Genomic DNA, 54,996 nt, shown 5'->3' on the forward strand with positions numbered 1-54,996 from the left:
TCGGTGGTGGTCACCAGGTGCGGCCACAGCCGCCGCGCGAGCCCGAACAGCGGCGTGAGCAGCACGATGCCCGCCTTGTACAGCGGCGTCTTCGTGTTGGCGCCGTGCAGCGGCTGGATCGCGCCGGGCCTGAACATGTAGGCGGCCCTGAACGGCAGCTTCAGCAGCGCGTTCTCGGTCGCGCCCTTCACGCGCGCCCACATGCTGCGGCCGCGCTCGCTGCTGTCGGTGCCCGAGCCGGTCACGTAGGCGAAGGTCATCTGCGGGTTGAGCCGCGCGAGCACGGTGGCGGCGGCCAGCGTGAGGTCGTAGGTCACGCGCCGGTACGCCTCCTCCTTCATGCCGACCGAGGACACGCCGAGGCAGAAGAAGCAGGCGTCGAAGCCCGTGAGTTGCGGCTCGGCCGCCGTGTAGTCGTACATGTCGCTCAGCACGAGATCACGCAGCTTGGGATGCTGCTGGCCGCTGGGCCGGCGGCCGACGGCCACGACCTCCGCCACGTCGGGAGCGAGCAGGCATTCGCGCAGCACGCCGAAACCGACCATGCCGGTGGCGCCGAAGACGAGGACTTTCATGGGAGGGCCGGCCCCGCGGGCCGCGTGTGTGGACAGGCCGAGTAGATCAGGCCGCCCGCGGCACTGTAAAGAGCGCGGGCTTCTTCTCGAGCACCGCCACCATCAGCTCGGCATGCAGGCTCGAGGGCTGGGGCGCCGGCAGCGCGGTCAGCATGCGCGACAGCGTCTCGGCATGCGGCAGCAGCGGACCGAGGAAGCGCGTGCCCGCGGCATCGGCCACCAGGAGGGTCGGGAAGGTCTCGACGTCGAACTCGTCGGCGATGTCGGCATGGTCCTCGATGTCGACCCAGGCGAAGCGCAGCCCGGGATGCGCGCGCGCCACCTGCTCGAACAGCGGCCGGTAGTCGCGGCAGGTGCCGCACCACTCGGCGCACAGGCACACGACCCAGGGCGCGCCGCCGGCCGGCACGGCGGAATCGGGGGTGGAAGGCAGGGCGCTCAAGGCTCGTACGTGGGCAGAAGGGGGAAGAAAGACCCGGGTGGTGCACCCGGAAGGTCGTGGCTATTATGGACAAAGCCCCTCCGGGGCGCAGGAGACGCACGATGAACACCTCCACCGCCACCCCCCCTGGCAGCGCCGCGCCCGCGAGCGTCGATCCGCGCCAGTTCAAGAGCTTCGCGGAGTTCTATCCCTTCTACCTGACCGAACACGCCAACCGCACCTGCCGGCGGCTGCATTTCGCGGGCTCCACGCTGTCGCTGGCCTGCCTCGCGATGCTGGTGCTGACGCTCAATCCGCTGTGGCTGCTGGCCGGACTGCTGGTCGGCTACGGCTTCGCCTGGGTCGGGCATTTCGGCTTCGAGAAGAACAAGCCGGCCTCGTTCAAGCGGCCGCTCTACAGTTTCATGGGCGACTGGGCGATGTACCGCGACATCTGGCTGGGGCGGGTCAAGATCTGAGCCTTGCTCCTAGATCAATAGCACGTCACCCAGCCGCAGCGAGCGCAGCGGCCCCTTCTGCCACAGGTCCTCGAGCGGCTCGGCCTTGGGCATCAGCAACGCCTCGAGCAGCGGCTCGATCGGCGTCGACGGGTCGGCCAGCAGCACGTAGCGCGGATCGCCGCCATCGCCGTCCTCGGCCAGCGGCGCGATCCAGTCGAGCGCCACCAGGGTCTCGAGCACCGGTACCAGCTGCAGCGCGTCGACGCGCATCGAGGCCACCAGCCGCGCCGCGCCCACGCCCTTGTCGGGCGTCGCGCGGGCCCGGGCAAGCTGCTGCAGCACCTCCATCGCGAGCTGCAACGGCCAGCCGGCGCCGCCGCCGCGCCGGGCCACGCCGGTCAGGATGCTCGGCAGGTAGGCCGCGATCACCGCGCCCAGCAGCACGATGACCCAGGCCACGTAGATCCACACCAGCAGGATCGGGAAGGTGGCGAAGGCGCCATAGAGCACCGAGTAGGTCGGCACCAGGCTCAGGTAGTAACCCAGCACCCGCTTGGCGATCTCGATCGCCGCCGCCACGAACACGCCGCCGGCCCAGGCATGCGACCAGCGCACGTTGGTGTTGGGCACGTAGTGGTAGAGCGAGGCCATGCCGGCGGCCAGCAGCACGAACTCGAAGGCGTCGAAGAACAGCTTGACCACGCTCACCCCGACCACGTCGCGCGAGGCCGCGAACACGTAGGAGGTGGTGGACAGGCTCACCGCCAGGATCAGCGGCCCGAGCGTGATCGTGGCCCAGTAGATCAGCACCCGCTGCGCGAAGGGCCGCGGCGAACGCACGCGCCAGACGTTGTTGAGCGTCTTGTCGATGGTGAGGATCAGCGCGATGGCGGTGATCAGCAGCACGATCAGGCCCGCGATCCCCAGGCCGCTGGCCTTGCTCGCGAACTGGTTGAGGTAGCCCAGCACCTGGCGCGCGATGTTCTCGGGGATCAGGCTCTCGATCAGCCAGCGCTGCAGGCGGCCCTGCATCTTGGCGAACATCGGGAACACGGTGAACAGCGCGAGCGCCACCGTGAAGAACGGCACCATCGCGATGGTGGTGGTGAAGGTCAGGCTGCTGGCCGTGAGCCCGAGGCGGTCTTCGCGAAAACGCTCGCTGAGCACCGCGGCGGTGTTTCGCCAGGGAAAACGGGAGAGATCCCTCCAGAGCTGACGACGATTCATGGCCGGTATCATGCCATCCGCCTTTTCCGTTTCGCCACGCGGCGCCCCCGGGATCGCATCCCCTGTCCTTCTTCACCGTCGCCCGCCCGTGCCCATCGCCTCGCCCCCGCCCTCCTCCGTCGCCGCCACCCGCTGGCTCGCGGTCGGCAGCCTCGTCGGCCTGATCGTGCTGGGCCTGGCCTGGGAACTCTGGCTGGCGCCGCTGCGCCCCGGCGGTTCGCTGATGGCGCTCAAGGTGCTGCCGCTCGCGATCCCGCTGGCCGGCCTGCTGAAGAACCGCATGTACACCTACCGCTGGGTCAGCCTGATGGTCTGGCTCTATTTCACCGAGGGCGTGGTGCGCGCCTGGAGCGACACCAACGGCATCAGCCAGCTGCTCGCGCTGGTCGAGGTGCTGCTGTGCCTCGTGCTCTTCGTCGCCTGCGCCTGGCACGTCCGCCTGCGGCTGCGCCACGCCAAGGCCGCCGCCCGTCCCCTGGAGGCTTCCACCCCATGACCCCTTCCGCTTCTTCCGCCGCCCTGCTCGAGCGGCTGCGCGCCATCGTCGGCGCCAACCACCTGCTCAACGAGGGCGACCTCACGGCCTACGAACAGGACTGGCGCAAGCGCTCGCGCGGCAAGGCGCTGGCCGTGGTGCGCCCGGCCGACGCGCAGCAGGTGGCCGAGGTGGTCAAGGCCTGCGCCGAGGCCGGCACCGCCGTGATCCCGCAGGGCGGCAACACCGGCCTGGCGGTCGGCTCCATTCCCGACGACAGCGGCACGCAGGTGGTGCTGAGCCTGCAGCGGCTCAACGCCATCCGCGAGATCGACGCGGCCAACCTCACGATGACGGTGGAATCGGGCTGCATCCTGCAGACCCTGCAGGAGACCGCCGAGAAGGCCGGCTACCTGTTCCCGCTGAGCCTCGCGGCCGAGGGCAGCTGCACCATCGGCGGCAACCTCGCGACCAATGCCGGCGGCACGCAGGTCGTGCGCTACGGCAACACGCGCGAGTTGTGCCTGGGCCTGGAAGTGGTCACGCCGCAGGGCGAGATCTGGCACGGCACCAGCGGCCTGCGCAAGGACAACACCGGCTACGACCTGCGCGACCTGTTCGTCGGCAGCGAGGGCACGCTGGGCATCATCACGGCCGCGACCATGAAGCTCTACCCGCTGCCGGCCGCGCAGCTCACGGCCTGGGCCGCCGTGCCCTCGCTCGACCATGCGGTCACGCTGCTGGGCCTGGCCCACAAGCAGTTGGGCCCGGGCCTCACGGGCTTCGAGGTGATGGGCAAGTTCGCGCTGAGCCTGGTCGACAAGCACATGCCGCAGCTGCGCGTGCCCTTCATCGGCGACGAGAACGTGCCCTACTGCGTGCTGCTCGAGAACTCCGACAGCGAATCGGAGGACCACGCACGCGCGCGCTTCGAGGCCCTGCTCGAAACGGCGTTCGAGGACGGCTGCGTGACCGACGCCGTGGTGGCCGAGAACCTCGCGCAGGCGCACCAGCTCTGGCACATCCGCGAGAGCATCCCGCTCGCGCAGGCCGAAGAAGGCTTGAACATCAAGCACGACATCTCGATCCCCGTCTCGCGCATCCCGGCCTTCGTGGCCGAGACCGACGCGCTGCTGGCGCGCGAGATCGCCGGCGTGCGGCTGGTGAACTTCGGCCACCTCGGCGACGGCAACCTGCACTACAACGTGCAGGCGCCCGAGAACGTCGATACCAAGGCCTTCCTGAAGAACGAGGAAGACCGCATCAACACGCTGGTCTACGAGGCGGTCGAGAAGTTCGGCGGCTCGTTCTCGGCCGAGCACGGCGTGGGTTCGCTCAAGGTCGAGACGCTCGAGAAGCACAAGTCGCCGGTGGCGCTCGAGATGATGCGCGCGATCAAGCGCGGGCTGGATCCGAAGAACATCCTGAATCCGGGGCGGGTGATCCGGGTCTGAACGGGCGCCTCAGCACCCGAAGTCGCCAGGCCGCAGCTCGATCGCCTGCCCGTGCGGCGTGCGGTCGGCCGCGTGGTCCCAGGCCTCGCGGTAGCGCGCCAGCTCGTCGTGCGAACTCGCGCCCTTGCGCGCCACCAGCGTCTCGAGCGCGGCGAGCCAGTGCCGGTAGTAGGTGTCGCCCGCATCGGGGTCGCCCGCGGCCTGCGCGACCTGGATCTGCCCGGCCAGGGTCTCTGCCCACTCGCTCCAGCTGAACAGGCCCTTCTCGTGCAGCGCCAGCGTCATCGCGAAGGCCTGGGCCTGCCACGGCGCGCCGAACACCGGGCCGTCGGCGTCGCGTGGCATGCCGGGGGCCAGCATCCCGTCGGGGCATTGCGTCATTCGGCCGCCTCCAGGTAGCTTTCCCAGGCATCGACCGACACCGAGAGCTGCTGCGCCCGCGAGCCCCAGAGCTCGGCCTCCTCGAACACCACCGTGTAGAGCCACTGCGGCGCCTCGCCCGCGCCCTGCGCGTTGCTGTCGGCGAACACGTGCGCGCCATGCAGCCGCTCGATGGTGCCGCGCCGCCCCTGCACATAGCCCGGCAGCCGCGTGTGATGGTCGACGCGGCCCGCGCGCATGCGCACCGCCTGGCCGATCGCGAAGCGCGCGGGCGCCGCGGCCGGCCGCTCGGTGGGCGAGCCCCTGGCCAGCACCGCGGCCACGTCGGCCGCCTGCAGCACGCGCTTGACGGGCGCGGGCGCATGCAGCATGCGGCCCTGCGCGATCTCGTCCTCGAACAGCTGGCCGCGCTCGATCATCAGCCGCTCGAGCGCCGCGAGCCAAATCTGGTAGTAGCTCAGTTGCAGGTAGTGCGGCAAGGTCTCGCGCACGGCGCGGCTCGCATCGATGTTCCATGAACCGGTGGCGCCCATCGCGAGCACCAGCGCGAGCGCGCGCGGCTCCCAGTCGGCATGGAACAGCTCGCCCTCGGGCTCGGGCTGCACCGCGCCGAAGCCGGTGCGGCCGCCGAGGTCGGCCTGGGTCCTGTAGCTCATGGCTGGCTCCCGTGCCCCGGCGCATCGGCGAGCCGGGTGCCGATCATCGAATCGCGCGACACCAGCGCCGCGAGTTCCTCCTCGCCCAGGTGCTCCGTGCCCGCGGGCCGCTGCGGGATCACGAGGTAGCGCACCTCCGCGGTCGAGTCCCAGATCCGGATGCGCGTGGTTTCGGGCAGCACGGTGCCGAAATCCGCGAGCACGCCGCGCGGGTCGCGCACCGCGCGCGAGCGGTAGGGCGCGCTCTTGTACCAGGTGGGCGGCAGGCCGAGCACCGGCCACGGGTAGCAGCTGCACAGGGTGCAGACCACCATGTGGTGCTGATCGTCGCTGTTGGCCACCGCCACCATGTGCTCGCCCTGGCGACCGGTGTAGCCCAGCGAGGCGATGGCCGCGGTGGCGTCGGCCAGCAGCCAGTCGCGAAAGGCCGGGTCGACCCAGGCTTTGGCCACCACGCGCGCGCCGTTGCGCGGGCCGATGCGGGTCTGGTAGGTGTCGATCAGCGCGTCGAGCGCGGCCGGCTCGATATAGCCCTTCTCGGTGAGCACGCTCTCGAGCGCACGCACGCGCAGGTCCATCTCATCGAGTTCGCTGTGGTCATCGCCGTGGTCGTGGGTGTGTTCGCTCATGCCCCTCATGCTAAGCGCTGCGACCTACCAGCGGTAGGTCGCGGACGCCACCGCCTTGCGCCGCTCGCCGTAGAAGCAGCCGTAGGTGCACGAGGCGATGTAGGCCTTGTCGGCCAGGTTCGTGAGGTTGAACGCGTAGCGCCAGTGGCCGGTGTCGTACGACACCATCGCGTCGAACACGGTGTACGAGGGCACGATGCCGTTCACGTAGAGCCCGGTGGAGGCGCCCACGTAGCGCACGCCCAGCCCCGCGCGCAGGCCCGGCGCGCCGGCCGCGCCGAAGTCGTACTCGCCCCAGGCCGAGAAGGTGTTGTAGGGCACGTTGCCGCGCCGCTTGCCGATGTTGGCGGCGGTGGTGTCGGCGGTGACGCGCGCGTCGGTGTAGGCATAGGCGGCGATCAGGCTGGCCGAGCGGCCGATGCGCGTGCGCAGCTCGATCTCCAGCCCGCGCGAGCGCACTTCGCCGGTCTGCACCGAGAAGCCGGTGTCGACGGGGTCGGTCGACAGCACGTTCTGCTGCCGGAGCTGGTAGACGGCGGCGCTCAGCAGGGTGTCGCTGCCCGGCGGCTGGTAGCGCAGGCCGAGCTCGTACTGCTCGCCGCGCGTGGGCTCGAAGCGCGCGCCCATGCGGTCGACGCCGCTCTGCGGCTGGAACGACTGGCTGAAGCTCGCGAACGGCGCGAGGCCGTTGTCGGCCAGGTAGACCAGGCCGGCGCGGCCGGTGGTGGCCGAGGTCTTCTCCTTCGAGTTCGCGGTCTCGCCGTCGACCGGCACCTGGCGGTCGGTGACGCGGTCGTGCCGCGCGCCGAGCACCACCACCCAGCGCCCGGCGATCTTCATCTGGTCCTGCAGGTACAGCCCGGTGGCATTGCCGGCCATGTCGGGGAAGTAGGTGTTCGGTACCGGCGCACCCGCGACGTAGACGTAGTTCGGCGCGTAGTAGTTGAACTGGGTCGCGATCTCGCGCGACGCGCGCCGCGTGGTGTAGGACTGGTAGGTGGTGTCCGCGCCGGCCAGCAGCGTGTGCGCGACGGGGCCGGTGTCGACGCGGTACTCGAGCGAGGTGTCGGTGGTGCGCGCGCGCGAGCGGTCGCGGCGGTCGTAGTACTCATGGAAGGTGGAGCTGGCGCCGTCGGGGCTCACGCCGGCAGCGGCGGTGCTCGGGAAGTCGACCTCCGAACGGAAGGCATGCGCGCTGTGGCGCAGCTTCAGGCGATCGCTGAAGGCATGCTCGAAACGGTAGCCGACGGCGGTGTTGGTGCCGGCGTAGCGGTCGCGCCCCGGCGTGCCGGTGTAGCGGCTGCTCGGCACCGGTCCGTGGATGTTCGGCAGGATCGTGACGCCGCCGGCCAGCCCGTACACGTAGTCGGTGCGGTTGCGCAGGTACTCGGCCTGCAGCGTGAGCGAGGTCGCCGCGCTCGGCTGCCAGCGGATCGCGCCCGACAGGAAGCGCCGGTCATCGGGCACGTGGTCGATGAAGGTTTTGCTGTCACGCACGAGGCCCGTGAGCCGGTAGCTCAGCGTGCCCTGCTCGTCGAACTTGCCGCCGAAGTCGCCCTTGATCTGGCGGCGGTCGCGGTTGCCGAGCTCCACGCCCAGCTCGCGCAGCGGCTCGGCCGTGGGCTGCTTGGTGACGGTGTTGACCACGCCGCCGGGCGCGGCCGTGCCGTAGAGCAGCGAGGCCGCGCCCTTGAGCACCTCGGCGCGCTCGAGCCCGTAGAGCTCCTGCTGGCCGTCGTAGGCGTTGACCATGAACTTCGAGCCGTCGCGGTAGAGGCTGCCCGTACCGGCGCCGGCCTGGAAGCCGCGGATCACGAACGAGTCGGTGGTGCGGTCGGCGCCTTCCGAGCGCCTCACGCCGGCCGTGTAGTTGAAGGCGTCGACCAGGCTGGTGGGCTGCTGGGCCTCGATCTGCTCGGCCGTGACCACCGAGATCGACTGCGGCGTCTCGAGGATCGGCGTGTCGGTCTTGGTGCCGGCCGAACTCTGGCGCGCGATGTAGCCGTCGGCCGGTCCGCCGGCGGCGCCGCGCTCGGCATTCACGCGCACCTCGGCGAGCATGGCCGACGGCGCGGGCGCCACCACCTGCGGCGCGGTGGGCGCGGCCGGCGCGCCCGCGCGCACGGTGTAGCCGCCCGCGTCGGTCGGCAGCAGCTCGAGGCCGCTGTCGGCCAGCGCGCGACGCAGCGCCTGCGGCGCGTCGTAGCGGCCGCGCACCGGTGCCGAGGCGCGCTGGCCGACCAGCGCGGCATCGACCGTCAGCGCCAGCCCGGCCTCGCGCGCGATGCGGTTGAGCGTGGCGCCCAGCGGGCCGGGCGGCAGGTCGTAGTCGCGCAGCACGGGGGCGGCCTGCGCCTGCGCGCGGACCGCGGTCGGCAACAGGGCCGGCATGGCGGTGGCGAACAGCAGCGCGGCGACGAGCGGGGTCGGACGGAACGGGAAGGACGAGGACAAGACGGGACTCCAGGCAGGGGAAGGACGAGGGTTCTCTTCCTGCTTGCCGGACGAGGTTCGAAAAGTGAGAGGGGGCGGCCGAAAAAAATCCGGCGCCGCTCCGATCCAGGCTTCAGCGCGGCGCCTGCCTCGGCTCGATGCGCAGCCACCAGCGCGTGCTGCCCACCAGCTCGACCGGCAGCGCCGCGGTGAGCGCCAGCAGCGCCTTGTCGGTGTCGTCCAGCGGCAGCGTGCCGGTCACGCGCAGGCCGGCCACGCGCGGATCGACCGCGAGGTGGCCGGGCCGGTAGCGCGCGAGCTCGGCCACCACCTCGGACAACGGCTGGTCGTCGACCACCAGCATGCCGTCCTTCCAGGCATCGGCGTCGGGGCGCGCGGGGCCGGGGGTGCCGGCGCCGTCGGCGTGCAGGTCCAGGCTCTGGCCCTGCTGCACGACGCGTTCGCCTTCGCAGGCCCGTGCCGGATCGGCCGCGCAGGCGGCCGGCCGTGCCGCCACCGCGGACTGCGTGACCGTGAGCCGCGTGCCGGCGCCGTCGTCGAGACGGCGCACGACGAAGCGCGTGCCCAGCGCGCGCAGGCTGCCCTCTGGTGTCAGCACGACGAAGGGACGCTGCTCGGCCGCGTCGCCATGGGCGGTCTCGATGGCGATCTCGCCCGCGCGCAGCACGATCGCGCGCCGGCTGCCATCGAAGGCCAGGTCGACCGCGCTGCGGGTGTCGAGGTGCAGCACGCTGCGGTCGGGCAGCACCACGGTGAGCCGCTCGCCGGTGCCGGTTCGGTAGCCGGCGCTCAGGGTGGCCAGCGGTTCGAAGCGGTCAACGGCCCCGAGCCCCAGCAGCAGCGCGGCCAGCAGCCCCAGCACGCCTGCCGACTGCTTCCAGCGCCGCGCGGCGCCGCGGCGCACCAGCGCCGAACGCACGGCCTCGCTGCGCGCGGGCGCCAGTTGCGCATCGAGCTCGCCGAGCTGGGCCCAGGCGCGCCGGTGGTCGGTGTGGGCGTCGAGCCAGCGGCGCAGGCCTTCGGCATCGCGCGCGTCGGCCTCGCCCGAGCCCATGCGCAACTGCCAGCCGATCGCCGCGTCGAGCACGGCCGCGGACACCGGCAACGACGCCGAGGCCTGCGCGCTCATGCCGCCGACGCCGGCAGCGCGACGCCGAAACGCAGTTCGTAGCCGCGGCGCGCGGCCGTCGCCAGGTACTGCCGCACGCGCGGCACCGACACGCCGAGCTGCCGGGCGATCTCGGCATGGGTCATGCCGTCGAGCCGGCTGTGCAGCCAGGCGGCGCGGGTCTTGGGCGTGAGGCTCGCGAGCAGCGCATCGAGCGCGCGCAGCGCCTGCACCGCCTGCAGCTGCTCCTCGGGCGAAGGATAGAGGGCCGGCGGCAGCGCCGCGAGGTCGGCGAGGTAGGCGCGCTCCAGGTCAACGCGGCGGAAGCGGTCGATCAGCAGGCCGCGCGCCACCGTCGTCAGGTAGGCCCGCGGCTCCTTCATCTCGACCGGCACCGCCTGCTGCGGCCGCGCGGCCAGCAGCCGCACGAAAGCATCGTGCGCGAGGTCGGCCGCATCCTCGGCGCAGCCCAGCCGGCGGCGCAGCCAGGCCTGCAGCCAGCCGTGATGGCTGCGGTAGAGCACCTGGAGGCTGTCGTCGAGGGCCGGGGCGGACACGGGTTGCGCTTGCGGAATGTTGAGAATAGTTCTCATCTTATAGTCTTGGCCTGCCCGGCCAGCCGCCGGCCCCTCATCCGAATAAGATTCGGGGCTCCAGCCCCGCCGTCCCGGGCGCGCCGTTGCCGCCGCCCTCCACCGCCATGACCCAACGCCCCATCCGCTCCCAGTACGAAGACTTCATGCGCCACGTCGACACCCACGGCGTGTACAAGAGCGACCGCACCGGCACCGGCACCAGGAGCGTGTTCGGCCACCAGATGCGCTTCGACCTCAACGAGGGCTTCCCGCTGGTCACCACGAAGAAGGTGCACGTGAAGTCCATCATCCAGGAGCTGCTGTGGTTCCTGACCGGCTCGAGCAACAACAACTGGCTCAAGGAACGCGGCGTCACCATCTGGGACGAGTGGGCGCGCGAGGACGGCGACCTGGGCCCGGTGTACGGCGTGCAGTGGCGCAGCTGGCCCACGCCCGACGGCGGCCACATCGACCAGATCGCCGAGGTCGTGAAGACGCTCAAGTCCAACCCCGATTCGCGCCGCATCATCGTGAGCGCCTGGAACGTGGCCGAGCTCTCGAAGATGGCGCTGATGCCCTGCCACGCCTTCTTCCAGTTCTACGTGGCGCCGCCGCAGAACGACGGCGAGCGCGGCCGGCTCAGCTGCCAGCTCTACCAGCGCAGCGCCGACATCTTCCTCGGCGTGCCCTTCAACATCGCGAGCTATGCGCTGCTCACGCACATGATGGCGCAGCAGTGCGACCTCGACGTCGGCGACTTCATCTGGACCGGCGGCGACTGCCACATCTACAGCAACCACGCCGAGCAGGTCGCGCTGCAACTGAGCCGCGAGCCCTACCCCTATCCCACGCTGCGCATCAAGCGCAAGCCCGACTCGATCTTCGACTACCAGTACGAGGACTTCGCGTTCGAGGACTACCGGCACCACGACCCGATTAAGGCGCCGGTGGCCGTCTGAGGCCCGTGGCCTCCCGCTGAACCGGGCGCTCCCTTGAGCACGGCCGCGCAGGACCATCCGGCCGCCCCTTCCCCCGGCCCGCGCGCCGCGCTGGCCTTCATGGCCGTGCTGGCCGAACTGAGCTTCGTGGGCGCCTCCATGCTCGCGTGGGCGCCGCTCATCCTGCTGCAGGCGATCTTCCTCGGCCCGACGGTGGCCGCGGTGGTGGGCGCCGCCTTCGTCCTCGGCACCTGGTGGGTGGTGCAGCCCCCGGCGCCGCCGGCCCCGGTCCTGCTGCGCCGCGAGCAGGCGCCGGCGCTGTTCGCGTCGCTCGACGCGCTGCGCGAACGCCTGGACGCACCGCCGCTGCATGGCGTGGCGCTGGTCGACGAGCTCAATGCCGCGGCCCGGCTGTCGGGCGGCTTCCTCTCGCTGGTCGGCGGCCGCCGCACCTTGCTGCTCGGCGTGCCGCTGCTGCGGCTGCTCGGCCCGCAGGAGGCCCTGGCGGTGATCGCGCACGAGCTCGGCCATTTCTCGCGCCACCACGGGCGGCTCGGCCACTGGATCTACATCGTGCGGGCCAAGTGGGACGTCTACCTCGACAGCGACCCCGCGCACGATTCGGGCATCGACCGGCTGCGGCGCTGGATCGCCTCGGCCTTCCTGCCGCGCTTCATCCGGCTGTCGATGCAGCGTTCGCGCGCCTGCGAGTTCGAGGCCGACGCGCTGGCCGCGCGCGCCTGCGACGCCACCAGCCTGGTGCAATCGCTGGCCCGGCTCGAGCTGGCCGATGCGTTGATGCGCGACGGCCTGCGCACGCGGCTGCACGAACTGCAGGCGGCCTCGATCCATCCGCCGGCCGCCTTCTGGGACCTGGTCGCCGACAGCCTGCGCGACGAACCCGCGGCGCGCCAGGCCGCGGCTCTCGAGGCCGGCAGCCGGCGCCCGGCACGCCGCAACGACTCGCATCCACCGCTGGCCGAACGGGCCGACGCGCTCGGCGAGCCGGTGGCGCCGCCATCTTGGACCGACGCTCCCTGTGCCGGCGAAAGCCTGCTGGGCCCGCTCTGGCGCGAGACTTTCGATGGCGCCAATGCGCGCTGGTCCGAGCAGATCGCGCCGGCATGGCGGCTGCGCCACCTGCACCTCGCGGCACTGCGTGCCGGCCCCGATCCGGCCAACACCGCCATCGACCCGCGCCAGTACACGCTGCAGCGCTTGCAGGCCGACGACGAGATCGCCGCCTCCGAACAAAGCCTCGCGGCCCTGCGCCAGCATGCGCAGTCGCAGCCCGACGACGCCCCCGCCCAGTACGCGCTGGGCCTCGCGCTGCTGGCGCGCGAACGGCCCGAGGGCATCGAGCAGGTGCGCGTCGCGATCCGGCTCGACCGGCGTTTCGCGGTGGCCGGCTATGGCGCGATCCTGTCGCAGCTCGAGCTGCACGGCAGCGAGGCCGAGCTCAGCGAGTTCACCAGGCGCCGCGCCCTCGCGGCCGAGAAGCTGGAATCGCTCGACACCGGCCTGTGGCAGCACCTGCTGAAGGAGGAGCTCGCGGCACCGCCGCCCTGGGCCCGCGTGCTGCTGCTCGAAGCCATCGCCGAAGACCGTGCGCTCGATGCCTGCTGGGTGCTGCGCACCGAGCGCAGCAACGACGCGGGGCAGCGCTTCACGCTCAACATCTTCGTGGCGCGCGTGTGCCATGACCTGATGGCGGCCGACGAGGTCGACGAGGACCTGCTGGCCGCGCGCTACGGCAGCTACCTGCGCACCCTGTTCCCGCACAACGAACTCGCGCGCGTCATGCTGCGCTTCGACACCGAGGTCTTCCATCCGCCGCTGCTCGAGCGCTTCGCGCGCCTTCCCGGCTGCGAAATCCGCCGGCCCACGCGGCCGATCAACGTGGACGTGGTCAGAATAGACTCGCTCTGAATACGTCCCGCCTGCCATGAACCTCAACCTCATCTTCGCGCGCGCCGCCAACGGCGTCATCGGTGCCGCCAACACCATCCCCTGGCACCTGCCCGAGGACATGGCGCACTTCAAGGCGCGCACGCTGGGCGCGCCGGTCATCATGGGCCGCAAGACCTGGGACTCGCTGCCGCCGCGCTTCCGGCCGCTGCCGGGGCGGCGCAACATCGTGGTCACGCGCCAGGCCGGCTGGCAGGCCGAGGGCGCGCAGCGCGCGGGCAGCCTGCGCGAGGCCATCGAAGTCTGCGAGCGGCTCGAGGCGCCCGATGTCTGGGTCATCGGCGGCGCGCAGATCTATGCCGAGGCCGAGCCCTTCGCGCGCCGCGCGCTGGTCACCGAGATCGCGCGCGACTACGAGGGCGATGCCTTCGCGCCGGTGCTCGACGCCAGCGCCTGGCGCGAGACGCAGCGCGAGTCGCACGTGTCGGCCAAGGACGGCCTGGCCTTCAGCTTCGTGACGTACGAGCGCGTCACGGCCGGCGCATGACACTGGCGTTGCGCCGGCGCACGCTGCTGGCCGGCGCGGCGCTGGCGGCCAGCGGCATCACGCCTGCGCTGGCGGCCGAGCCGATGGAGCCCGACGAGGAGGCGCTGTTCATGAACGGCACCGCGCGGCCCACCGACGACGGCCGGCTCGAGGTCGACATCCATGCCTGGGTCTACGAGCGCGAGCGCCGCTGGGGGCTCAATGCCGCCTTCGCGCGCTACCTCGGCCTCAACCTCAAGAAGCTCTCGCCGGCCGCGCAGCTGCGCTTCAACCAGCGCACCGCGCTGTTCCATGCCGAGTCGGAGGACGGCAAGGTGTTCGACGTGGAATTCGACGGCAGCCCCGGGCGCAAGACCATGCCGCCCTCGGGCGCCGACGGCCGCGTCAACGTGCGGCAGGTGATCGAGGTGCCGCGGCTGTCGCCCACGCAGCAGTGGCTCGAGTTCCACGCGGTCACCGGCCCCGGCGAACTGCTGCACCGTTTCCGCGGCCGCGCGCTGATCGTGCCGGCACAGGGCCTGTCGGTGATCTCGGACATCGACGACACCATCAAGCGCACCCAGGTGCGCGAGCGTCGCGAGATGCTGCTCAACACCTTCGCGCGCCGCTTCGAGCCCGCGCCCCACATGGCCGGCTGGTACCGCGCGCTCGCGCAGGCGCCCGATACGCGCTTCCACTACCTGTCGGCCAGCCCGATCCAGCTCTATCCGCCGCTCGCGGAGTTCGTGCGCGAAGCGGGCTTTCCGCCGGGCAGCATGCACCTGCGCGAGAGCACGACCTGGCGCACGCTGATCCCGGCCGACGAGGATTCGCGCGCCCACAAGCTCGGCGTGATCGCGCGCCTGCTGGCCGACTTCCCGCAGCGCCGCTTCGTGCTGGTCGGCGATTCGGGCGAGGCCGATCCCGAGATCTACGCCAAGGTGTTCCGCGACAACCCCGGGCGCATCGACGGCATCGTGATCCGCGACGTCACCGGCGAAGGCCGGCTGTCGGAGCGCTACCGCGCCACCTTCGAGGGCATCGATCCGGTGATGTGGCACCTCGTCGCGCCCGACACGACGGCGTGGCCGATGCAGGCGCAGACCCAGGCCGCGCGTTAGAGCCTTGCGCGCGGCGTGCTCGCGCTGCGGTGCACAAGAATTCCCATGCCCGATCGTGACGGCCCGCACGATCGATGCGTGCACGAGGCCGATGGCCCCTCTCCTCCTGCCAACCGCGGTGATAGCGTCCTTGGCGGTCTCCAGAAAAACTTTCGAAACGAGTTTTTCTGGATTCCTTCCATGGATCAACGCTTCATATGCAGGGAGAAACAAACATGATCGAACTCGTCGACCCGAGCGACAGCCGCGCCGTGCGCAACAAGAACAACATCCTGGGCTTCTACGAACTGGTGATCAACCAGAAGAAGGCCGAAGAGTCGGTGCACCGCTTCGTCAGCGCCGCCTATGTCCAGCACAACCCCCTGATCGGCGATGGCGCGCAGGCCTTGGGGGAATTCTTCGGCAAGCTCACCAGGGAGCGCGTGCTGGCCCGCGTCGTGGTCCACAAGATCGCCGCCATCGGCGACCACGTGTGGGCCCACGTGGAATTCCTGAACCTGTTCAATGACGATCCGGAAGACACCGGGATTGCCGGCGTCGACATCTACAAGATGGATGCCGACGGAAAGGCGATCGAGCATTGGGACACGCTGCAGCCCGTGGGCCATCCGAAGAATTCGGTCCCCTGGCTCGCACCGAACATCCAGCGCGCCAATTCGAACGGCATGTTCTGACAGGCGCTCGCGACACCGCTGGAAACGAAGCGCCGCGCCACGCGCGACGCTTTACGAAAAAGAGTGCTTCCGTACTGCCGGACTGCCAGCTGACATAGGCACGAGCGGCGCAGGGTTTAGTCTGTCCTAAGAGTTTCTGCGCACAATGTCACGGACCCATTGCCATCAACGTTCAAGGAGAAGGCACATGTCCATGGAGTTTCTTCGGACCATCGCCGAGCAGAAATTGCCATACGTCGTGCACGCGCCCGCCGAGATCGACAAGCTGCGCGTGCTGCGCGCCGCGGACCTCGTGACGGCCTTCATTCCCCCGTCCGAGCGCCATCCCCAAGGCCGCGCGATCCGCCAGCTGGCCCAGGTCGAGAGCATCACGGCCAAGGGCATGCTGGCGCTCAACAAGGCGACCTCGGCATTCATCGAGCTGTAGCACGCCAGGCTTCGGGCGAACAACCGAACTGGGTGCCGAACCAGCGGGTGAAGGCACTGTGCGTGCTGTAGCCCAGCATCGCCGCCACCTCGCCCAGGCTGTGGCGGCCATTGGCCACGTAGCGCCGCGCGAGTTCCTGACGGACGTCATTGACCAGTTGCTTGAAGGTCAGCTCGCGCGCATCGAGCTGGCGCTGCAAGGTACGCATGCTGAGCCCCAGGCCCTGCGCCACCGACTTGCAGGTGGCCCGCCCCGCCGGCAGCATCAGGTAGATGGCCTTGCGCACCTCCTGGTCGATCGAGCGCTCGCGCTCGCCGGGAACGGCATCGATCAGCTTGCGCGCATAGGCCGCCAGCACGGGATCGCCGCCCGAATTGGGCACGTCGAGGTCCGCCGCGCGGCACACCAGTCCGTTGAAGCTGCCGTCGAACTCGACCGGGCACTGGAAGAAGCGGCGATGAAAGGACGCATCGGCCGGCGGCCCATGGCTGAAGCTCACGCTGGCCGGACGCCACCGGTCGCCCAGCAAGGCCGCGCACATCCGGTAGAGCACCCCGATCGCGAGTTCGATCGACTGCCGCGCCGGCACCGACACGGCCAGCTCCTCGCGCAGCAGCACCAGCTTGCCGACGTCCTCGACCTGGATCGCCAGCCTCTCGTTGAGCAGGTGCAGGTGCTCGATCAGCGTGAGCAGCACCTGGCGCAAGGTCGGCTGGTGCATCAGCAGCAGGCTCAGCACACCGAAGTTCGATAGCTGGCGCCGCGCGGCGATGCGCAGTCCGAAGGACTCGCAGCCCGTGTCGCGCGCCGCGTCCTCGAACAGGCGGGCCACGCGGTCGGCCTCGATCAACTGGTCCGGCTCGCGCAGCATCCTGGCGCGCAGCCCGGCCCTGCGCAGCGCCGCGCCGGGGTCGTGGCCAAGCTCCTGCGCGAGCTCCGAGAAGTTCGTCAGCGCCGCCGCGCGCACCAGTGCCGTCATGCCGAGCCTTTCCGGGGTGGCGGGAATTCTGGCACCAAATGCACAGCGATTGGCACCGAATGCAAAGCGCCGCGAGGGGGCGACTCCTACAGTTGCCCCATGCCCGCACCCCGGAGGCCGGGGCGGGCAGACCGCAAAAAAGAACGGAGACAAGACATGCGCATCGAAGCGTTGACCTGCGCCATCGGCGCCCAGCTCAGTGGCGTCAGCCTGGCCGACGCGGCCCGGGACGACGGCCTGTTCGAGGAGATCCGGGCGCTGCTGCTGCGGCACAAGGTGCTGTTCCTGCGCGACCAGAAGATCGGCCGGGCCGAGCACGTGGCCTTCGCGCGGCGCTTCGGCGAACTGGAGGACCACCCGGTCGCCGGCAGCGACCCGGAGCACCCGGGGCTGGTGCGCATCTACAAGACGCCGGAGGCGCCCAACGACCGCTATGAGAACAGCTGGCACTCCGACGCCAGCTGGCGCGAGACGCCGCCGATGGGCTGCGTGCTGCGCTGCGTCGAATGCCCGCCCGTGGGCGGCGACACGATGTGGGCCAACATGGCGCTGGCCTACGAGCGCCTGCCCGAGCACGTGAAGGAGCTGATCGCGCCGCTGCGCGCCCGCCACAGCATCGAGTGCACCTTCGGCGCGGCGATGCCGATCGCCCAGCGCCTCGCGCTCAAGGCCCGCTATCCCGATGCGGAGCACCCCGTGGTGCGCATCCATCCCGAGACCGGCGAGCGGGTGCTGTACGTCAACGGCTTCACGACGCACTTCACCAACTTCCACACGCCCGCCAACGTGCGCTACGGCCAGGATTTCACGCAGGGCGCATCGGCGCTGCTGCAGTACCTGATCAACCAGGCCGCCATCCCCGAGTACCAGGTGCGCTGGCGCTGGCAGCCCGACAGCGTGGCGATCTGGGACAACCGCGCCACGCAGCACTACGCGGTGATGGACTACCCGCCCTGCCACCGCAAGATGGAACGCGCCGGCATCGTCGGCACGCCGACCGCCTGAGCCTCCCATCCCCTTCGAACCACCCGCATCCCCGGAGCCCCCGATGAACTTCCTCGACGGTCACCTGTTCCCCGAAAACCAGCAGCCGCTGATCATCACCGCCGCCCCCTACGCGCCGTCCTGGCTGCCTTCGGACTTCCCCGGCGAGATCGCCGTGACGATGGACGAGCAGATCCAGAAGGCGGTGGACTGCTACGAAGCCGGCGCCACCGTGCTGCACCTGCATGTGCGCGAACTCGACGGCAAGGGCTCCAAGCGCCTGTCCAAGTTCAACGAGCTGATCGCCGGCGTGCGGGCGCGCGTGCCCGAGATGATCATCCAGGTCGGCGGCTCGATCTCGTTCGCGCCCGAGAGCGAGGGCGCGGCCGCCAAGTGGCTGTCGGACGACACGCGCCACATGCTGGCCGAGCTCGACCCCAAGCCGGACCAGGTCACGGTGACGATCAACACCTCGCAGATGAACATCCTCGAGCAGTTCGACCTGCGCGACATCCGCGGCACCTCGATGGAGGACCCGGTCGTCTTCAACGCCTACAAGGAGATGACGGTGCCGGCGCAACCGGGCTGGGCCGAGGAGCACATCCGTCGCCTCAGCGCCGCGGGCATCCAGAGCGCCTTCCAGTGCTACAACATCAACAGCTTCGAGTCGGTCGAGCGGCTGATGCGCCGCGGCATCTACAAGGGCCCGCTGGTGCTCAACTGGGTCGCGATCGGCGGCGGCATGGACGCGCCGAACATCTACAACCTCGCGAACTTCGTGCGCGCGGTGCCCGACGGCGCGGTGCTCACGGTGGAGAGCTCGGTGCTCAACGTGCTGCCGGTCAACATGATGGGCATCGCCATGGGCCTGCACGTGCGCTGCGGCACCGAGGACAACCTCTGGAACCAGTCGCGCACCGCCAAGATCGGCACCGCCGCGCAGGTCGAGCAACTGGTGCGCATCGCGCGCGAATTCGGCCGCCCGATCGCCACCGCGCAACAGGCGCGCGAGATCTCGCAGATCGGCGTGTTCCACGACACGGTGGAAGAGACGCTGCGGGCCAACGGCTTCGCGCCCAACCGCAACGGCGGCCAGCAGGGCTTCCTGCGCAAGGCCGCCTGAACCTCCACGCACCGGAGCAGCCATGCCGCGCCTCACGCACCTCGCCGCCCTGCTCGTCGCCGCCGCGTCGGCGCTGGGCTCGCCCTGGACCCACGCCTACACCGACAAGCCGGTCAAGATGATCGTTCCCGCGCCGCCGGGCGGCACCATCGACGTGCTCGCGCGCATCGTGGGCGACCAGCTCTCGCGCGACATCGGCCAGCCGGTGGTGGTCGAGAACAGGCCGGGCGCCGGCGGGGCGATCGCCGTCAAGTACCTGCTGTCCCAGCCGGCCGACGGCCAAACGCTGATGATGACCGCCAGCAACGTGCTCACCGAGGTGCCGCACGTGCTCAAGGGCGGCTTCGATCCGCTCAAGGACGTGCAGCCGGTCGCGCTGATGGCGCGCTCCTCGCTGCTGCTGATCGCCTCGCCGCAGTTCCCGGCCAGGGATGCGAAGGAGGCCATCGCCTATGTGAAGGCCCATCCGGGCCAGGTCTCATACGCCTCCTACAGCGCCGGCACGGCCTCGCAGTACGCGGGCGCCATCCTCAACCAGGCGGCCGGGCTCGACATGCAGCACGTGCCCTACCCCGGTTCCGCGCCCGCGCTGGCGCAGGTCATGGGCGGCCAGGTGCCGCTGATGTTCGACGGCTCGGTCACGGCCCGGCCGCTGATCGCCGCCAACAGGGTGCGGCTGCTGGCGGTCGCGACCCAGGCCCGGCTGCCCGAATTTCCCGCCGTGCCCACCTTCGCCGAACTCGGCTACCCGGCGCTCGACTTCGCCAACTGGACCGGCGTGATCGCGTCCTCGCAGATGCCGGCGCCGCTGGTCGAGAAGATCCACGCGGTGCTGCGCAAGGTCGCGGCCAACCCGGCGGTGCGCGCGAGCGTGGCCAACGCCGGCTTCGAACCGATGGCCGACCGCACCCCCGCGCAGGCCCGCGACGAACTGCGCGAGGAGTTCACCCGCAACGCCGGCATCGTCAAGCGCTACGACATCCGCCTGAACTGAAGACCCTCCAGAACAACGAGGAGACATCGCCATGCCCCAAGCCATCCGCTTCCACGAGACCGGCGGTCCCGAGGTCCTGCGGCTCGAGAACGTCGAGGTCGCGGACCCCGGTCCCGGCCAGGCGCGCGTGCGCCACAGCTTCATCGCGGTCAACTTCATCGACATCTACTTCCGCACCGGCCGCTATCCGCTGGCGCTGCCCGACGGGCTGGGCTCGGACGCGGTCGGCGTGGTGGAGGCCGTCGGCCCCGGCGTGACGGAGGTCAAGGCCGGGGATCGCGTGGGCTACCTCACGGGCCCGCAGGGCGCCTACTCGCAGGTCCGCGTGATGCCCGCCGCGGTGCTGATCCCGCTGCCCGAGGGCCTCTCCGATCGCAGCGCCGCCACGCTGATGATGAAGGGCATGACGGCGCAGTACCTGTTCCGCCAGGTCCGTCCGCTGCAGGCCGGCGAGACCATCCTCTACCACGCGGCCGCCGGCGGCGTCGGCCTGATCGCCTGCCAGTGGGCGCGCGCCCTGGGCGTCACGATGATCGGCACCGTCAGCACCGACGAGAAGGCGGCGCTCGCCCGGGCCGCCGGCTGCGCCCACGTCATCGTGACCGCGCGCGAGAACACCGTCGAGCGCGTGCGCGAGATCACCGGCGGCCGCGGCGTGCCGGTGGTCTACGACTCGGTGGGCAAGGACACGCTGATGGATTCGCTGGACTGCCTGCAGCCGCGCGGCACGCTGGTCAGCAACGGCACCTCCTCGGGCTCGGTGGTGATCGATTCGCAGCTGCTCGCGGCCAAGGGCTCGCTGTGGATGACGCGGCCCGCGATGGCGCACTACATCCAGCCGCGCGCCCACATGCTCGAGATGGCGCGCGAGCTGTTCGACCACGTGCTGGCCGGGCGCATCGTCAGCGAGCCGCAACGCAGCTTCGCGCTCGCCGATGCGGCGCAGGCCCATCGCGCGCTCGAGTCGCGCCAGACCGCCGGATCGACCGTGCTGGTCCCCTGAGGAAGCCCGCCATGAAGACCACCACGCTGGCCCTGTCGCTGCTGGCCGCGACGGGCGGTGCCGCCGCGCAATCCTCCCTCACCGTGTTCGGCGTCGTCGATGCCGGCATCAGCCACTACAACACCCGCAGCCGATCCTGGGGCCTCGCGGCGCCGCGCCAGGCCAGGCAGAGCCAGACCGCGCTCTCGCCCTCGGGCTACGCGTCCAGCCGGCTGGGCTTTCGCGGCACCGAGGACCTGGGCGACGGCCTCGCGGCCGGCTTCTGGCTCGAGGCGCCGCTGGCCAACGACAACGGCGGCGGCATCGGCAACTTCGGCCGCCGTTCCACCCTGAGCCTCTCGGGACCGTTCGGCGAGTTGCGCCTGGGCCGCGACTACACCGCCTCGTTCTGGAACGACGGCGTGTTCGATCCCTTCGGCGTCAACGGCGTCGGCACCAACCTGGTCGCCGTGGTCAACAGCAACCTCGCCGCCTCGCGGGCGCTCGCCACCGGCGGCCTGCTCAACGGCGCGCTCTCCGCCGGCACCGACAGCTACCTGCGCACCAGCAACGCCCTCAGCTACTTCCTGCCGCCGGGGCTCGGCGGCTTCTACGGCCAGGTGCAGTACGCCTTCCACGAGAACGTGAAGGCGAGCGATGCGAGCGACAGCCCGTCCGGGCGCGGCCGCTATGCCGGCGCGCGCGTGGGATGGACCGGCGGTCCGGCCGACGTGGCGCTGGGCTACGGCGAGAGCACGCTCGTGAGCGCCGCGCCCGGCGGCGAGAAGATCAGGAGCCTGAACCTCGGCGGCTCCTACGACTTCGGCGCGGTGAAGCTGTTCGGCGAATGGTCCCGCGTGCGGAACGCGCGCGACGACGCCGGCCCGTTCGGCAGCCGGGCCACCGACCGCTACGACGGCTTCGTCGCCGGCCTGAACATGCCGGTGGGGCCGGGCCTCGTGCGCGCCTCGTTCGCGCGCGTGAATTTCAGCAACGGCAACGGCGTGCCCGGCGGCAGCGCCTCGGTCGACAAGCTGGCGCTGGGCTACGTGCACAACCTGTCGAGGCGCACCGCGCTCTATGCGACGGTGGCGCGCATCGGCATCCGCGACGGCCACAACAACCCGGGCGTGATGGGTGTCACCCCGCTGGTGCTGAGCTTGCCGGCGATCTTTCCGCAGGCGGCCTACGTCACCAAGGGCGGCATGGAACCGCGCGGCGCGACCGGCTACGACGTCGGCATCCGGCACGCCTTCTGATCGCGCGGGACCCGCGGGTCAGCGCCCGCGGCCACCGGCCTTCCTCGCGTCGAAGCCGAGCATCTTCATCGCCGCATTCGGGCTGCGCGCCCCCTTCGCATAGCCCTGCCACGGCGCATTGCCGCGATCGAGCCGCGTGTGGATGTCGCGCAAGGTCCAGTGCGCGCCGCCGCGCAGCTCGGGCACCTCGTCCCACGCCACCGGCACCGACACGCCCATGCCCGGCCGCGCGCGCAGCGACCAGGCGCTGACCGTGGTCGCGCCGAAGCCGTTGCGCAGGTAGTCGATGAAGATGCGGCCCACGCGGTTCGAGGGCCCGCTCTTCGCCACGAACAGTTGCGGCAAGGTGCGCGCCATGTGGCGCACGATGGCCTGCGAGAAATCCTTCACCGCGTCCCAGCCATGCACGCGGCGCAGCGGCACCACCACGTGCAGGCCCTTGCCGCCGCTGGTCTTGCAGAAGGGCACGAGTCCGAGCTCGACCAGGATCACGCGCATCAGCTCCACGGCCTGCAGCATCGCGGGCCAGTCGACGCCCTCGCCGGGGTCGAGGTCGAAGGTCATGCGGTCGGGCTTGTCGATCGCGGACTTGACGGCGTTCCAGGTGTGCAGCTCGATCACGTTCATCTGTGCCGCGCCCGGCAGCCCGAGCGCCGCCGCCACCTCGATCAGCGCGGGATGTTCGGGCCACAGCGCGGCATCGAGCTGGCGAATGCCATCGATGCTGCCGTCCTCGAGATGCTTCTGGAAGAACAGCTGCCCGCCGATGCCGCGCGGCGCGCGCACCAGCGACACCGGCCGGCCGCGCAAATGCTCCATCATCAGCGGCGCGACCAGGCCGTAGAAGCGCACCACCTCGACCTTGGTGATGCCGCTCGAGGCATCGACCACGCGCTCGGCATGCGAGACCTTGAAGTTCGCGGGCAAGGTGGCGGCCGGGCCTTTCGTCTGGGTCTTCGCCTGGGTCTTCGCCTGCTCCCGGTCCGCCGCGCGCGCGGGCACCGGCGCCTCGCGCACGATCTGCTTCGCGGGCTTGTCGCCGCGCAATGCATGGAACACCGGGTGGCGCACATGGCCGTCCTGCGTCCATTCCGAGAACGTGACCTCGGCCACCAGCACCGGCTTCACCCAGTGCGCGCGGCGCTCGTTCTCGATGCGCTGCTTGAACGGACGTCGGTCGATGGCCAGGGGCTTCAGTCGCGCGAAGATCTCGGCCAGCGAGCGCTCGTTGAAGCCCGTGCCCACGCCGCCCGCGAACACCAGCTCGCCGTGTTCGTCATGCACGCCGAGCAGCAGCGAGCCGAAGCCCGTGCGCGAGCCCTGCGGGTCGGTGTAGCCGGCGATCACGAACTCCTGCCTGCGCGCGCACTTGAGCTTGATCCAGTCGGGCGAACGGCGCGAGCGGTAGGCGCTGCCGCGCCGCTTGCCGATCACGCCCTCGAGCCCGATGCGGCAGGCCGAGGCCACGATGTCCTCGGGCGGCGCGTCGAAGACCGCGCTGAAGCGGATCTCGGGCGGCGGATCGGCGAGCAGCCGCTCAAGCAGCGCGCGCCGCTCGACCAGCGGCACGGCCCGCAGGTCGTGGCCGTCGTAGTACGGCAGGTCGAACAGGAAATAGACGATGTCCTGGGTGCGCGTGCTGTCGAAGGCGCTCTGCAGTGCCTGGAAGTCGGTGCGGCCGGCCTCGTCGAGCACCACGATCTCGCCGTCGAGCCAGCCCGGCTTGAGCTTCATGCGCTGCAGCGCGCGCACCAGGTGCGGCATGCGATCGCTCCAGTCATGACCGTTGCGCGTGAACAGGCGCACCGTCTTGCCCTCGATGCGCGCGAGCAGCCGGTAGCCGTCGAACTTGATCTCGTAGACCCAGTCGCCGGGATCGGGCGGCGGCCCGTCGACCAGCGTGGCGAGCACCGGCGCGAGCTTGGACGGAGGCTCGGCCTCGACGGCTTCTTCGGGCCACTCGGAACGCTTTCGCGCCGCCTTCTTCGCGGCGGGCTTCGACACTGTGCCCGCCCGCGGCATCGCGAGCGCGGCCACGCTGTCGGGGAACTGGTCGACCACGCTGAATTCCGCGGCCTCGCGCGCGAACTCGTCGCGTTCCTTGATCAAGAGCCACGGATCGCCACTGCCCTCCTTGCGCGCCTTCATGCGCACCAGCGCCCAGCGGCCGCGCAGCTTGTGGCCATGCAGCTCGAACTTGATGTGGCCCGCGCGATAGTCCTTGCGCACATTGCCCAGCGGCACCCAGAAACCCTTGTCCCAGACGATCACCTTGCCCGCGCCGTACTGCTTCGCGGGAATCTCGCCCTCGAAGGCGTTGTACGACACCGGGTGGTCCTCCACATGCATCGCCATGCGCTTGTCGTGCGGGTCGTAGCTCGGCCCCTTGGGCACGGCCCAGCTCTTCATGGTGCCGTCGATCTCGATGCGGAAGTCGTAGTGGAGGCTGCGCGCCCAGTGCTTCTGCACCACGAACTGCAGCGCGCCGGACAGCGACTCGCCGCCCTCGGCGGGCTCGGGCGTGATGTCGAAGTTGCGCTTGGCCTGGTAGCGCTTCAGTGCGGCGGTGCGCGCCATGCGGGGGCGGGTGTCACTGCGGCGCCGGCGTCTGCGCCTGCCGCCGGTTGCTCGCCATCGTCTTCGCGGCGTCCAGGTGCGTCCTGAGCACCGGCAGCGTCTTCTCGGCGAAGGCGCGCAGGTCGGCATCGTTGGCGTCGCGCGCCATGTTCTCGAACAGGCGGATGTCGGCCTCGTGGTCCTGGATGCCCACGCGGTCCACATAGGCCCGGTCGAAGCCCTCGCCCGACAGGCCCTGCAGCGCCTCGATGCGCGCCTTCTTGTCGGCCGGAATCTCGGCCACCAGTTGCACCGACTTGCGCGCGGCCAGCTGGCGCAGTGCCTCGTTCGATTCGCCGTGGTGCTTCGCGAGCATCAACGCGTAGTCCTTCACCTCGGCGCTCACGGCCTTGGAGGCGGCGAGCTTCGAGACCTCGAGCTCGTAGAGGCCGGCGCCCGCGGCCAGGGTCATCAGGCTGCGGTCGGGGGCGCTCACTGCGCCGAGCGGCGCGGGCTGCGCGGCCGCCTGGGCGAGCTGCACAGCGGGTTCGGCCGCGAAGGCCGTGGCGGCGGCGGCCGTGCAACCGAGAACGACGCCGAACGCGATCGCACGGATGCGTGCTCGGGGGGAGTGGCTGAGAGTCGAAACGCAATGCATGCCAGACCTCGCAATCTGCAACGGGAGGACAAGGCCATCGCCAAGGCACCACGGGCCAGCGACGGCCGCCTGCGACAACGCTGCACTCATCATGCGGCCCATGGCGTAGGAAGCGGCCCCTTGCGCGGACAAGCCGAGGCGCCTTCGCCGTCGCCTGCAAGCGATCGCGCGTCCGGCCGACGCTTCGCGCGCGCGCACCTTGCCCACAGTGCCCGCATGTCCGAACTCGCCGCCCTCCTCACCCCCGAACTGCCCCTCTGGGAGATGGTGCTGCGCGGCAGCGCCGTCTACTGGTTCCTGCTCGTCGTGTTCCGCTTCGTGCTGCGGCGCGATGTCGGCTCGCTCGGCGTGGCCGACCTGCTGTTCGTGGTGCTGGTGGCCGACGCCGCGAGCAATGGCATGCAGGGCGACTACAAGACCCTGGGCGACGGCTTCGTGCTGCTGAGCACGCTGATCGCCTGGAACTTCGGGCTCGACTGGCTCGGCTACCACGTGAAGGCGGTGTCGCGCTTTCTCGATCCGCCGGCCGAGGTGATCGTGAAGCATGGCCGGCCGGTGCACCGCGCGCTGCGCCGGCAGATGATCACGCGCGAGGAGCTCGAGGCCAAGCTGCGCGAACAGGGCGTGGAGAGCATCGCGAAGGTGCGGGTCGCGCGCATCGAGAGCGATGGCCAGCTCAGTGTCTCGACCTACGCCGACGACAAGAAGGACAAGCCGCGGCAACCGCCGCCCCGTACCGGCAGCGAGGCCGTCAAGTAGCGGCGGCATCGACCGCGGTATCGGGATGGTTCGATGCATGGCGCTCGAGCATCAGGTACAGCAGCACCCCGCCGCCCAGCGGCAGCAGGTAGTAGAGCGCGCGGTAGGCCAGCACCGCGCCCATCAGCGTGCCCTGCCGCACGCTGCCCGACAGCAGCGCGAGGTACACCGCCTCGAGCACACCGAGCCCCGCTGGAATGGGCGTGAACACGCCCACGATCGAGGCCGCCATCAGCACCGACAGCGTGGTCGCGTACGGCACCTTCTGCCCCAGCAGTAGGTACATCGCCGCGCCCATCAGCGCCCAGTTGCAGGCCGACAGCGAGATCTGCAGCAGCGCGAGCCGCGCCGAGGGCAGCTGCACGCTGCGCCCGCGCAGGGTCCAGCGCTTGCCGCGCGCGACGCCGCAGGCGATCACGTAGCCGATCGCGAGCGCGATCATCAGCACGCCGATGGCACGGAAGGCCACCACGCCCAGGTGCGCCTGGCGCGGCGGGTCGATCGCGCCCGCGGCAAACAGGCCGCCGGCCAGCAGGCCGTAGCCCAGCCAGTTGGTCGCAAGGCTGAGGCCGACGATCTGCGCCACCGTGGCCTCGTCGAGCCCGGCGCGCGCATAGAGCCGCGCGCGCATCGCGACGCCGCCCACCAGCGAGCCGAGGTTCAGGTTGAAGGCATAGCTCGTGACCGCGATGGCCCAGGTGCGCCAGGCGGCGAGCTTGTGCCGCGTGTGCAGCCGGCCGAGAAGGTCAAAGCAGCCGTAGAGCGCATGGCTGGCGGTCGAGAGGGCGAGCACGCCGAGCAGCAGCCACAACGGATAGCGCTGCAGCGCATGCCAGGCACCGGCCCAGTCGACCTTGTGCGCGTGCGAGAGCAAGAGCCCCAGCACCACGATGCCGAGCACGGGCAACGCCCAACGCTTGCAGCGGCGCCAGAGGCCTTGGGGAACGGAGGCGGCGTCGGTATGGTCCGCCTCGCGGGAGAGTGTGGCTGTGGCGGCGGTCTGTGGCATCGTGGGCCGATCATCGGGACCGGTCCGGATGCCCGACAGTCGCCGCGAGCGCTTGTGTGCGTAGTCCGGGAACGATGTCCCGGATCACGCACCGGCCTTACCCGGCGGCAGCTTGACCTTGGTGACCGTCACCGAGACGGGGTCGCTGGCGGGAAAGGATTCCTCCACGCCGCTGTCGAGCGCATCCTCGCTCGGTGCCTCGTGGGTGGGCTTGTCGTGTTCGGGGGCGGGCTTGCCGTGCGACTCGGCGGTGGGAAACGGAAAGGGCTTGCTGGTGTCCTTGGGGTCGCGGGTATCGGTCTTCGAAGCCATGAGGGTTCTCCTTCCAGAAAGAGAGAGGGAAAGCACGCGGTGCGTCCACCCACTCTGGAAAGCGGCCCGTCCCGGCGCGTAGGACAACACGCGCCGTGGGCCGTCGCCGCGAGAGCGAACGCCTCAGCGGGGAATGCGGATGAAGTCTTCCGAGGTCAGCGAGATCAGGCAGCGCGGCTCGTCGCGATAACGCTCCCGGGCCTTGGCCTCGATCGCGTCGAAGTAGGCGCGGCAGGCCTCGAGCAACTGGGGGCCGCCCTCGCGCACGCCGAATTCATCGTGCAGCGCGTCTTCCGTGATCTCCGCCAGCACGCGCTGGCCCTGCGGACCGTTCGGGTAGAACGCGAAACGCACCGTGGCGGTGTCGAAGCAATAGATTCCTTCGAAGTTCATCTCTCTTGTCTCCAGCGGGTTGCATCTTGTTTCGTCGCGCCGACTAGAGCGCTTCGCGCGGGCGCGCTCGCGAGGACGAAATCCAGTCCCGATGCAGGACTCCTCCTACAACACCAAAGGCCTCGCGACGCTGCGCCTGCGCGCATCGGCGATGTCGTCCCACGCGGGCCTCCCCGGCTTTCGGCGAGGCTTTGGACTTCCAATCCGAGGACCTCCACGACCATGAATACCACCGCCACTTCACGCCTCGACGCCCGCATCGCCGGCGTGGTCGAGTTCCGCGCGGGCGATGGCCCGCAGATCCGCATTCCCGAAGGCGTCTGCCAGGCGCTGGTCGCGGACGACAGCGTGGTGCTGACCTGGACCGAGGACGGCAATCCGCTGACCGCCGCGATCCCGCGCATCGAGTTCGATCGCTTCGTCACCGAGGGCCAGATCGTGCTGGGCCACGCGGAAGAGGACGCCGCCGACGCGCCGAAGAAGGACTAGCGCGCAACGGCCCGCGGGCCGGTGGTGGCTTGCTTGAAAAGGCGAGCGCGAGCGACGACGATGCGTGCCGCGCCATCCGCGCCACGCCCTGGAGTCCTTCGCGCTTGAATCCCCTGCCCCCTTTTCCTCACACCTGGCGTGCCCGCCTGGCCGATGCCCACTGGCAGCGCCAGACGATCGGCGAATCGGGCGCCGATGTGTTTCGCATCGAGGCCGCCGATGGTGCCTTGCTGTTCCTCAAGTCCGAGCCCGTGGCGCCCCTCGCAGAACTGCCGGGCGAAATCGCGCGGCTCGAATGGCTCGCGCGCCAGGACCTGCCCGCGCCCGCAGTGCTCGACCAGGCGCTCGAACACGATCGCCATTGGCTGCTGATGAGCGCCGTGCCGGGCCGCGATCTCGCATCGGGCCCGTTCGGCCCGGCCGAGATCGTCGTGCACATGGCCGATGCGCTGCGCCTGCTGCACCGGGTGCCGGTCGCCACCTGCCCCTTCGACCATCGCCTGGCACACCGGATCGAGGACGCACATGCGCGCGCCGTGGCCGGCCTGGTCGACGAGAGCGATTTCGACGACGAGCGCGCGGGCTGGACCGCCCTCGATCTGTTCGAGCGACTGCACGCGACGCGGCCCGCGCACGAAGACCTCGTCGTGACCCACGGCGATGCCTGCCTGCCGAACCTGATGGCAACGGCCGACGGCTTCACGGGCTTCATCGATTGCGGCCGCGTCGGCGTGGCCGACCGCTGGCAGGACCTCGCGCTGGCCGCGCGCAGCATCGGCTTCAACCTCGGCGAGGGCTGGACCGCGCCCTTCTTCGAACGCTACGGCATCGCGCCCGATGCCGAGCGCATCGCGTTCTACTGCCTGCTCGACGAGTTCTTCTGAAGGTGCGCCGAAGGTGGCGCGGGGAGAATGCGGGCATGAAATTCGATCCCCTGCCATCGCAGTGTCTCGTCGACCAATCGCTGGAGATCCGCCTGCGCGGTCTCGCACCCGGCGAGCGCGTCGTGCTGCAACTGTGCAACCGCTTCGGCCACCAGGTGACGCAATCGGAGGCCCACTTCGTGGCCGACGCCAGCGGCACGGTCGATCCCGCGCGGCAGTCGCCGGTCGCGGGCAGCTACGAGCGCGCCGACGCGATGGGCCTGTTCTGGTCGCGCGCGCTGGTGCCGCCCGAGCGCGTGGGCGGCATCGCGGGCCTGCACGACGATCCGCTGACCGCCACGCTCAGCGCGGTGCGCGAGAGCGACGGCAGCGCGGTCTCGGTCTCGATCCGCCGTGTGTATGTCGGCGACGGCGTGCGGCAACGGGATGTCAGGGAACGCGGCCTGGTCGGCCAGTTGTTCGAACCCGCGGGCGCGGGCCCGCATCCGGCCGTGCTCGTGCTCGGCGGATCGAACGGCGGCCTGGCGTGGTCGCAGGAGATGGCCGCGCTGCTCGCCTCGCATGGCTTCGCCGCGCTGGCGCTGGCCTACTTCGCGGCCGAGGGCTTGCCGCCCACGCTGGACCGCATTCCGCTCGAGTACTTCGGCACCGCGCTGGAATGGCTGGCCGAACAGCCCGGCGTGCGGGCCGACCGCATCGGCACCGTGGGCGTGTCGCGCGGCGGCGAACTCGCGCTGCTGCTCGGCGCGCACTTTCCCGCCATCGGCTGCGTGATCGGCTATGTGCCCAGCGGCATCGTGTGGCCCGCCTATCCGGCGAGCGGCCATGGCGCATGGACGCTGGACGGCGAGGAGATCGATTTCGCATCGACGCTCACGCACGCGCAATGGGACGAAGCCGTCGCCCAGGGCCTCGCGCGCGCGGACAGCTTCGACTGGTACCTGATCCCGCTGCGCGATCCCGCGCTGCTGGAGCGAAGCTCGATCAAGGTCGAGAAGATCAACGGACCGGTGCTGCTGATCTCGGGCGAGGCCGATGGCCTGTGGCCTTCGACCGATCTCGCCGACTTCGCGCTGCAGCGCCTGCTCGAAAAGAAATTCGCGCACCGCGCCGAGCACCTGAGCTACCCGCGCGCCGGCCATTCGATCGCCTGGCCGAACGCGCCGACCACCATGACGCGCTCGGTTCATGCGATATCCGGCGAAACGATGGACCTGGGCGGCACGCCCGAGGGCAATGCGCGGGCGCGCAGCGATTCGTGGCCGCGCATGCTCGCCTTCTTGCGTGATGCGCTGCAGCGCTGAAAGCGCCCCCGGATTTCCGTCGCTCTACCACGATTTTTTGGATGGAACCGCGGGGTGGCGCAGTCTTTTTTGCACGGTCGGGAGCCCCTGCCTATTCAACAGGCAATGTGGTGGGAAGCCCCGTCAATCCTCGCTTCGCCCATCCGCTCCCCGCACAACCCACAGAGTTGTCCACAGAAAAATCGAACAAGTCATCAAACCGACTTGGTCGCGACATATCCCTTGAACATTTCCCGCAGGCGGGTCTTGAGCAACTTTCCGGTGGCCGTATGCGGCAGGCTGTCGACGAAGACCACGTCCTCGGGCAGCCACCACTTGACAACGCGCTGCGCGAGGAAATCGCGCAACTGCGAAGCGGTCACTTCGCTGCCGGGCCGCTTCACCACGACGAGCAGCGGCCGCTCGGTCCACTTCGGATGCGGGATGCCGATGACCGCGGCCTCGGCCACCGCCGGATGGGCGCTGGCCGCGTTCTCGAGGTCGATCGACGAGATCCATTCGCCGCCCGACTTGATCACGTCCTTCGCGCGGTCGACCAGCTGCACATAGCCGTCGGCATCGATGGTGGCCACGTCGCCGGTCGGGAAGAAGCCCTCGGCATCGAGCACGCTGCCGCCCTCGCCGCGGAAGTAGCCGCTCGCGATCCAGGGCCCGCGCACATGCAGGTGGCCGAAGGCCTTGCCGTCGTGCGGCAGGCGCCGGCCGTCCTCGCCGACGATCTTGAGCGCCACGCCCCAGACACCGCGGCCCTGCTTCATCTTGATGCCGATCTTCTCGTCCTCGCTCAAGGCCGCATGCTTGGGCAGCAGGTTGCCGATCACGCCGATCGGGCTGGTCTCCGTCATGCCCCAGCCCTGCACGAAGTCGGCGCCGAAGTCGCGTTCGAAACGCTCGATCATGCTGCGCGGCGTGGCGGCGCCGCCGAGGCCGATGCGCTTGAGGCCCAGCGCGCGCGGATCGAGTTCGGGATGGGCATCGAAGTACTGGAACAGCATCAGCCACACCGTGGGCACGGCCTGCGAGATGCTGACCTTCTCGTCGCGCATCAGCTCGTAGAGGTTCTGCGCGTCGAGGTGCGGGCCGGGCATCACCAGCTTGACGCCGGCCATCGCCGCCGCGTACGGCATGCCCCAGGCATTGGCATGGAACATCGGCACCGCGAGCAGCAAGGTCATGCCCGAGTTCACGCCGAAGGTGTCGGGCGTGCACTCCATCAGCGAGTGCAGCACGGTCGAGCGGTGCGAATAGAGCACGCCCTTGGGATTGCCCGTGGTGCCCGAGGTGTAGCACAGCGACGAGGCCGTGCGCTCGTCGAACACGGGCCAGTCGTAGTCGTCGCTCTGCGCATCGATCAGCTCGTCGAAGCACAGCAGGTTCGGCACGTCGATGGCCGGCATGTGGGCGCGGTCGGTCATCGCGATGAAGGCGCGCACCGAGCGCAGGCCCGGCGCGAGCTTCTCGACCAGCGGCGCGAAGCTGGTGTCGAAGAACAGCACCTTGTCTTCGGCGTGGTTCACGATGTAGTCGATCTGCTCGGGAAAGAGCCGTGGGTTGACGGTGTGCAGCACCGCGCCCGCGCCCGACACGCCGAAGTACAGCGCCAGGTGCCGGTGCGTGTTCCAGGCCAGCGTGCCCACGCGGTCGCCGCTCGCGATGCCGAGCTGCGCCATCGCGTGGGCCACCTGCTTCGCGCGCCGGTGCACCGCGTCGTAGTCGGTGCGCACGATCGGTCCCTCGACGCTGCGCACCACGATCTCGGTGTGCGGGTGGAAGGTGGCGGCATGCTCGATAAGCGACGAGATCAAGAGCGGGCGGTCCTGCATCAATCCGAACATGGGGGCGTCTCCTGTGCTGGGGGCCGCCGCATCGTGGCAGCAGCGCGCCGGGGCGGCATCGTCGGAACGGACGATTGAGGGCGCGCGGCGGGAACGGAATCTGCGTGATGATGCGAAACCACCGGATGCCCGCCCCATGTCCATGCTCATCGCCCAGATCTCCGACCCGCACGTGCGCCCCGCCGGCGTGCTCTACCAGGGCGTGGTCGATTCCAACCGCATGCTCGAGGAGGCCATCGCCCACCTGCATGCGCTCGATCGCCGGCCCGACCTGGTGCTGCTGACCGGCGACCTGGTCGACGAGGGCCGGCCCGAGGAATACGCGCAGGCGCGCCGGCTGCTCGCCACGCTCGAAGTGCCGCTGCTCGTGATGCCCGGCAACCACGACCACCGCGAGCACTTCCGCGCGGCCTTCGCCGACCACGGCTACCTGCCGGCCACGGGCGCGCTGCACTACTGCATCGACGACCATCCGGTGCGCATCGTCGCGCTCGACGTCTGCGTGCCCGGCCTGCACCATGGGCTGGCCGATGCGGAGGGCCTCGCCTGGCTGCAGCGCACGCTGGAGGCCGACCGCACCAGGCCCACGCTGCTCATGCTGCACCACCCACCGTTCATGAGCGGCATTCCGTACATGGATGCCTACCGCTGCATCGACACCGAGCCGCTCGAAGCCGTGGTGCGCGCGGCCGGCAACGTGGAGCGCGTGCTGTGCGGCCACGTGCACCGCGGCATGCTGCGGCGCTGGGCCGGCACGGTGGTGTGCAGCGCGCCGAGCACCACCACCGAGATCGCGCTGCGGCTCGCGAGCGACGCGGCACCGGCCTCCTACTTGGGCCGGCCCGGCTGCCTGCTGCACCTGTGGGACGAGACGCACGGCATGGTGAGCCACCTGAGCCACATCGGGCCGATGCAGGGGCCCTACCCCTTTGCCTGACATGCGGATGCCGACCATCGCGGGACTGCGTGCCTCGATCCTCTGCGCGGCCGCCTGGCTGGCCTGCGCCGCGCCGGCCTTCGCCAACGGCAGCCTGTCCTGCGCAGGACGGCCCTATGCGGTGGAGGTGCAGTTCAGCCTGTCGACCGGTGAACTGACGGAACTGATCGTCGCGCGCGAGCAGCACGGCGATCTTTCATCCGAACGATTCACGCCACGGCGCCGGTCCATCGACTACGCGCGCCGCACCGTGCAGGCGAGCGGCACCAGCGTCGAGCGGCCGTCCCGCACCGCAACGCTGCGCATCGCCCAGGCCCGCGGCACGCTGACCCTCGCGGGCCGCCGCTACCGCCTGCGCTGCGACTGGAACGGCCTGGGCTGAAGCGCCCCGCGTTCAGAGCCGCTCGACGATCGTCACGTTCGCCATGCCGCCACCCTCGCACATGGTCTGCAGCCCATAGCGCTTGCCGCGCTGCCCGAGCGCATGCACCAGCGTCGTCATGAGCTTGGTGCCCGAGGCGCCCAGCGGATGGCCGAGCGCGATGGCACCGCCGTGGACGTTGAGCCGTTCGGGATCGGCGCCCGTCACCTGCAGCCAGGCCAGCGGCACCGGCGCGAAGGCCTCGTTGACCTCGAACAGGTCGATGTCGGAGATCTTCATGCCGGCCTTCTGCAGCGCGCGCTGCGTGGCCGGGATCGGTGCCTCGAGCATGATCACCGGGTCGTGGCCCATCACGCTCATGTGGTGGATGCGCGCGAGCGGCTTCAGGCCGAAGGTCTTGAGGCCGCGCTCGTTGACCACCATCACGCCGCTGGCGCCGTCGCAGATCTGGCTCGCGGTCGCGGCGGTCACGCGCCCGCCCTCGGCGATCAGCTTGACCGCGCCGATGCTCTCGAGCGTCGCGTCGCCGCGGATGCCCTCGTCGGCCAGGTGCATCTCGCCGGGCTCGCTGCCATCGGCCAGCCGCACCGCCACCGGCACGATCTCGCGCTCGAAGTGACCGGCGCGCGTGGCCGCGGCCGCGAGCTGGTGGCTGCGCAGCGCATAGGCATCGAGCTCGGCGCGCGCGATGCCGTAGTTGGCGGCGATCATCTCGGCGCCGGTGAACTGGCTGAACTCGACGCCGGGGTAGCGCTTCTGCATGCCGGGGCTGACATAGAAGCCCAGCCCGTTCTTCAGCGGCAAGGTGGTCGGCAGGCCCATGGGCACGCGCGTCATGCTCTCGACCCCGGCCGCGATCACCACGTCCATGCTGCCCGACATCACGGCCTGGGCCGCGAAGTGCAGCGCCTGCTGCGACGAGCCGCACTGGCGGTCGACCGAGGTGGCCGGCACCGACTCGGGCAGGCGCGAGGCCAGCACCGCGTTGCGCGCGATGTTCGAGGACTGCTCGCCGGCCTGGCCGACGCAGCCCATGATGACGTCCTCGATGGCGGCGGGATCGACGTCGGTGCGCGCGACCAGCGCGTCGAGCACCTGCGCGGCGAGGTCGGCGGGATGCCAGCCGGCCAGGCGGCCGTTGCGGCGGCCTCCAGCGGTGCGGGCGGCGGCGACGATATAGGCTTCGGGCATGGGTTCTCCTGGGGCTTGGTGTGACTCGGGGAATTGTTGGCCCCCAGGATATGGCGGGCGTCGTCGGATCGGACGATTTTGGGCGCGGGCCTGGCGGTGTCGAAACACCGGCTCGCACTTGACCAGGAAGGCCCGCATGCACTCGCGCGCATCCTCGGTCGCGAGGTGCGCATGCAGCTGTCGGCACCCGATGCGCACAAGGATCGGCGCTTCTTGCTCCATGGGCATACGGGCTGGCTCCTGCCAGTCGACGACGATCCTCTGCCGGGCGATCAGCGCGGACAGCACCGCGCCCTCCTCGACCAGCAGTTTGCGAAGCTCAGATCGCTACCGGCTCCGCGCCCAGGCCGGCATCGCGCGACTTGAACGCGGGCTGCGCGAGTGCTTTGCCGATCTCGCGGCTCACTGGAGCGAGGGGCCAAACACGCAGCAGGGAGGTGCTCGGCGCGCTGTCGCTCGACGAGGCGAAGGGGGATGAGCGTGGGCGACCTGGCGCGTTACCTGAAGGTGAGCCGGCAGGACCTCTCGGGCCTGCTGAGCCGCATGGAGCGCGACGGCCATGTGAAGGGCGCGACCGGCGCTCACGCCTGGTGACGATGAGCGAGTCGGGACAGCATGTGTGGGTGGTCGAGGCGCAGCCGAAGATCTTTGCCTACCACGAGCAGGTGCTCGAGGGGTTCTCGGTCAACGACGTGACCCACACCCTACACTACCTGCTGAAGATCCTCGACAACATGCAGAAGGTGGACGACCGGCAGGGCGGTGCCGAGGAGCCGGCCGAGGAAGCGTGAAGCCGCGCGGCCTCAGCGCGGCGCCATGCGGATCGCCCCGTCGAGCCGCACGCTCTCGCCGTTGAAGTAGCCGTTGGTGATCATCAGCTCGGCCAGCGCCGCGTACTCGGCTGGGTTGCCCAGCCGCTTCGGAAACGGCACCGAGGCCGCCAGCGCGGCCTTCACGTTGTCGGGCGCGCCCTGCAGGAGCGGCGTGTCGAAGATGCCCGGCAGGATGGTGTTGACGCGGATGCCCTCGCTCATGAGGTCGCGCGCGATCGGCAGGGTCATGCCGACGATGCCGGCCTTCGAGGCGGTGTAGGCGGCCTGTCCCATCTGGCCGTCCTGCGCGGCCACCGAGGCGGTGTTGACGATGGCGCCGCGCTCGCCGTCCTCGAGCATGTCGAGCGTGAGCATGCCGGCGGCCGACTTGGCGATGCAGCGGAAAGTGCCCACCAGGTTGATCTGGATGATGCGGTCGAAGTTGGCGAGCGGAAAGTGCTTGATCTCGCCCGTGGCCTTGTCGCGGCTCGCGGTCTTCACGGCGTTGCCGGTGCCCGCGCAGTTGACCAGCACGCGCTCCTGGCCGTGCGCGGCGCGCGCGCGCTCGAAGGCCGCGTCGACCTGCGTCTCGGAGGTGACATCGACCTGGCAGAACACGCCGCCGATCTCGGCCGCGAGCGCCTCGCCCTGCGCCGCGTTGAGGTCGAACAGCGCGACCTTCACGCCATGGCCGGCCAGGCGCCGCGCGGTGGCCGCGCCGAGGCCGGAGGCGCCGCCGGTGACGACGGCGGCAATGCGGGAATCGAGTTGCATCTTCGGAGGTCCTTGCTGGATGGTTTGGCGCCGGCCAGTTTAGGAAGCAGAATCGACGCGGGCATCGTCGGAACCGACGGTATCCGCTTTCCCCCGCGGCGACCGCACGGCCCGCGCCCCACTCCGCCGTTCGCGATGTCGTCCGCTCCTTCCGCCCGCATCCTCGAGACCAAGCTCAGCCCGCCGGCCTTCGCCGCCACGCAGGTGCTGCGCGACGCGATCTGCGAACGCATCGCGGCCAGCGCGGTCAAGCTGGTGCTGGTGCGCGCGCCCGCGGGCTTCGGCAAGACCACCACCATGGCGCAGAGCCGCGAGCGCATCGAGGCACGCGGCATCGCCACCGCCTGGATCACGCTGGACCGTGCCGACAACGACGTCTCGCGCTTCCTGGCCGGCCTCGGCGAGGCCGTGCTGCGCCTCGGCGTGGAGGAGCCGCGCGCACGCACGCCCTTCGACGCGGTGGCCGCGCTGGCCGCGCACGACGCGCCCTTCGTGCTGTTCCTCGACGACTTCGAGGGGGTTCAGGAACCCGCGGTGATCGGGCTGGTGCGCGAGATCGTCGAGCACCTGCCGCGCGGCGGCAAGCTGGTGATCGGCTCGCGCGGCCTGCCCGACCTCGGCGTGGGCCGGCTGCGCGCGCGCGGCCAACTCGAGGAGATCGATACCGACCGGCTGCGCTTCAGCCTCGAGGAAACCGGCGCCTTCTTCGGCCTGCGGCCGCACGCCGGCGACGCCGCCGCGCAGGCCCTGCCGCACGAACTGCTCGCGCAGCTGCACCGCAAGACCGAGGGCTGGATCGCGGCGATCTGGCTGGCCTCGATGGCGCTCGAGCGCCATGGCAGCGCGACCGGCTTCGTCGAACGCTTCTCGGGCTCCGACCGCGCGGTGGCCGACTACCTGGCCGAGGACGTGCTCGCGCACCAGCCCGCCGAGGTGCGCGAGTTCCTGCTGCGCACCAGCATCCTGCGCCAGCTCGATGCCTCGGTGTGCCAGGCGCTCAACCCGCGCGCCGACAGCGCGGCCATCCTCGAGCGGCTGGCCGCGGCCAACCTGTTCCTGACGCCGGTGAACGGCGGCGCGGACGGCGACGGCGACGGCGCCTGGCGCTACCACAGCCTGTTCGCCGACTTCCTGCGCGCCCAGCTGGCGCGCGAGATGCCCGGCGAGATCGCGCGGCTGCATCTCGCGGCCTCGGGCTGGTACGAATCGCAGCAGCGGCCGGTGCCCGCGATCGACCATGCGATCGAGGGCGGCGACCATCCGCATGCGCTGACGCTGCTCGACAGCTATGCCGGCCGCTTCCTCGAGCAGGGCCGCATGCGCATGCTCGCGCGCTGGTTCTCGGCCATCCCCGAGCACCAGCTGCGCGAGCATCCCGCGCTGCAGCCGATCGCGCTGTGGGCCACCTGCTTCACGCACGGCCCCTGGCAGGCGATGCAGCAGCTCGAGAGCTCGGGCTGCCTCGACAGCCCCACGCCTGCGGTGCGCGCGAGCGCGCAGACGCTGATCCCGCTGCTGCTCGCGATGCAGGACCGGCACGACGAGGCCTACGAGGCCGGCCGCCTGAGCCTGGCGCGGCTGCCCACCGGCCTGCCCTTCGCCGACAGCGTGCTGCTCAACGCGATGGCGCACATCCTCGCGGTGCGCGGCGACCAGCACGAGGCGCAGCGCCTGCTCGACGCCGCGCGGCGCCAGCAGGGCAGCAGCACCTTCAACCGCATGTACACCGAGTCGCTGGCCGGCCTGTTCGACCTGCAGGAAGGCCGGCTGCGCCAGGCCACCGCGCGCTTTCGCATGGCGGTCGATGCGACCCATGCGGTCTCGTACAACCACAGCCACGGCAACGCCTGGGCCGGGGTGCTCTACGCGGGTTCGGTCTACGAGTCGAACCAGCTGCTGCAGGCCGAGCACCTGCTCAATGTCTACCTGCCGCTGGCGCGCGACGTGGGCCTGCCCGACCACATGATCCTGAGCCACGCGATGCGCTCGCGCATCGCCTTCCATGCGGGCGACATCGATGCCGCGTTCCAGGCCCTGACCGAGCTCGAGTACCTGGGCCACCAGCGCCAGCTGCCGCGCGTGGTGGCCGGCGCCAAGCTCGAGCGCTCGCGCATGCTGCTGCTGCAGGGCAACGGCCCCGCCGCGCGCGACGAACTCGCGCGCGCCGACGACCCGGCCCTGTGGGCGCGCGAGAAGCTCCAGCGCCTGCCCGCGCACGAGCTCGACTACCTGACCCTGGCGCGCGCACGCTGGGAGATCGCCTTCGGCGATGCACGCGCGGCCCTCGACAGCATCGACGCCGAGCTGCATGCCGCCCTCGCCGTCGCGCGGCTGCGGCGCGTGCTCAAGCTGCGGCTGCTGCGTGCATTGGCACTGCAGCGCGCGGGCAACCTGGCCGAAGCCATCGCCGAAGCCGCCGAGGTACTCAAGACCGCGAGCCACGAGGGCTACATGCGGCTGATCCTCGACGAGGGCCCGGCCGCCGCGCTGCTGGTGCAGCGCTTCGCGCACGCGCTGCACGACAGCGCCACCGCACGCGGCAGCAGCGACCCGATCCTCGGCGAATACGTGCAGCGGCTGCTGCAGGCGGCCGGGCCGATGGCCCCGCCCGATGGCGGCGAGCCGGAGAACGCCGACGCCGCGGGCACCGACGGCCTCGCGGCCAGCGAGCCGCTGACGCGCAAGGAGATCCGCGTGCTGCAGCTGCTGGCCGAGGGCTATTCGAACGGCGCGATGGCCGAGAAGCTGTTCGTGTCGGACAGCACGGTGCGCACGCACCTGCGCAACATCAACATGAAGCTCGATGCGAAGAGCAGGACGCAGGCGGTGGCGATCGCGCGGCGGCTGGGAGTGATCCGGTAGGGAGCGCCGCGGATAATTCGCGCGCGGGATTTCAGTATTTCAAGGAGGAGTTCATGTTCGCAGCGTATTCGGCCGGCATGCTGCTGGCCGCGGCCATGGCCGTGTCATCGCCGTCGATGGGCCAGACGGTCGAAGCGCCCAAGGTCTCGCCGGGAGACACCTGGAAATACCAGACCGTGGATCAATGGTCGGGACGCCCCAAGACCGAAGCCATGTTCACCGTGCTGGGCGTTACGGAGGAATACGTTCGCATGGAGATCGAGATGAGGAGCTTCGCGGCCAACGGCAAGCCCACGCGCTATCCCCCTTTCGAAATGACGAATCACGCGAACCTCGACATGGTGCATGTCGCCAACGGCAAGAACAGCACACGCGTCAACTTTGCCTGGCCTCTCTTTCCGGGCAAGCAATGGCGTTACGAGTACGCCACTTCAACGCCGGACAACAGGATCACCACCACCTTCCGGATGGCGGCTGAAGTGACGGGCTGGGAGGACGTGGAGACCAGCGCCGGCAGGTTCAGGGCGCTCAAGGTGGTTCACACCGGGACGGCGGACGCGGGACCTTCCGTGGGAGTCGGCAAGAATGCCTGGACCTCCTGGTACTCGCCCGAGGCGAAGAACTACGTTCGCTACCAGGTGGAAGTCACCGGGCCCGATGGCGCACCGGGGTTGCGAGAGGTCTCGGAACTGACTGCCATCACGGTGCGGCCCTAGGCACGGCGCCGCTCTCCTGATCAGCGCAGCACCGCCACATTGACGCGGCGCATGCCGTTGTAGGAATAGAGAATGATCGGCCCATCGCGCAGGTCGCCGCGGTCATCGAAAGAGATCGCGCCCGTCACGCCGGTGAACGAGATCGCCTTGAGCGCCGGCAGGTACCTGGCCGGCTCGGCCGAACCCGCGTTGCGCATGGCCTGCGCCATCACCTGCACGGCATCGTAGACATGGGGTGAAAAGAGCTGCGTCGACACGCCGAAACGCTGCTTGAACCGGTCCTTGAACGCGCGCAGGGCCGGCTGGTATTTCTCTTCGGTGCCGCCGGTTTCGGCGCACAGCACGGTGCTCCGCATCGCTTTGGCGCCGGCGAGCCGTGGCAATTCGCCGGTACAGATGCCGTCGCTGCCCATGAAGACAGGATTCAGGCCGGCTCCATGAATCTGGCGCAGCAACGGACCGGCCACCGTGTCCATGCCGCTATAGAAGACCAGATCGGGCTTCGAGGCGCGCAGCTTCGCGACCAGATCGCCAAGCTCGGCGCCGTCGTCCATCACCTGATCGCGGCGCAACACCGTGCCACCGGCCTGCAGCACGCCGGCCTCGAAGGCGTCGGCGATGCTGGTGCTGTAGTCCGTGCGGTCATCGACCACTGCGATCCGCCGGCCCCCGGCCACCTCGACCGCATAGCGGCCCAGCAACTCGCCGAGCCGATCGTCGTGCGCGATCACCCGGAACGCCGTGGCATAGCCCAACTGGGTGTAGGGCCGTCTGCTGGCGCTTGGAGAGATCTGGACGATGCCCGCATCGTGGTAGATCCTCGCGGTCGGAATGGTGACGCTCGAAGTCAGGTGCCCGACCACGCCGTTCACGCCCGCGACCACCAGCGACAGCGCCGCGCGGGGGCCCATCTGCAGATCGGCGCCGTCGTCGCGGGCCACGAGTTCGAACCGCGCGCGCCTGGTACCGATGAGGAGGCACCGCGCATTCAGGTCTTCGATGGCCAGCACGGCACCGTCCTCGTTGTCGCGGCCGAGATGGGCCAGCGCGCCGGTCATCGGCGCGACGTGCCCGATCCTGACGGTCACCGAACCTCCCGGCCCGGGCTCGCAATTCGACGCCACGGACGTCTGGGCACCACTCCCCGCACACGCCAGCACGCCGGCCGCAGCCACCACGCACACGCGCACCCAACGCTTCCCACCCACTCCCTGCAACATCCTGTTCTCCTCGCGGCCCACGGCCGGCGCGGATTCTAGGGGGCCCGGCAGGCCCACTCACAACGCCCGCGAGATCACCTCCTTCATGATCTCGTTGGTCCCGCCATAGATCCGCTGCACCCGCGCATCGGCATACATGCGCGCCACCATGTACTCGTTCATGAAGCCATAGCCGCCGAACAGCTGCAGGCATTCGTCGACCACCCGGCCCTGCGCCTCCGAGCCCCAGAGCTTCGCCATGGAGGCGGTGGCGGTGTCGAGCGTGCCGGCGACGAGCTCCTCGACGCAGCGGTCGATGAAGGCGCGACCGACCTTGATCTGGGTCGCGATCTCGGCGAGCTTGAACTTGGTGTTCTGGAACTCGGCGATGGGCTTGCCGAAGGCCTTGCGGTCGCGTACGTAGTCGAGCGTGGCCTGGTAGGCGCCCTCCATGGTGGCGAGCGCGCTGACGCCGATGATGGTGCGCTCGTAGGGCAGGTCGCCCATGAGCTGGAAGAAGCCCTGCCCCTCGACGCCGCCGAGCACGGCATCGGCGGCCACGCGCACGTCGTCGAAGAAGAGCTCGGAGGTGTCCTGCGCCTTCATGCCGATCTTGTCGAGCACGCGGCCGACGCGAAAGCCCTCGCAGCCCTCGGTCTCGACGATCAGGATCGAGGTGCCCTTGGCGGCCTGCGCGGGATCGGTCTTGGCGACCACCAGCACCACGCCGGCGAGGAAGCCGTTGGTGATGAAGGTCTTGGAACCGTTGATGACGTAGCCGCCGTCCTTCTTCTCGGCGCGCGTGCGCACGCCCTGCAGGTCGGAGCCGGCGCCGGGCTCGGTCATGGCCACCGCGCCGACCAGTTCGCCGCGCGCCATGCGCGGCAGGTAGTGCTGCTTCTGCGCCTCGGTGCCATGGTTGAGGAAGTAGTGCGCGACGATGCTGTGCACCGAGGTCGCCATGCCGCTGAGGCCGCGGCGCGCGGCCTCCTCGTAGAACACGGCCTCGTGGCGGAAGTCGCCGCCGGCGCCGCCGTATTCTTCGGGGATGTCGGCGCACAGCAGGCCGAGCGCGCCGGCCTTGCGCCAGATCTCGTGGCCGACGTGGCCGCGCTTGCGCGCCTCCTCGTCGTGCGGAACCATCTCGGCCTCGATGAAGCGCACCACGGTGTCGCGGTAGCGCTCCAGGTCCTCATCGCTCCAGGAGCGGCGAAAGTCGATCGTCATGTTCGGCGTGTCCTCGTTCGTCTCTTCGTTGATGTTCTGTGCGCGGCTTCACCCCACGCGGCGCTGCTTGCCGGCCCAGTAGGGATCGCGCAGCTGGAACTTCTGCAGCTTGCCCGCGGCCGACAGCGGCAGCGCATCGCGGAACTCCACGCTGCGCGGGCACTTGTAGCTCGCGATCTGCGCGCGGCAGTGCGCGATCACGGCCTCGGCTTCGAGCGCCATGCCCTCGCGCCGCACGATCACGGCATGCACGCGTTCGCCCCACTTATCGTCGGGCACGCCGATCACGGCCGACATCAGCACCTGCGGCAGCTGCGCGATGGCATTCTCGACCTCGGCCGAGTAGACGTTCTCGCCGCCGCTCACGATCATGTCCTTCATGCGGTCGACCACGAAGACGAAGCCCTGCGCGTCCATGTAGCCGCCGTCGCCGGTGTGCATCCAGCCGCCGCGCAGCGCGGCCTCGGTCTCGGCCGGCTTGTTCCAGTAGCCCTGCATCACCATCGGCCCGCGCGCGACGATCTCGCCGACCTGGCCCGCGGGCAGCTCGCGGTCCTCGCCGTCGACGATGCGCACCTCGGCGATGGCGATCGGCGTGCCGGCCGAACGCAGCAGGCGGTCGCGGTCGGGGCCCGGCAGATGGCAGCGCGGCGGCAGCGCCGTGACCACGGGCGACAGCTCGGTCATGCCGTAGACCTGCGCGAAGGCGGTGGCCGGCAGCGCGCGCATGGCCTGGTCGAGCAGCGCGGCATCGATGGGTGCGGCGCCGTAGAACAGCAGCTTCAGCCGCGACAGGTCGAATTCGCCGAAGCGCGGATGCTCGATCACGCGCTTGATCATGGTCGGCACCAGGAACATCTCGGTGACGCGCGCCTGCTGCAGGGTATCGAGCACCGCGAGCTCGTCGAACATCGGCACCACGTGCATGGGCACCAGCCGCAGCATGTTCTGGATCGCGATGCCGCAGCCGGCGACGTGAAACATCGGCGCGGCGACGATCGAGACCGCCTCGTGCCCATCGCGCGGCAGGGCCGCGACGGTGGCCAGCGCATCGATGCAGAGGCTGCCATGGCTCAGCATCACGCCCTTGGGTCGGCCGGTGGTGCCGCCGGTGTACATCACGGCCGCGAGCTCGTCGCCGGTGTGCGGCGCGTCGTCGATGGCCGCGGTGCCGGCCAGCAGCGCCTCGTAGCCGACCATGCCCTCGGGCACCTCGCGCTCGCCGCAATAGACCACGGTGCGCAGCGACGTGGAGAGCCGGCGCAGCTCGCCGACCAGCGGCGCGAACAGGTCGTCCACCAGCAGGATGCGGGTGTCGCAGTCGTCGAGCGAGTAGGCGACCTCCTTCGGGTTCCAGCGGATGTTGACGGGGTTGACGACGCCGCCGCCCCACCAGGTGCCGAAGAAGTATTCGACGAAGCGGTGCGAGTTGAGGCTCATCATGCCCACGCGGTCGCCGCGCGCCATGCCGAGCTGCCGCAGCGCGGCACCGAGCCGCGCGACGCGGTCGGTGAATTCGCCGAAGCCGAGGCGGTGCGCGCCGCTGACGATGGCGATGGCCTCGCCCTTCTCGCGGCGGCCCTTGTGCAGGGACTGGGTCAGGTACATGGGAGCCTCCTCTGTCTTGCCGATGCCGATGCGCGGCCGCGGGGCGGCGCTCAGGCCGCGCGCAGCGATGGCGCGGTGTCCTCGCCCACGCCCCAGCGCCGCAGCAGCGCCGCGCCTTCCTCGCGCGGCTCGCCCGAGAGCGCGGGCGGCGCGCTGCGGCTGAAGCGCGGCGCGGGCGCGGGCTGCACCACGCCGTCGACCTCGACGAAAGTGCCGCGCGCCACGTTGTGCGGATGCGAGGGCGCCTCGTCCCAGTCGAGCACCGGCGCGAAGCAGGCGTCGCTGCCCTCGAGCAGCGCGCACCACTCGTCGCGCGTGCGGGTGCGGAAAACGTCGGCCAGGCGCAGCTTGAGCAGCGGCCAGCGCGCGGCGTCCATCTGGGCATCGAAGGCCGGGTCGTCGGCGATGCCGCAACGCTCGCGCAGCAGCGCATAGAACTGCGGCTCGATGGCGCCGATGGCCACGTAGCGGCCGTCGGCGCAGGCATAGGTGTCGTAGAAGTGGGCGCCGCCGTCGATCAGGTTCTCGCCGCGCTGGTTGCTCCACCGGCCGCCCGCCTTGAGGCCGTACATCATGGCCGACATCAGCGCGGCGCCGTCGGTCATGGCGGCATCGACCACCTGGCCCTGGCCCGAGGCCTTGACCTCGTGCAGCGCCGCGAGAATGCCGAAGGCCAGGAACATGGCGCCGCCGCCGAAGTCGCCGACGTAGTTGAGCGGCGGCACCGGCGGCTCGCCCGCGCGGCCGACCGCGTGCAGCGCGCCGCTCAGCGCGATGTAGTTGATGTCGTGACCGGCCGCCTGCGCCAGCGGGCCGTGCTGGCCCCAGCCGGTCATGCGGCCGTAGACCAGGCGCGGATTGAGCGCGAGGCAATCGGCCGGACCGAGGCCCAGGCGCTCCATCACGCCGGGGCGGAAGCCCTCGATCAGCACGTCGGCGCGCGCGATGGCATCGCGCACGGTGGCGGCCGCGCCCTCGGCGCGCAGGTCGATCTGCAGCAGGCTGCGGCCGCGCGCGAGGATGTCGTTGGGGTTGCGCGGCGTGCCGGGCCGCTCGATGCGCAGCACCTCGGCGCCCATGTCGGCGAACAGCATCGCGCAGAAGGGGCCGGGGCCGAGGCCCGCCATCTCGATCACGCGCAATCCTTGCAATGGGCCCGGCATCGTCCGTCTCCTTGGCCGTGGGCGGCCTAGTCTGTATGGAGAACGATCTTGTCGCGGCCCGGGGGGTGCCGCATCGTCGGAAGAGACGAAAGAGGCGACGAGAAAAGCCGCTCAGCCCGCCTTGGCGACCTGCGAACGCCGGAAGCAGGCCGCGTCGTGGTCGTTGACGATGCCCACCGCCTGCAGCCAGGCATAGACGATGGTCGGGCCGACGAACTTGAAGCCGCGCTTCTTGAGTTCCTTCGACACGCGCTCGGACAGCTCGGAGGACACGGTGCGCGTCTTGCCGTCGTTCTCGATCACCTTGCCGCCGGTGAAGGACCAGCAGAAGTCGGTGAAGCTCTCGCCGCGCGCTTCCATCTCGTTGTAGATCTGGGCGCCGCGGATGGTGGCCTCGATCTTGGCGCGCGCGCGGATGATGCCGGGGTTGCCCATCAGCCGCTCGATATCCTTCTCGTCGAAGCGCGCGACCTTCCTGGGATCGAAGCCCGCGAAGGCCTCGCGGAAAGTGTCGCGCTTGCGCAGCACGGTGATCCAGGCCAGGCCGGCCTGGAAGCCCTCGAGCATCAGCGTCTCCCAGAGCATGCGCGGATCGCGCTCGGGCACGCCCCATTCGGCGTCGTGGTAGGCGCTCATCAGGGCATCGCCCTCGGCCCAGCTGCAGCGGGTGTGTTGCTTCATGCGCCGATGATATCGACGGCTCTGCTCAAGCGAGTTCGGGTCGCCGCGCCATGAATCCCGTGGCGGTCTCGAAAGCGGCCGACGCGCCCAGCAGCGTCGCGTCGTCCTGGAAACGGCCCACGAGCTGCAGGCCCAGCGGCATGCCGTCGCCGCCGAAACCGCTCGGCAGGCTGATGGCCGGATGCCCGGTCATGTTGAAGGGCATGGTCCATGGATACCAGTGCGCGCGCACGTTCTCGTAGGGCTGGCCGTCGATGTCGAGCGGCGCGAACAGGTCCTGCTCGAGCGCCACCGCGGAGCGCGTGAGCGTGGGCATGGCGAGCAGGTCGGCGTGCTCGAACAGCGCCTGCACGCGCTTGAACAGCTGCGAGCGCGCGAACATCGCCTCCTGGTACTCCACGCCGCTCACGCCGGCCGCCGACTCGACCTGGCGCCGGAAGGTCTCGCTGAAGCTGTCGGGATGCCGCTCGACCAGCGGTCCGAAGCGCGCGCGCCACACCGTGTGGTTGATCGCGCGCCAGATCGGCTCGACCTCGAAGCCTTCGCCGTCGAAGTGCTCGATGCTCGCGCCCAGGTCCGCCAGCGTGCGCAGCGCGGCCTCGAAGTTGCGCGCCACGTCGGCCGACACCGGCCGGCCCGGCGGCGCGGCGCAGCACAGCACGCGCCGGCCGCGCAGGTCGCCGGGGTTGGCGGCGGCCGCCACGTAGTCGTGCGAACGCAGGCCGATCGACCAGGGATCGACCGGCGACGGCCCGGCCATCGCCTGCAGCATCAGCGCGGTGTCGCCCACGGTGCGGGTCATCGGCGTGACGTAGGTCTGGTTGCCGTAGAGGTCCTGCGCCTGGCTGTGCGGGATCACGCCGACCGACTGCTTGATGCCGACCACGCCGTTGCAGGCGGCCGGGATGCGCGTGGAACCGCCACCGTCGGTGGCGACCGCGAGCGGCGCGATGCCCGCGGCGACCGCGGCCGCGGCGCCGCCGCTCGAGCCGCCGCAGGTGCGCGCGAGGTTCCACGGGTTGCGCGTGCTGCCGAACAGCGGCGAGTTGGTCAGCGGGCCCGAGCCGAACTCGGGCGTGGTGGTCTTGCCGATCAGGATCGCGCCCTGGGCGCGCAGGCGCGCCACGCTCACCGCGTCTTCGGCAGGCACGTTGTCGCGGTGGATCACGGCGCCGAAGGTGGTGGCCACGCCCTCGGTGTTGACCAGATCCTTGACCGAGAACGGAATGCCGTGCAGCGCGCCGAGCGGCCGGCCGGCCGCTATGGCGTCCTCCGCGCGGCGGGCCTCGGCCAGGGCGCGTTCGGGCGTCAGGGTGATGAAGCAGTTGAGCGTGGGCTGCAGGCGCTCGGCGCGCGCGAGCACCGCCGTCACCAGCTCGACCGGCGAGAGCTTGCGCGCGCGGATCAGGCCGGCCAGCTCGGTCGCGGGCGTGAAGAAGAGCGAATCGTCGGACATGGACATCGAGCCTTCGTGCGTGCTATTCGTCGATGACGATGCCGGCCGCCTTGACGATCGGCTCCCAGTTCCTGCGCTCGCGCTGCGCCCGCTGCGCGAGTTCGGCGCGGCCCTCGGCATGGGCGACCAGCCCGGCCGCCTCGAGGCTGCGCGCGAGCTCGGGCCTGGCCGCGGCCGCGAGAAAGCCACGCTCCAGCGCCGACAGCGCGGCGGCCGGCGTGCCCGCGGGCGCATAGACCGCGTACCAGCTCGTGGCCGCGACGAACTCGCCGAAGCCCTGCTCCTTGGCCGTGGGCACGTCGGGCAGGGCCGGCAGCCGCTTGTCGCCGCTGAGACCGAGGAACTTGATCTTGCCGCCCTTGTAGAGCGGCATCATGCTGGCGGCCGCATCCCAGCCCATCGACAGCTCGCCGCCGACCACGTCGATCAGCATCGGCGAGGCGCCGCGGTAGGCCACGGGCGTGAGCTCGAAGCCCTGCGCCTTGGCGAGCGCGAAGGCGCCGAGGTGGCCTGAGCTGCCGATGGTCGCGAGGCCCAGCGTCGCCTTGCTCGGGTTCTTCTTCGCCCATTCGACGTACTGCTTCATCGAGCTGTAGGGCTGACCGGCGCCGGTCACGACCGCGGTGGGAATCTCGACCAGCAGCGCGACCGGCACCAGGTCCTTGTCGGCGTCGTAGCCCGGCGTCTTGTAGGTCAGCGGCAGGATGGTGAGCAGCGGCGACGGCGCGAGGTAGAGCGTGAGGCCGTCGGGCTTGGCCTTCTTCACCGTGTCCCAGGCCAGGCGCGCCGAGGCGCCGGGCTTGTTGTCGACCACGATGCTGCCGAAGCCCGCGTCCTTGAGCTGCTCGGCATAGAGGCGCGCGACCGTGTCGGCCGCGCCGCCGGCCGCATAGCCGACGACGATCCTGAGGTTGCCTCCCGCGAGGCCCGGTGGCAATTGCGCATGAGCGGCCGGAAGGACACAGGCCGCGAAGGCCGCGACGGCAAGGGATCGGCGGATGAAGGACGGCATGGAAGACCTCGCGGTGAAAGAAAGGGGATCGCTCAACCGAGCGCCTGCTCGACCAGCGCTGCGACATCGAGCAGATAGTGGTCGTCGTACCAGCGGCCCACGAGCTGCAGGCCGATCGGCAGGCCGATGGCGCTGCGGCCGCAGGGCATCGACAGCGCAGGATGGCCCGTGAGGTTCATCGGGTAGGTGTAGGGATACCAGGCACCGCGCACCGTGCCCGCGGGCCGGCCGGCGATCTCGATCTCGCCGCTCACGTCCATGTCGATGGGCAGCGGCGGCGCCGACAGCGTGGGCGACACCAGCACGTCGAAGCGTTCGAACAGCGCCTGCAGCTCATTGAAGCAGCGGGTCTTCGCGAAGGTGGCCTCGTGCAAATCGACGGCCGTGTGGCGGCGGCCCTTTTGCACCGCGTCGATCAGCGAGGCATCGAGCCGGTTGCCGAAGCGCTCGAGGTTGGCGCCCACGCGCGCGGCCAGCAGCGACTGCAGCACGACCAGGAAGTGCTTCTCGAGCGATACGAAATCGAGCTGCACGGTCTCGACGATGGCGCCCTCGCGCGCCATCGCCTGCACGGCGGCACCGGCGATGGCCTCCACCTCGGGGTCGACGCGGTTGCCCGCGCTCGGCAACCAGGCCACGCGCAGGCCGCGCAGCGAAACGGACGCGGCACGGCGCGGCGGCGCGCTGCCCGTGCCCCAGGGATCGCGCACATCGAAGCCCGCGATGGCCTCGAACAACAGCCGGGTGTCGGCCACGTCGCGCGCCATCGGCCCGGTGAAGGAGTTGGCCGAATAGAGGTCGGGCGCCTGCAGGTGCGGCACCACGCCGAGCGTGGCCTTGAGGCCGACGATGCCGCAGCAGGCCGCGGGAATGCGGATCGAGCCGCCGCCATCGGTGCCCAGCGCCAGCGGCCCCATGCCGGCCGCCACCGCGACCGCGGCACCGCTGCTCGAGGCGCCGGGTGTGTAGGCCGGGTTGATCGGGTTCAGCGTGCGGCCGAACAGCGGCGCCGTGGGCACCTGCTTGTGGCCGAACTCGGGCGTGAGGGTCTTGCCGATCAGGATCGCGCCCGCGGCCTTGGCGCGCGCCACGGCCACCGCGTCGTCCTTGGGCACGAAGTCCTCGTAGATGGCCGAGCCCATGGTGGTGCGCACGCCGGCCGTCAGTGTCAGGTCCTTGACCGAATAGGGAATGCCATGCAGCGGGCCCAGCGGCTCGCCGGCCATCACGGCTGCTTCCGCGCGGCGCGCGGCGGCCAGTGCCTGGTCGGCGGTCACGGTGATGAAGGCGTTGAGCTCGCGGCGCGCCTCGATGCGCGCGAGCGCGGCCTGCACGATCTCCACCGGCGAGGCCTCCTTGCGCCGCACCAGCGCGGCCAGCGCCACGGCGCCGTGGTCCATCAGATCCATGGTCGTTCCTCGAAGTCGGAAGTCAGAGCATCCAGCGGCCGCCGTCGATCAGCAGCGTCTGGCCGGTGATGAAGCGGGCGTCGTCGCCCGCCAGGAAGGCCACGGCCGTGGCCACGTCGCGTGGCGTGCCGATGAAGCCCGCGGGCGTGTCGGCCACGATGCGCGCGAGCACCTCGGGGTTGAGCTGGTCGTGCGCGCGGGTGCGGATCGCGCCGGGGCACACGGCATTGACCGTGACGCCGTGCGGCGCGAGCTCGCGTGCCAGCGAGCGCGTGAAGCCCACCACGCCCATCTTGGCGGCCGCGTAGTCGGCGAGGCCCACGTCGCCGACGAAGGCCGCGTCGGTGCTCATGTTGACGATGCGGCCGAAGCCGCGCGCCTTCATGCCGGGCGCCACGCGGCGCGAGGCGCGCATGGCCGTGAGCAGCGAGACCTCGAGCACGAAGCGCCAGACCTCCTCCCGCGATTCGACGAAGGGCGCGCCGCGTTCGCGCGCGCTCTGGCCGACGTTGTTGAACAGGATGTCGACCGGGCCGAAGGCCGATTCCACGCGATCGAAGAAGGCCGAGACCACTGCCGCATCGGTGCAGTCGCCGCTCACGCGCAGGCAGCGCGAGGCCAGGCCGGGCGCGACGCCGTCGCCGGCCAGTTGCGCGTCGAGCGGCGCGCAGTCGAGGTCGAGCACCGCGACGCGCGCGCCACGCCCCAGGAACTCCATCACCGCGGCGGCACCGATGCCCTGCCCGCCCCCGGTGACCACCGCCACGCGCCGATCGAATGTCATCGCGGGCCTTTCAGTGGAAGGTGCGGCCGCCGTCGACGGCGAGCGCGGTGCCGGTGATGTAGCTGGCGCCCGGGCCGCTGAGGTAGAGCACGGCCTCGGCCACCTCCTCGGGCGCGGCGATGCGGCCCAGCGCATAGCGCTCGCGGATCTCGGCCAGCGCGCGCTCGGGATCGTCGGCGTTCTCGTAGCTGGTGCGGAACAGCGGCGTGTCGATCGCGCCCGGGCAGACCGCGTTGACGCGGATGCCGTCGGCCGCGGTCTCGATGGCGAGCGACTTGCCGAACATGATGACCGCGGCCTTGCTCGCGCAGTAGGCGGTGCGGTTGGGCAGCGGCCGCAGGCCGGCGCCCGAGGCGATGTTGACGATGCTGCCGCCACCGGCCGCGCGCAGGTGAGGCAGCGTGGCGCGGCACACCAGCATCGGCCCCGTGAGGTTGACGGCCAGCACGCGTGCCCACTCCTCGTCGCTGGTGGCCTCGAGCGATGTCAGCGCATCGATGCCGGCCGAGTTGACCAGCGCGTCGACGCCGCCCAGCCATTGCGCGGCGCGGTCCACCGCGGTGCGCACGGCCGGTGCGTCGCTCACGTCGCATTCGAGCGCCAGCGCCGCCTCGCCGAGCAGGCGCACGGCTTCGGCGAGCGCGGCCGTGTCGCGGTCGAGCAGCACCACGCGGGCGCCGCGCGCCACCGCCATGCGCGCGACCGCGAGGCCGATGCCGCTGGCACCGCCGCTCACGATCAGCCGGCGCGGCGCTGGGGTGGCGACGGCGTTCATGCGGCCACCGCGGCCCGCAGGCGCGGGCGCATGTCGTCGGAGATGCGGTCGCAGCGGTCGATCCACACGTCGGAATGCGCGAGCGCGTGCTCGATCAGGCCCTCGAGCACCTTGAGCCGCGAGGGCTGGCCGATGATCTGCGGGTGCATGCCGACCATCATCATGCGGTCCTCGGCATGCAGCACGTCGAACTCGCTCTTCCAGGCCTCGAGCGCGGCCGAGGGCGCCTGCAAGGTGCGGCCCGGCAGCGTGATCGAGTACTGGAAGAAGGGCGCGTCGTCGAGCACCCAGCGGAACGGCAGCTCGACGATGTCGGTGCGCTGGCCGCCGATCTCGAGCAGGTAGGGCGAGTCGTCGTCGAAGAAGTTCGAGGAGTAGTCGAAGCCGTACTCCTTGATCAGGTCGAGCGTGATGGCGCTGAACTCGGCCGCGGGCGAACGCCAGCCGCGCGGGCGGGCGCCGGTCAGGCGGGTCAGCACCTCGAGGCCCTTCTCCATCTCCTCGCGCTCCTCCTCGGGCGTGAGGCCGACGATCCAGCGGTGGCTGTAGCTGTGGTGCGCCACCTCGTGGCCGCGGTCGATCACCTCGCGCATCAGCTCGGGATGCTTCTCGGCCACCTCGCCCGGCACGAAGAAGGTCGAGTGGATGCCGTAGCGCTCCAGCAGCTTGAGGATGCGCGGCATGCCGACCTTCCAGCCGTAGGCGCCCTGCGACATCAGGATCGGCCGCTGCGCGTTCGCGGGATCGCGGCCGGTCCACATGGTCTCGGCGTCGAGGTCGAAGGTCAGCATGAGCGGGAAGCCTTTGCTCGTGGTGGGCATCGCGAAGTCCTGGGGAAGAAGAGGAAGAAGGGTCTAGACGTGCTTGTGGAAGCCGGTCCAGCGTTCGGCCAGCAGCAGCACGATGCCGGTGGCCACGATCAGCAGGGTGGAGACCGCGGCGACGCTGGGGTCGACGCCCTGCTCCACCGAGGTGAAGATCTTCACGGGCAGGGTGGTCTGGCTCGCCGAGAGCAGGAACACCGACACCGGCACGTTGTCGAGCGAGGTGATGAAGGCGAACAGGCCGCCGGCCACGAGGCCGGGCTTGACCAGCGGCAGGGTGACGAGCCGGAAGCTCGTGAAGCCGTCGGCGCCGAGCACGCGCGCCGCGTCTTCGAGCGACTCGTCGACCGCCGCCAGGCTGCCGAGGCTGGCGCGCACCACGTAGGGCACGGTGATGACCACGTGCGCGAGCCACAGGCCCAGCGAGTTGCCGCGCAGGCCGGTCATCGTGTAGTACTGCAACAGCGCCACGCCGAGCACCACCGAGGGCAGCACCAGCGGCGCCATGAACAGCGAGGTCAGCGCGGCCGCGCCCGGCACCATGCGGCGGTGGATCGCATAGGCGGCGATCAGGCCGAGCACCAGCGCAGCGGCGGTCGAGGCGGCGGCGAGCCAGAGGCTGGTCCAGGCGGCCGAGAGGTATTCGGGATCGCGCAGCACCACTTCGAACCAGTGCAAGGTCAGGCCCTTGGGCGGGATCGTGAGGTAGGCGGTCTTGCTGAAGGCCGCGAGCACCACCACCAGCACCGGGATCTGCAGGAACACGACCACCGCGATGGCGGTGGCGGCGAGGCCGAAGCCCTGGCGCTGCGTTTCGGTCGACGTGCTCATGCCTGGCCTCCCCAGCGCTTGAGCAGCCGGCTCGACAGCGCGATCACGGCCAGCGTGAGCGCGGTCAGCACGAAAGACATGGCGGCACCGGCCGGCCAGTCGAGCGTCTGCAGGAAGTCGTCGTAGATCAGCGTGGCCATCACCTTGTAGGTGGCGCCGCCGAGCATGCGCGGCGTGACCAGCGCGCTGATGGTCAGCACGAACACCAGGATCGAGCCCGAGAGGATGCCGGGCGCGCTCATCGGCAGCGTGATCGACCAGAACACGCGCAGCCGGCTCGCGGCCAGGGTGTAGGCGGCCGACTGCACGTCCTTCGGGATCGCCTGGATCGCGGGCACCAGCATCAGCACCATGAACGGCAGGAAGATGTGCGACATGCCGACCAGCAAGCCGAACAGGTTGAACATCATGCGGATCGGGCGCTCGATCAGGCCGATGTCGATCAGCAGGTTGTTGATGAGGCCGCGGTTGGCCAAGAGCGCGATCCAGCCGAAGGAGCGCACCACGAGGTTGAGCAGCATCGGGAAGATCACGAGCATGGTCAGCGCGAGCCGCATGCGCGGGCCCGCGTTGGCGATGTAGTAGGCCAGCGGATAGCCGAGCACGAGGCAGATCGCGGTGACGCCGAAGCCCAGCACCAGCGTGCGCAGCACGACCTCGCGGTAGTACTCGTCGGTGAGGATGCTGGTGTAGTTGGCCAGTGTCCAGCCGCTCGCGATGCCGCTGCCGGGCACGTAGGGATGCAGGCTCAGCGGCACCATCAGCAGCACCGGCGCGACGAAGGCCAGCAGCAGCACCAGCAGCAGGGGCGAGGCCAGCAAGGCGCCGGCGGTGTGGCGCGATCTCATGCCGCGGCGTTCACGTAGACATGGCGCGGATCGATCGCCACGCCGACCGGTGCGCCGACCTCGAGGCCGGCATGCGGGCCGTTGGTGGCGGCTTCGGCGATCAGCTCGATGCCGCCGAGGGCCAGCAGGTACTGCACGCGCGAGCCGACGAAGGAGCGCATCGCGACGCGGGCTTCGTAGCGCGGCAGGCTCGCGGCGTCGGAGACGTCTTGCGCGCCGAGGAAGCGGATGTCCTCCTGGCGCACGACCACGTCGACCGCGGCGCCATCGGCGATGCCCTCGGCCTGGGCCACGGCGAGCACCGGGCCGTCGCGCAGTTGCACCGTAGCCGCGGCGCCGCCCGCCCGCGCGAGCTTGCCGCCGAGCCGGTTGGGCCGGCCCATGAAGCTCGCGACGAAGCCGGTGGCCGGCCGGTGGTAGATGGCCTCGGGCGTGTCGAACTGCTGCACCACGCCATGGGCCAGCACGCAGACCCGGTCGGACATCGACATGGCCTCGCCCTGGTCGTGCGTGACGAACAGCGTGGTGATGCCGACCTCGCGCTGCAGCCGCTTGAGCTCGATCTGCATCTCGTCGCGCAGCGCGGCATCGAGGTTGGACAGCGGCTCGTCGAACAGCAGGATGCTCGGGCGCGGCGCGATCGAGCGCGCCACCGCCACGCGCTGCTGCTGGCCGCCCGAGAGCTGGCGCGGCAGCCGGTCGCCCAGCGCCGAGAGGCGCACGCTGGCCAGCGCCTGCTCGACGCGGCGCGTGAGCTCCGCGCCCTGCACGCCCTGGCGACGCAGGCCGAAGGCGACGTTCTCGAACACGCTCATGTGCGGGAACAGCGCATAGGACTGGAACACCAGGCCGATGTTGCGCTTGTTGGTGGGCAGCGCGGTGACGTCGCGGCCGTCGATCAGGATGCGGCCGCCCGTGGGCTCGATCAGGCCCGCCACCATGCGCAGCACCGTGGTCTTGCCGCAGCCCGAGGGG

Annotated in this window: 54 protein-coding genes and 1 pseudogene (1 of these 55 only partly in view); 23 read left to right on the plus strand and 32 right to left on the minus strand. The window is 70.5% G+C overall.

The window, feature by feature from the left end; genetic code table 11:
* Both AC07PU_RS08975 and AC07PU_RS08980 read right to left on the minus strand, forming a co-directional pair.
* The coding region (locus AC07PU_RS08975) for an NAD-dependent epimerase/dehydratase family protein (protein WP_495316824.1) at positions 1-575 on the minus strand (575 nt) is incomplete at its 3' end.
* A 46-nt stretch (positions 576-621) separates the two neighbouring features.
* Complete coding sequence (locus AC07PU_RS08980) at positions 622-1,017, minus strand: thioredoxin family protein (RefSeq protein ID WP_093343242.1); 396 nt, start codon at positions 1,015-1,017, stop codon at positions 622-624.
* A 101-nt stretch (positions 1,018-1,118) separates the two neighbouring features.
* Between AC07PU_RS08980 and AC07PU_RS08985 the strand changes: the two genes are divergently transcribed.
* Positions 1,119-1,475 (plus strand): Mpo1-like protein, encoded by a 357-nt coding sequence (locus AC07PU_RS08985; protein WP_495316826.1) that lies wholly within the window; start codon positions 1,119-1,121, stop codon positions 1,473-1,475.
* Between the two features lie 9 nt (positions 1,476-1,484).
* Here the strand turns inward: AC07PU_RS08985 and AC07PU_RS08990 are convergent, their stop codons facing one another.
* Positions 1,485-2,696, minus strand: coding sequence for a YihY family inner membrane protein (locus tag AC07PU_RS08990; protein ID WP_208507649.1), 1,212 nt, complete (start codon positions 2,694-2,696; stop codon positions 1,485-1,487).
* Positions 2,697-2,772: 76 nt separating this feature from the next.
* Between AC07PU_RS08990 and AC07PU_RS08995 the strand changes: the two genes are divergently transcribed.
* Together AC07PU_RS08995 and AC07PU_RS09000 are read left to right on the plus strand one after the other, a co-directional pair.
* Complete coding sequence (locus AC07PU_RS08995) at positions 2,773-3,180, plus strand: DUF2069 domain-containing protein (RefSeq protein ID WP_093343246.1); 408 nt, start codon at positions 2,773-2,775, stop codon at positions 3,178-3,180.
* Complete coding sequence (locus AC07PU_RS09000) at positions 3,177-4,613, plus strand: FAD-binding oxidoreductase (RefSeq protein ID WP_495316829.1); 1,437 nt, start codon at positions 3,177-3,179, stop codon at positions 4,611-4,613. The genes AC07PU_RS08995 and AC07PU_RS09000 overlap by 4 nt, the downstream gene beginning before the upstream one ends.
* 9 nt (positions 4,614-4,622) lie before the next feature.
* On the opposite strand, the gene AC07PU_RS09005 is transcribed toward AC07PU_RS09000, so the two are convergent.
* The 6 genes from AC07PU_RS09005 to AC07PU_RS09030 form a co-directional block, all read right to left on the minus strand.
* Entirely contained in the window at positions 4,623-4,994 is a 372-nt protein-coding gene (locus tag AC07PU_RS09005) for a nitrile hydratase accessory protein (protein WP_495316831.1), read from the minus strand.
* Positions 4,991-5,650, minus strand: a complete 660-nt coding sequence (gene nthB, locus AC07PU_RS09010; RefSeq protein ID WP_495316833.1) for a nitrile hydratase subunit beta — start codon at positions 5,648-5,650, stop codon at positions 4,991-4,993. Before nthB ends, AC07PU_RS09005 begins: the two co-directional genes overlap by 4 nt.
* Entirely contained in the window at positions 5,647-6,279 is a 633-nt protein-coding gene (gene nthA / locus AC07PU_RS09015; RefSeq protein WP_495316835.1) for a nitrile hydratase subunit alpha, read from the minus strand. Before nthA ends, nthB begins: the two co-directional genes overlap by 4 nt.
* 24 nt (positions 6,280-6,303) lie before the next feature.
* On the minus strand, positions 6,304-8,733 hold the full coding sequence (locus AC07PU_RS09020) for a TonB-dependent siderophore receptor (protein ID WP_495316837.1): 2,430 nt from the start codon (positions 8,731-8,733) through the stop codon (positions 6,304-6,306).
* Positions 8,734-8,845: 112 nt separating this feature from the next.
* Positions 8,846-9,862, minus strand: a complete 1,017-nt coding sequence (locus AC07PU_RS09025) for a FecR domain-containing protein (RefSeq protein WP_495316838.1) — start codon at positions 9,860-9,862, stop codon at positions 8,846-8,848.
* Complete coding sequence (locus AC07PU_RS09030) at positions 9,859-10,398, minus strand: sigma-70 family RNA polymerase sigma factor (RefSeq protein WP_495316840.1); 540 nt, start codon at positions 10,396-10,398, stop codon at positions 9,859-9,861. Before AC07PU_RS09030 ends, AC07PU_RS09025 begins: the two co-directional genes overlap by 4 nt.
* A 143-nt stretch (positions 10,399-10,541) precedes the next feature.
* Here AC07PU_RS09030 and AC07PU_RS09035 point away from each other — a divergent pair, with 143 nt between their 5' ends.
* The 6 genes from AC07PU_RS09035 (at position 10,542) to AC07PU_RS09060 (ending at position 16,010) form a co-directional block, all read left to right on the plus strand.
* Positions 10,542-11,375 (plus strand): thymidylate synthase, encoded by an 834-nt coding sequence (locus tag AC07PU_RS09035; RefSeq protein ID WP_495316842.1) that lies wholly within the window; start codon positions 10,542-10,544, stop codon positions 11,373-11,375.
* 33 nt (positions 11,376-11,408) lie between these two features.
* The gene (locus AC07PU_RS09040; protein ID WP_495316844.1) at positions 11,409-13,283 is read left to right on the plus strand and encodes a M48 family metalloprotease; all 1,875 of its coding nucleotides are present in this window, start codon (positions 11,409-11,411) and stop codon (positions 13,281-13,283) included.
* A gap of 16 nt (positions 13,284-13,299) precedes the next feature.
* Positions 13,300-13,809 (plus strand): dihydrofolate reductase, encoded by a 510-nt coding sequence (locus AC07PU_RS09045; protein WP_490875715.1) that lies wholly within the window; start codon positions 13,300-13,302, stop codon positions 13,807-13,809.
* Positions 13,806-14,909, plus strand: a complete 1,104-nt coding sequence (locus AC07PU_RS09050) for a phosphatidate phosphatase App1 family protein (protein ID WP_495316847.1) — start codon at positions 13,806-13,808, stop codon at positions 14,907-14,909. The genes AC07PU_RS09045 and AC07PU_RS09050 overlap by 4 nt, the downstream gene beginning before the upstream one ends.
* Positions 14,910-15,124: 215 nt before the next feature.
* Positions 15,125-15,583 carry a nuclear transport factor 2 family protein gene (locus tag AC07PU_RS09055; protein ID WP_490875717.1) on the plus strand — a complete coding sequence of 153 codons (459 nt, stop codon included), beginning with the start codon at positions 15,125-15,127 and terminating at the stop codon, positions 15,581-15,583.
* 193 nt (positions 15,584-15,776) lie between these two features.
* Complete coding sequence (locus tag AC07PU_RS09060; protein ID WP_281081207.1) at positions 15,777-16,010, plus strand: hypothetical protein; 234 nt, start codon at positions 15,777-15,779, stop codon at positions 16,008-16,010.
* On the opposite strand, the gene AC07PU_RS09065 is transcribed toward AC07PU_RS09060, so the two are convergent.
* Positions 15,997-16,989 carry an AraC family transcriptional regulator gene (locus AC07PU_RS09065; RefSeq protein ID WP_495316850.1) on the minus strand — a complete coding sequence of 331 codons (993 nt, stop codon included), beginning with the start codon at positions 16,987-16,989 and terminating at the stop codon, positions 15,997-15,999. The genes AC07PU_RS09060 and AC07PU_RS09065 overlap by 14 nt on opposite strands.
* 156 nt (positions 16,990-17,145) lie before the next feature.
* Here AC07PU_RS09065 and AC07PU_RS09070 point away from each other — a divergent pair, with 156 nt between their 5' ends.
* From AC07PU_RS09070 to AC07PU_RS09090, 5 genes are read left to right on the plus strand one after another with little or no spacing between them, the layout of a single operon-like run.
* Positions 17,146-17,994 carry a TauD/TfdA dioxygenase family protein gene (locus AC07PU_RS09070; protein ID WP_495316852.1) on the plus strand — a complete coding sequence of 283 codons (849 nt, stop codon included), beginning with the start codon at positions 17,146-17,148 and terminating at the stop codon, positions 17,992-17,994.
* A 43-nt stretch (positions 17,995-18,037) separates the two neighbouring features.
* Positions 18,038-19,096: a beta-keto acid cleavage family enzyme gene (locus AC07PU_RS09075; RefSeq protein ID WP_495316854.1), complete on the plus strand. Its 1,059-nt coding sequence runs from the start codon at positions 18,038-18,040 to the stop codon at positions 19,094-19,096.
* 22 nt (positions 19,097-19,118) lie between these two features.
* Positions 19,119-20,090, plus strand: a complete 972-nt coding sequence (locus tag AC07PU_RS09080) for a Bug family tripartite tricarboxylate transporter substrate binding protein (protein ID WP_296778510.1) — start codon at positions 19,119-19,121, stop codon at positions 20,088-20,090.
* Positions 20,091-20,121: 31 nt separating this feature from the next.
* Entirely contained in the window at positions 20,122-21,093 is a 972-nt protein-coding gene (locus AC07PU_RS09085) for a quinone oxidoreductase family protein (protein ID WP_495316856.1), read from the plus strand.
* 11 nt (positions 21,094-21,104) lie between these two features.
* A complete protein-coding gene (locus AC07PU_RS09090) occupies positions 21,105-22,331 on the plus strand; it encodes a porin (protein WP_495316858.1) in 1,227 nt (408 codons plus the stop codon).
* Positions 22,332-22,349: 18 nt separating this feature from the next.
* Here the strand turns inward: AC07PU_RS09090 and ligD are convergent, their stop codons facing one another.
* Both ligD and AC07PU_RS09100 read right to left on the minus strand, forming a co-directional pair.
* The gene (ligD, locus tag AC07PU_RS09095; protein ID WP_495316860.1) at positions 22,350-24,908 is read right to left on the minus strand and encodes a DNA ligase D; all 2,559 of its coding nucleotides are present in this window, start codon (positions 24,906-24,908) and stop codon (positions 22,350-22,352) included.
* A gap of 13 nt (positions 24,909-24,921) precedes the next feature.
* A complete protein-coding gene (locus tag AC07PU_RS09100; protein ID WP_495316862.1) occupies positions 24,922-25,428 on the minus strand; it encodes a DUF4142 domain-containing protein in 507 nt (168 codons plus the stop codon).
* A gap of 333 nt (positions 25,429-25,761) precedes the next feature.
* Between AC07PU_RS09100 and AC07PU_RS09105 the strand changes: the two genes are divergently transcribed.
* Positions 25,762-26,304, plus strand: coding sequence for a DUF421 domain-containing protein (locus tag AC07PU_RS09105; protein ID WP_495316863.1), 543 nt, complete (start codon positions 25,762-25,764; stop codon positions 26,302-26,304).
* On the opposite strand, the gene AC07PU_RS09110 is transcribed toward AC07PU_RS09105, so the two are convergent.
* From AC07PU_RS09110 to AC07PU_RS09120, 3 genes are all read right to left on the minus strand, one after another.
* Positions 26,297-27,205, minus strand: a complete 909-nt coding sequence (locus tag AC07PU_RS09110; RefSeq protein WP_495317261.1) for a lysylphosphatidylglycerol synthase domain-containing protein — start codon at positions 27,203-27,205, stop codon at positions 26,297-26,299. The two genes, AC07PU_RS09105 and AC07PU_RS09110, sit on opposite strands and share 8 nt — an antisense overlap.
* 192 nt (positions 27,206-27,397) lie before the next feature.
* Positions 27,398-27,625, minus strand: a complete 228-nt coding sequence (locus AC07PU_RS09115; RefSeq protein ID WP_093343276.1) for a hypothetical protein — start codon at positions 27,623-27,625, stop codon at positions 27,398-27,400.
* A gap of 123 nt (positions 27,626-27,748) precedes the next feature.
* Positions 27,749-28,018 carry a hypothetical protein gene (locus AC07PU_RS09120; protein WP_093343278.1) on the minus strand — a complete coding sequence of 90 codons (270 nt, stop codon included), beginning with the start codon at positions 28,016-28,018 and terminating at the stop codon, positions 27,749-27,751.
* A 222-nt stretch (positions 28,019-28,240) separates the two neighbouring features.
* On the opposite strand from AC07PU_RS09120, the gene AC07PU_RS09125 reads away from it, so the two are divergent.
* The 3 genes from AC07PU_RS09125 (at position 28,241) to AC07PU_RS09135 (ending at position 30,695) form a co-directional block, all read left to right on the plus strand.
* On the plus strand, positions 28,241-28,507 hold the full coding sequence (locus tag AC07PU_RS09125; protein WP_057589671.1) for a hypothetical protein: 267 nt from the start codon (positions 28,241-28,243) through the stop codon (positions 28,505-28,507).
* Between the two features lie 104 nt (positions 28,508-28,611).
* Positions 28,612-29,391 carry an APH(3')-II family aminoglycoside O-phosphotransferase gene (locus AC07PU_RS09130; RefSeq protein WP_495316866.1) on the plus strand — a complete coding sequence of 260 codons (780 nt, stop codon included), beginning with the start codon at positions 28,612-28,614 and terminating at the stop codon, positions 29,389-29,391.
* Positions 29,392-29,426: 35 nt separating this feature from the next.
* A complete protein-coding gene (locus AC07PU_RS09135) occupies positions 29,427-30,695 on the plus strand; it encodes an acyl-CoA thioesterase/bile acid-CoA:amino acid N-acyltransferase family protein (protein ID WP_495316868.1) in 1,269 nt (422 codons plus the stop codon).
* A 194-nt stretch (positions 30,696-30,889) separates the two neighbouring features.
* Here the strand turns inward: AC07PU_RS09135 and AC07PU_RS09140 are convergent, their stop codons facing one another.
* Positions 30,890-32,530 carry a long-chain-fatty-acid--CoA ligase gene (locus AC07PU_RS09140; RefSeq protein WP_495316870.1) on the minus strand — a complete coding sequence of 547 codons (1,641 nt, stop codon included), beginning with the start codon at positions 32,528-32,530 and terminating at the stop codon, positions 30,890-30,892.
* Between the two features lie 136 nt (positions 32,531-32,666).
* On the opposite strand from AC07PU_RS09140, the gene AC07PU_RS09145 reads away from it, so the two are divergent.
* Together AC07PU_RS09145 and AC07PU_RS09150 are read left to right on the plus strand one after the other, a co-directional pair.
* Positions 32,667-33,467, plus strand: coding sequence for a phosphodiesterase (locus AC07PU_RS09145; RefSeq protein WP_495316872.1), 801 nt, complete (start codon positions 32,667-32,669; stop codon positions 33,465-33,467).
* A gap of 1 nt (position 33,468) precedes the next feature.
* Positions 33,469-33,849, plus strand: coding sequence for a hypothetical protein (locus AC07PU_RS09150; RefSeq protein WP_495316874.1), 381 nt, complete (start codon positions 33,469-33,471; stop codon positions 33,847-33,849).
* A 12-nt stretch (positions 33,850-33,861) separates the two neighbouring features.
* Here the strand turns inward: AC07PU_RS09150 and AC07PU_RS09155 are convergent, their stop codons facing one another.
* Positions 33,862-35,040 (minus strand): acetyl-CoA C-acetyltransferase, encoded by a 1,179-nt coding sequence (locus tag AC07PU_RS09155; protein WP_495316877.1) that lies wholly within the window; start codon positions 35,038-35,040, stop codon positions 33,862-33,864.
* 395 nt (positions 35,041-35,435) lie between these two features.
* On the opposite strand from AC07PU_RS09155, the pseudogene AC07PU_RS09160 reads away from it, so the two are divergent.
* Positions 35,436-35,831: pseudogene (locus tag AC07PU_RS09160) on the plus strand (MarR family transcriptional regulator); the annotation flags it as partial.
* Between the two features lie 12 nt (positions 35,832-35,843).
* On the opposite strand, the gene AC07PU_RS09165 reads toward AC07PU_RS09160, so the two are convergent.
* Positions 35,844-36,626, minus strand: a complete 783-nt coding sequence (locus AC07PU_RS09165; RefSeq protein ID WP_057589659.1) for an SDR family NAD(P)-dependent oxidoreductase — start codon at positions 36,624-36,626, stop codon at positions 35,844-35,846.
* A 135-nt stretch (positions 36,627-36,761) separates the two neighbouring features.
* Between AC07PU_RS09165 and AC07PU_RS09170 the strand changes: the two genes are divergently transcribed.
* Complete coding sequence (locus AC07PU_RS09170; RefSeq protein ID WP_495316880.1) at positions 36,762-39,488, plus strand: winged helix-turn-helix domain-containing protein; 2,727 nt, start codon at positions 36,762-36,764, stop codon at positions 39,486-39,488.
* A gap of 53 nt (positions 39,489-39,541) precedes the next feature.
* Complete coding sequence (locus tag AC07PU_RS09175) at positions 39,542-40,204, plus strand: hypothetical protein (RefSeq protein ID WP_495316882.1); 663 nt, start codon at positions 39,542-39,544, stop codon at positions 40,202-40,204.
* Between the two features lie 20 nt (positions 40,205-40,224).
* Here AC07PU_RS09175 and AC07PU_RS09180 read toward each other — a convergent pair whose 3' ends face one another.
* The 14 genes from AC07PU_RS09180 to AC07PU_RS09245 all read right to left on the minus strand — a co-directional run.
* Positions 40,225-41,292, minus strand: coding sequence for a branched-chain amino acid ABC transporter substrate-binding protein (locus AC07PU_RS09180; protein WP_495316884.1), 1,068 nt, complete (start codon positions 41,290-41,292; stop codon positions 40,225-40,227).
* A 189-nt stretch (positions 41,293-41,481) separates the two neighbouring features.
* Positions 41,482-42,630: an acyl-CoA dehydrogenase family protein gene (locus tag AC07PU_RS09185; protein WP_495316887.1), complete on the minus strand. Its 1,149-nt coding sequence runs from the start codon at positions 42,628-42,630 to the stop codon at positions 41,482-41,484.
* Positions 42,631-42,678: 48 nt separating this feature from the next.
* Entirely contained in the window at positions 42,679-44,238 is a 1,560-nt protein-coding gene (locus tag AC07PU_RS09190) for a long-chain-fatty-acid--CoA ligase (protein ID WP_495316889.1), read from the minus strand.
* 50 nt (positions 44,239-44,288) lie between these two features.
* Positions 44,289-45,401, minus strand: coding sequence for a CaiB/BaiF CoA transferase family protein (locus AC07PU_RS09195; RefSeq protein ID WP_495316892.1), 1,113 nt, complete (start codon positions 45,399-45,401; stop codon positions 44,289-44,291).
* Between the two features lie 111 nt (positions 45,402-45,512).
* Complete coding sequence (locus AC07PU_RS09200) at positions 45,513-46,082, minus strand: DNA-3-methyladenine glycosylase I (protein WP_495316894.1); 570 nt, start codon at positions 46,080-46,082, stop codon at positions 45,513-45,515.
* A gap of 25 nt (positions 46,083-46,107) precedes the next feature.
* Entirely contained in the window at positions 46,108-47,544 is a 1,437-nt protein-coding gene (locus AC07PU_RS09205) for an amidase (protein WP_495316896.1), read from the minus strand.
* Between the two features lie 16 nt (positions 47,545-47,560).
* A complete protein-coding gene (locus tag AC07PU_RS09210; RefSeq protein ID WP_495316898.1) occupies positions 47,561-48,550 on the minus strand; it encodes a Bug family tripartite tricarboxylate transporter substrate binding protein in 990 nt (329 codons plus the stop codon).
* Positions 48,551-48,582: 32 nt separating this feature from the next.
* Positions 48,583-49,959 (minus strand): amidase, encoded by a 1,377-nt coding sequence (locus AC07PU_RS09215; RefSeq protein WP_495316900.1) that lies wholly within the window; start codon positions 49,957-49,959, stop codon positions 48,583-48,585.
* A gap of 22 nt (positions 49,960-49,981) precedes the next feature.
* A complete protein-coding gene (locus tag AC07PU_RS09220; RefSeq protein ID WP_203205106.1) occupies positions 49,982-50,743 on the minus strand; it encodes an SDR family NAD(P)-dependent oxidoreductase in 762 nt (253 codons plus the stop codon).
* A 10-nt stretch (positions 50,744-50,753) separates the two neighbouring features.
* Positions 50,754-51,518: an SDR family NAD(P)-dependent oxidoreductase gene (locus AC07PU_RS09225; RefSeq protein ID WP_495316902.1), complete on the minus strand. Its 765-nt coding sequence runs from the start codon at positions 51,516-51,518 to the stop codon at positions 50,754-50,756.
* Entirely contained in the window at positions 51,515-52,339 is an 825-nt protein-coding gene (locus AC07PU_RS09230) for a polysaccharide deacetylase family protein (protein WP_495316904.1), read from the minus strand. Before AC07PU_RS09230 ends, AC07PU_RS09225 begins: the two co-directional genes overlap by 4 nt.
* 33 nt (positions 52,340-52,372) lie before the next feature.
* On the minus strand, positions 52,373-53,173 hold the full coding sequence (locus tag AC07PU_RS09235) for an ABC transporter permease (protein ID WP_495316906.1): 801 nt from the start codon (positions 53,171-53,173) through the stop codon (positions 52,373-52,375).
* Positions 53,170-54,021: an ABC transporter permease gene (locus AC07PU_RS09240; protein WP_057589639.1), complete on the minus strand. Its 852-nt coding sequence runs from the start codon at positions 54,019-54,021 to the stop codon at positions 53,170-53,172. The genes AC07PU_RS09235 and AC07PU_RS09240 overlap by 4 nt, the downstream gene beginning before the upstream one ends.
* Positions 54,018-54,996, minus strand: partial view of an ABC transporter ATP-binding protein gene (locus AC07PU_RS09245; RefSeq protein WP_495316909.1) — the 3' portion only. 107 nt of this gene lie beyond the right edge of the window; 979 of the gene's 1,086 nt are visible here — the last part of the coding sequence; the start codon falls outside the window, past its right edge; it ends in the stop codon at positions 54,018-54,020. The genes AC07PU_RS09240 and AC07PU_RS09245 overlap by 4 nt, the downstream gene beginning before the upstream one ends.

The organism is Variovorax sp. GW821-FHT10D07, from assembly GCF_059415325.1.

What these genes read in the sequence shown, in the direction of transcription:
- AC07PU_RS08985 (WP_495316826.1), top strand. Translation starts at nt 1,119, where the DNA reads ATGAACACCTCCACCGCCACCCCCCCTGGCAGCGCCGCGCCCGCGAGC.
- AC07PU_RS08990 (WP_208507649.1), bottom strand. Translation starts at nt 2,696, where the DNA reads ATGATACCGGCCATGAATCGTCGTCAGCTCTGGAGGGATCTCTCCCGT.
- AC07PU_RS09000 (WP_495316829.1), top strand. Translation starts at nt 3,177, where the DNA reads ATGACCCCTTCCGCTTCTTCCGCCGCCCTGCTCGAGCGGCTGCGCGCC.
- AC07PU_RS09005 (WP_495316831.1), bottom strand. Translation starts at nt 4,994, where the DNA reads ATGACGCAATGCCCCGACGGGATGCTGGCCCCCGGCATGCCACGCGAC.
- nthB (WP_495316833.1), bottom strand. Translation starts at nt 5,650, where the DNA reads ATGAGCTACAGGACCCAGGCCGACCTCGGCGGCCGCACCGGCTTCGGC.
- nthA (WP_495316835.1), bottom strand. Translation starts at nt 6,279, where the DNA reads ATGAGCGAACACACCCACGACCACGGCGATGACCACAGCGAACTCGAT.
- AC07PU_RS09025 (WP_495316838.1), bottom strand. Translation starts at nt 9,862, where the DNA reads ATGAGCGCGCAGGCCTCGGCGTCGTTGCCGGTGTCCGCGGCCGTGCTC.
- AC07PU_RS09035 (WP_495316842.1), top strand. Translation starts at nt 10,542, where the DNA reads ATGACCCAACGCCCCATCCGCTCCCAGTACGAAGACTTCATGCGCCAC.
- AC07PU_RS09045 (WP_490875715.1), top strand. Translation starts at nt 13,300, where the DNA reads ATGAACCTCAACCTCATCTTCGCGCGCGCCGCCAACGGCGTCATCGGT.
- AC07PU_RS09050 (WP_495316847.1), top strand. Translation starts at nt 13,806, where the DNA reads ATGACACTGGCGTTGCGCCGGCGCACGCTGCTGGCCGGCGCGGCGCTG.
- AC07PU_RS09055 (WP_490875717.1), top strand. Translation starts at nt 15,125, where the DNA reads ATGATCGAACTCGTCGACCCGAGCGACAGCCGCGCCGTGCGCAACAAG.
- AC07PU_RS09060 (WP_281081207.1), top strand. Translation starts at nt 15,777, where the DNA reads ATGGAGTTTCTTCGGACCATCGCCGAGCAGAAATTGCCATACGTCGTG.
- AC07PU_RS09065 (WP_495316850.1), bottom strand. Translation starts at nt 16,989, where the DNA reads ATGACGGCACTGGTGCGCGCGGCGGCGCTGACGAACTTCTCGGAGCTC.
- AC07PU_RS09070 (WP_495316852.1), top strand. Translation starts at nt 17,146, where the DNA reads ATGCGCATCGAAGCGTTGACCTGCGCCATCGGCGCCCAGCTCAGTGGC.
- AC07PU_RS09075 (WP_495316854.1), top strand. Translation starts at nt 18,038, where the DNA reads ATGAACTTCCTCGACGGTCACCTGTTCCCCGAAAACCAGCAGCCGCTG.
- AC07PU_RS09080 (WP_296778510.1), top strand. Translation starts at nt 19,119, where the DNA reads ATGCCGCGCCTCACGCACCTCGCCGCCCTGCTCGTCGCCGCCGCGTCG.
- AC07PU_RS09085 (WP_495316856.1), top strand. Translation starts at nt 20,122, where the DNA reads ATGCCCCAAGCCATCCGCTTCCACGAGACCGGCGGTCCCGAGGTCCTG.
- AC07PU_RS09090 (WP_495316858.1), top strand. Translation starts at nt 21,105, where the DNA reads ATGAAGACCACCACGCTGGCCCTGTCGCTGCTGGCCGCGACGGGCGGT.
- ligD (WP_495316860.1), bottom strand. Translation starts at nt 24,908, where the DNA reads ATGGCGCGCACCGCCGCACTGAAGCGCTACCAGGCCAAGCGCAACTTC.
- AC07PU_RS09105 (WP_495316863.1), top strand. Translation starts at nt 25,762, where the DNA reads ATGTCCGAACTCGCCGCCCTCCTCACCCCCGAACTGCCCCTCTGGGAG.
- AC07PU_RS09115 (WP_093343276.1), bottom strand. Translation starts at nt 27,625, where the DNA reads ATGGCTTCGAAGACCGATACCCGCGACCCCAAGGACACCAGCAAGCCC.
- AC07PU_RS09120 (WP_093343278.1), bottom strand. Translation starts at nt 28,018, where the DNA reads ATGAACTTCGAAGGAATCTATTGCTTCGACACCGCCACGGTGCGTTTC.
- AC07PU_RS09125 (WP_057589671.1), top strand. Translation starts at nt 28,241, where the DNA reads ATGAATACCACCGCCACTTCACGCCTCGACGCCCGCATCGCCGGCGTG.
- AC07PU_RS09135 (WP_495316868.1), top strand. Translation starts at nt 29,427, where the DNA reads ATGAAATTCGATCCCCTGCCATCGCAGTGTCTCGTCGACCAATCGCTG.
- AC07PU_RS09140 (WP_495316870.1), bottom strand. Translation starts at nt 32,530, where the DNA reads ATGTTCGGATTGATGCAGGACCGCCCGCTCTTGATCTCGTCGCTTATC.
- AC07PU_RS09145 (WP_495316872.1), top strand. Translation starts at nt 32,667, where the DNA reads ATGTCCATGCTCATCGCCCAGATCTCCGACCCGCACGTGCGCCCCGCC.
- AC07PU_RS09150 (WP_495316874.1), top strand. Translation starts at nt 33,469, where the DNA reads ATGCGGATGCCGACCATCGCGGGACTGCGTGCCTCGATCCTCTGCGCG.
- AC07PU_RS09155 (WP_495316877.1), bottom strand. Translation starts at nt 35,040, where the DNA reads ATGCCCGAAGCCTATATCGTCGCCGCCGCCCGCACCGCTGGAGGCCGC.
- AC07PU_RS09165 (WP_057589659.1), bottom strand. Translation starts at nt 36,626, where the DNA reads ATGCAACTCGATTCCCGCATTGCCGCCGTCGTCACCGGCGGCGCCTCC.
- AC07PU_RS09170 (WP_495316880.1), top strand. Translation starts at nt 36,762, where the DNA reads ATGTCGTCCGCTCCTTCCGCCCGCATCCTCGAGACCAAGCTCAGCCCG.
- AC07PU_RS09175 (WP_495316882.1), top strand. Translation starts at nt 39,542, where the DNA reads ATGTTCGCAGCGTATTCGGCCGGCATGCTGCTGGCCGCGGCCATGGCC.
- AC07PU_RS09185 (WP_495316887.1), bottom strand. Translation starts at nt 42,630, where the DNA reads ATGACGATCGACTTTCGCCGCTCCTGGAGCGATGAGGACCTGGAGCGC.
- AC07PU_RS09190 (WP_495316889.1), bottom strand. Translation starts at nt 44,238, where the DNA reads ATGTACCTGACCCAGTCCCTGCACAAGGGCCGCCGCGAGAAGGGCGAG.
- AC07PU_RS09195 (WP_495316892.1), bottom strand. Translation starts at nt 45,401, where the DNA reads ATGCCGGGCCCATTGCAAGGATTGCGCGTGATCGAGATGGCGGGCCTC.
- AC07PU_RS09200 (WP_495316894.1), bottom strand. Translation starts at nt 46,082, where the DNA reads ATGAAGCAACACACCCGCTGCAGCTGGGCCGAGGGCGATGCCCTGATG.
- AC07PU_RS09205 (WP_495316896.1), bottom strand. Translation starts at nt 47,544, where the DNA reads ATGTCCATGTCCGACGATTCGCTCTTCTTCACGCCCGCGACCGAGCTG.
- AC07PU_RS09210 (WP_495316898.1), bottom strand. Translation starts at nt 48,550, where the DNA reads ATGCCGTCCTTCATCCGCCGATCCCTTGCCGTCGCGGCCTTCGCGGCC.
- AC07PU_RS09215 (WP_495316900.1), bottom strand. Translation starts at nt 49,959, where the DNA reads ATGGATCTGATGGACCACGGCGCCGTGGCGCTGGCCGCGCTGGTGCGG.
- AC07PU_RS09220 (WP_203205106.1), bottom strand. Translation starts at nt 50,743, where the DNA reads ATGACATTCGATCGGCGCGTGGCGGTGGTCACCGGGGGCGGGCAGGGC.
- AC07PU_RS09225 (WP_495316902.1), bottom strand. Translation starts at nt 51,518, where the DNA reads ATGAACGCCGTCGCCACCCCAGCGCCGCGCCGGCTGATCGTGAGCGGC.
- AC07PU_RS09230 (WP_495316904.1), bottom strand. Translation starts at nt 52,339, where the DNA reads ATGCCCACCACGAGCAAAGGCTTCCCGCTCATGCTGACCTTCGACCTC.
- AC07PU_RS09235 (WP_495316906.1), bottom strand. Translation starts at nt 53,173, where the DNA reads ATGAGCACGTCGACCGAAACGCAGCGCCAGGGCTTCGGCCTCGCCGCC.
- AC07PU_RS09240 (WP_057589639.1), bottom strand. Translation starts at nt 54,021, where the DNA reads ATGAGATCGCGCCACACCGCCGGCGCCTTGCTGGCCTCGCCCCTGCTG.